Annotated in this window: 55 protein-coding genes and 1 CRISPR repeat array (2 of these 56 running past the window's edge); of the genes, 26 read left to right on the top strand and 29 right to left on the bottom strand. The window is 36.8% G+C overall.

The genetic code is table 11. The features are described from left to right. Together cas6f and CZ809_RS02355 are read right to left on the bottom strand one after the other, a co-directional pair. Nucleotides 1-262 carry the start of a type I-F CRISPR-associated endoribonuclease Cas6/Csy4 gene (gene cas6f, locus CZ809_RS02350; RefSeq protein ID WP_080155828.1) on the bottom strand. It extends 395 nt beyond the left edge of the window, so 262 of the gene's 657 nt are visible here — the first part of the coding sequence; its start codon is at nucleotides 260-262; its stop codon lies beyond the left edge, outside the window. Beyond that, nucleotides 252-1082, bottom strand: a complete 831-nt coding sequence (locus tag CZ809_RS02355) for a BrxR family helix-turn-helix transcriptional regulator (RefSeq protein ID WP_080155829.1) — start codon at nucleotides 1080-1082, stop codon at nucleotides 252-254. The genes cas6f and CZ809_RS02355 overlap by 11 nt, the downstream gene beginning before the upstream one ends. 181 nt (nucleotides 1083-1263) lie before the next feature. Between CZ809_RS02355 and CZ809_RS02360 the strand changes: the two genes are divergently transcribed. The 4 genes from CZ809_RS02360 to CZ809_RS02375 are packed head-to-tail and all read left to right on the top strand — an operon-like array spanning nucleotide 1264 to nucleotide 7764. Further along, nucleotides 1264-4089: a hypothetical protein gene (locus CZ809_RS02360; protein ID WP_144396136.1), complete on the top strand. Its 2826-nt coding sequence runs from the start codon at nucleotides 1264-1266 to the stop codon at nucleotides 4087-4089. 27 nt (nucleotides 4090-4116) lie between these two features. Continuing rightward, a complete protein-coding gene (locus CZ809_RS02365) occupies nucleotides 4117-5127 on the top strand; it encodes a hypothetical protein (protein ID WP_080155831.1) in 1011 nt (336 codons plus the stop codon). 10 nt (nucleotides 5128-5137) lie between these two features. Next, on the top strand, nucleotides 5138-5776 hold the full coding sequence (locus tag CZ809_RS02370) for a hypothetical protein (RefSeq protein WP_080155832.1): 639 nt from the start codon (nucleotides 5138-5140) through the stop codon (nucleotides 5774-5776). Further along, complete coding sequence (locus tag CZ809_RS02375) at nucleotides 5767-7764, top strand: DEAD/DEAH box helicase (RefSeq protein WP_080155833.1); 1998 nt, start codon at nucleotides 5767-5769, stop codon at nucleotides 7762-7764. The genes CZ809_RS02370 and CZ809_RS02375 overlap by 10 nt, the downstream gene beginning before the upstream one ends. Before the next feature lie 140 nt (nucleotides 7765-7904). Further along, nucleotides 7905-8173: direct repeats of the CRISPR family, unit length 29 nt; unit sequence AGTGTGCCGTGATGTACGCGGCTTGATAG. A 128-nt stretch (nucleotides 8174-8301) separates the two neighbouring features. On the opposite strand, the gene CZ809_RS02380 is transcribed toward CZ809_RS02375, so the two are convergent. Next, a complete protein-coding gene (locus CZ809_RS02380; RefSeq protein ID WP_080155834.1) occupies nucleotides 8302-9969 on the bottom strand; it encodes an RluA family pseudouridine synthase in 1668 nt (555 codons plus the stop codon). 246 nt (nucleotides 9970-10215) lie between these two features. On the opposite strand from CZ809_RS02380, the gene CZ809_RS02385 reads away from it, so the two are divergent. Then, nucleotides 10216-10497, top strand: a complete 282-nt coding sequence (locus tag CZ809_RS02385; protein ID WP_080155835.1) for a methionine sulfoxide reductase — start codon at nucleotides 10216-10218, stop codon at nucleotides 10495-10497. 111 nt (nucleotides 10498-10608) lie between these two features. Here CZ809_RS02385 and CZ809_RS02390 read toward each other — a convergent pair whose 3' ends face one another. From CZ809_RS02390 to cyoA, 8 genes are read right to left on the bottom strand one after another with little or no spacing between them, the layout of a single operon-like run. Next, a complete protein-coding gene (locus CZ809_RS02390) occupies nucleotides 10609-11109 on the bottom strand; it encodes a hypothetical protein (protein ID WP_080155836.1) in 501 nt (166 codons plus the stop codon). A gap of 13 nt (nucleotides 11110-11122) precedes the next feature. Continuing rightward, a complete protein-coding gene (locus CZ809_RS02395; protein WP_080155837.1) occupies nucleotides 11123-11626 on the bottom strand; it encodes a copper chaperone PCu(A)C in 504 nt (167 codons plus the stop codon). A gap of 9 nt (nucleotides 11627-11635) precedes the next feature. Then, nucleotides 11636-12256 (bottom strand): SCO family protein, encoded by a 621-nt coding sequence (locus tag CZ809_RS02400; protein WP_080155838.1) that lies wholly within the window; start codon nucleotides 12254-12256, stop codon nucleotides 11636-11638. Next, nucleotides 12253-13170, bottom strand: a complete 918-nt coding sequence (cyoE, locus tag CZ809_RS02405) for a heme o synthase (protein ID WP_080155839.1) — start codon at nucleotides 13168-13170, stop codon at nucleotides 12253-12255. Before cyoE ends, CZ809_RS02400 begins: the two co-directional genes overlap by 4 nt. A gap of 13 nt (nucleotides 13171-13183) precedes the next feature. Then, nucleotides 13184-13552, bottom strand: a complete 369-nt coding sequence (gene cyoD, locus CZ809_RS02410; RefSeq protein ID WP_080155840.1) for a cytochrome o ubiquinol oxidase subunit IV — start codon at nucleotides 13550-13552, stop codon at nucleotides 13184-13186. Beyond that, nucleotides 13552-14196, bottom strand: a complete 645-nt coding sequence (gene cyoC / locus CZ809_RS02415; protein ID WP_080156534.1) for a cytochrome o ubiquinol oxidase subunit III — start codon at nucleotides 14194-14196, stop codon at nucleotides 13552-13554. The genes cyoD and cyoC overlap by 1 nt, the downstream gene beginning before the upstream one ends. A 15-nt stretch (nucleotides 14197-14211) precedes the next feature. Next, entirely contained in the window at nucleotides 14212-16299 is a 2088-nt protein-coding gene (cyoB, locus tag CZ809_RS02420; protein WP_080155841.1) for a cytochrome o ubiquinol oxidase subunit I, read from the bottom strand. Beyond that, a complete protein-coding gene (gene cyoA, locus CZ809_RS02425) occupies nucleotides 16289-17176 on the bottom strand; it encodes a ubiquinol oxidase subunit II (RefSeq protein WP_080155842.1) in 888 nt (295 codons plus the stop codon). Before cyoA ends, cyoB begins: the two co-directional genes overlap by 11 nt. A 971-nt stretch (nucleotides 17177-18147) precedes the next feature. On the opposite strand from cyoA, the gene CZ809_RS02430 reads away from it, so the two are divergent. From CZ809_RS02430 to CZ809_RS02455, 6 genes are all read left to right on the top strand, one after another. Continuing rightward, nucleotides 18148-18591, top strand: a complete 444-nt coding sequence (locus CZ809_RS02430) for a DUF6789 family protein (RefSeq protein WP_080155843.1) — start codon at nucleotides 18148-18150, stop codon at nucleotides 18589-18591. Between the two features lie 180 nt (nucleotides 18592-18771). Beyond that, nucleotides 18772-19311: a redoxin family protein gene (locus tag CZ809_RS02435; RefSeq protein WP_080155844.1), complete on the top strand. Its 540-nt coding sequence runs from the start codon at nucleotides 18772-18774 to the stop codon at nucleotides 19309-19311. A 215-nt stretch (nucleotides 19312-19526) separates the two neighbouring features. After that, entirely contained in the window at nucleotides 19527-20492 is a 966-nt protein-coding gene (locus CZ809_RS02440; protein WP_080155845.1) for a LacI family DNA-binding transcriptional regulator, read from the top strand. Between the two features lie 92 nt (nucleotides 20493-20584). Next, a complete protein-coding gene (locus tag CZ809_RS02445) occupies nucleotides 20585-22318 on the top strand; it encodes an alpha-glucosidase (protein WP_080155846.1) in 1734 nt (577 codons plus the stop codon). Nucleotides 22319-22377: 59 nt separating this feature from the next. Beyond that, on the top strand, nucleotides 22378-24000 hold the full coding sequence (locus tag CZ809_RS02450) for a PTS transporter subunit IIBC (protein ID WP_080155847.1): 1623 nt from the start codon (nucleotides 22378-22380) through the stop codon (nucleotides 23998-24000). A gap of 86 nt (nucleotides 24001-24086) precedes the next feature. Continuing rightward, nucleotides 24087-24899, top strand: coding sequence for an endonuclease/exonuclease/phosphatase family protein (locus tag CZ809_RS02455; RefSeq protein ID WP_210434261.1), 813 nt, complete (start codon nucleotides 24087-24089; stop codon nucleotides 24897-24899). Between the two features lie 63 nt (nucleotides 24900-24962). Here CZ809_RS02455 and CZ809_RS02460 read toward each other — a convergent pair whose 3' ends face one another. Continuing rightward, nucleotides 24963-25562 (bottom strand): DUF3157 family protein, encoded by a 600-nt coding sequence (locus tag CZ809_RS02460; RefSeq protein ID WP_080155848.1) that lies wholly within the window; start codon nucleotides 25560-25562, stop codon nucleotides 24963-24965. Nucleotides 25563-25747: 185 nt separating this feature from the next. After that, complete coding sequence (locus tag CZ809_RS02465) at nucleotides 25748-27865, bottom strand: FUSC family membrane protein (protein ID WP_235865762.1); 2118 nt, start codon at nucleotides 27863-27865, stop codon at nucleotides 25748-25750. A gap of 237 nt (nucleotides 27866-28102) precedes the next feature. Here CZ809_RS02465 and CZ809_RS02470 point away from each other — a divergent pair, with 237 nt between their 5' ends. Beyond that, on the top strand, nucleotides 28103-28762 hold the full coding sequence (locus CZ809_RS02470; RefSeq protein WP_080155849.1) for a nitroreductase family protein: 660 nt from the start codon (nucleotides 28103-28105) through the stop codon (nucleotides 28760-28762). A gap of 18 nt (nucleotides 28763-28780) precedes the next feature. On the opposite strand, the gene CZ809_RS02475 is transcribed toward CZ809_RS02470, so the two are convergent. The 4 genes from CZ809_RS02475 to CZ809_RS02490 form a co-directional block, all read right to left on the bottom strand. Then, a complete protein-coding gene (locus tag CZ809_RS02475) occupies nucleotides 28781-29722 on the bottom strand; it encodes a LysR family transcriptional regulator (protein WP_080155850.1) in 942 nt (313 codons plus the stop codon). Nucleotides 29723-29789: 67 nt separating this feature from the next. Continuing rightward, on the bottom strand, nucleotides 29790-30509 hold the full coding sequence (locus CZ809_RS02480; RefSeq protein WP_080155851.1) for a sulfite exporter TauE/SafE family protein: 720 nt from the start codon (nucleotides 30507-30509) through the stop codon (nucleotides 29790-29792). A gap of 111 nt (nucleotides 30510-30620) precedes the next feature. Continuing rightward, a complete protein-coding gene (locus tag CZ809_RS02485; RefSeq protein ID WP_235865763.1) occupies nucleotides 30621-31115 on the bottom strand; it encodes a hypothetical protein in 495 nt (164 codons plus the stop codon). A gap of 270 nt (nucleotides 31116-31385) precedes the next feature. Continuing rightward, nucleotides 31386-32132 (bottom strand): hypothetical protein, encoded by a 747-nt coding sequence (locus tag CZ809_RS02490; protein WP_080155853.1) that lies wholly within the window; start codon nucleotides 32130-32132, stop codon nucleotides 31386-31388. Nucleotides 32133-32315: 183 nt separating this feature from the next. On the opposite strand from CZ809_RS02490, the gene CZ809_RS02495 reads away from it, so the two are divergent. After that, nucleotides 32316-32636 (top strand): hypothetical protein, encoded by a 321-nt coding sequence (locus tag CZ809_RS02495; protein WP_080155854.1) that lies wholly within the window; start codon nucleotides 32316-32318, stop codon nucleotides 32634-32636. Between the two features lie 76 nt (nucleotides 32637-32712). On the opposite strand, the gene CZ809_RS02500 is transcribed toward CZ809_RS02495, so the two are convergent. The 5 genes from CZ809_RS02500 to CZ809_RS02520 form a co-directional block, all read right to left on the bottom strand. Then, nucleotides 32713-33171, bottom strand: a complete 459-nt coding sequence (locus CZ809_RS02500; protein WP_080155855.1) for an NfeD family protein — start codon at nucleotides 33169-33171, stop codon at nucleotides 32713-32715. 14 nt (nucleotides 33172-33185) lie between these two features. Further along, nucleotides 33186-34142, bottom strand: coding sequence for an SPFH domain-containing protein (locus tag CZ809_RS02505; protein ID WP_080155856.1), 957 nt, complete (start codon nucleotides 34140-34142; stop codon nucleotides 33186-33188). Nucleotides 34143-34453: 311 nt separating this feature from the next. Beyond that, on the bottom strand, nucleotides 34454-35554 hold the full coding sequence (locus CZ809_RS02510; protein ID WP_080156537.1) for a YdcF family protein: 1101 nt from the start codon (nucleotides 35552-35554) through the stop codon (nucleotides 34454-34456). A 133-nt stretch (nucleotides 35555-35687) separates the two neighbouring features. Further along, nucleotides 35688-36941, bottom strand: a complete 1254-nt coding sequence (locus CZ809_RS02515; RefSeq protein ID WP_080155857.1) for a winged helix-turn-helix domain-containing protein — start codon at nucleotides 36939-36941, stop codon at nucleotides 35688-35690. 398 nt (nucleotides 36942-37339) lie between these two features. After that, nucleotides 37340-37792: a DUF3069 domain-containing protein gene (locus tag CZ809_RS02520; protein ID WP_080155858.1), complete on the bottom strand. Its 453-nt coding sequence runs from the start codon at nucleotides 37790-37792 to the stop codon at nucleotides 37340-37342. Between the two features lie 213 nt (nucleotides 37793-38005). Here CZ809_RS02520 and CZ809_RS02525 point away from each other — a divergent pair, with 213 nt between their 5' ends. From CZ809_RS02525 to CZ809_RS02545, 5 genes are all read left to right on the top strand, one after another. Continuing rightward, a complete protein-coding gene (locus CZ809_RS02525) occupies nucleotides 38006-38980 on the top strand; it encodes a GGDEF domain-containing response regulator (protein WP_080155859.1) in 975 nt (324 codons plus the stop codon). Nucleotides 38981-39161: 181 nt separating this feature from the next. Continuing rightward, a complete protein-coding gene (locus tag CZ809_RS02530) occupies nucleotides 39162-39821 on the top strand; it encodes a YceH family protein (protein WP_162841590.1) in 660 nt (219 codons plus the stop codon). Between the two features lie 113 nt (nucleotides 39822-39934). Next, nucleotides 39935-40222, top strand: coding sequence for a GIY-YIG nuclease family protein (locus tag CZ809_RS02535; protein ID WP_080156538.1), 288 nt, complete (start codon nucleotides 39935-39937; stop codon nucleotides 40220-40222). An 86-nt stretch (nucleotides 40223-40308) separates the two neighbouring features. Beyond that, nucleotides 40309-40851, top strand: coding sequence for a YaeQ family protein (locus tag CZ809_RS02540; RefSeq protein WP_080155861.1), 543 nt, complete (start codon nucleotides 40309-40311; stop codon nucleotides 40849-40851). Nucleotides 40852-41179: 328 nt separating this feature from the next. Further along, complete coding sequence (locus CZ809_RS02545; protein ID WP_080155862.1) at nucleotides 41180-41836, top strand: YdcF family protein; 657 nt, start codon at nucleotides 41180-41182, stop codon at nucleotides 41834-41836. A 99-nt stretch (nucleotides 41837-41935) separates the two neighbouring features. Here the strand turns inward: CZ809_RS02545 and CZ809_RS02550 are convergent, their stop codons facing one another. The 3 genes from CZ809_RS02550 to CZ809_RS02560 all read right to left on the bottom strand — a co-directional run bounded on the left by CZ809_RS02550 (nucleotide 41936) and on the right by CZ809_RS02560 (nucleotide 44859). Further along, nucleotides 41936-43303 (bottom strand): TrkH family potassium uptake protein, encoded by a 1368-nt coding sequence (locus tag CZ809_RS02550; protein ID WP_080155863.1) that lies wholly within the window; start codon nucleotides 43301-43303, stop codon nucleotides 41936-41938. Beyond that, complete coding sequence (locus CZ809_RS02555) at nucleotides 43300-43962, bottom strand: potassium channel family protein (RefSeq protein WP_080156539.1); 663 nt, start codon at nucleotides 43960-43962, stop codon at nucleotides 43300-43302. The genes CZ809_RS02550 and CZ809_RS02555 overlap by 4 nt, the downstream gene beginning before the upstream one ends. Nucleotides 43963-44499: 537 nt before the next feature. Next, complete coding sequence (locus tag CZ809_RS02560; protein WP_080155864.1) at nucleotides 44500-44859, bottom strand: VanZ family protein; 360 nt, start codon at nucleotides 44857-44859, stop codon at nucleotides 44500-44502. Between the two features lie 212 nt (nucleotides 44860-45071). On the opposite strand from CZ809_RS02560, the gene CZ809_RS02565 reads away from it, so the two are divergent. After that, entirely contained in the window at nucleotides 45072-45401 is a 330-nt protein-coding gene (locus CZ809_RS02565) for a hypothetical protein (RefSeq protein ID WP_144396137.1), read from the top strand. A gap of 65 nt (nucleotides 45402-45466) precedes the next feature. Here CZ809_RS02565 and CZ809_RS02570 read toward each other — a convergent pair whose 3' ends face one another. After that, the gene (locus CZ809_RS02570; protein ID WP_080155866.1) at nucleotides 45467-46849 is read right to left on the bottom strand and encodes an endonuclease/exonuclease/phosphatase family protein; all 1383 of its coding nucleotides are present in this window, start codon (nucleotides 46847-46849) and stop codon (nucleotides 45467-45469) included. 167 nt (nucleotides 46850-47016) lie between these two features. Then, nucleotides 47017-47550, bottom strand: coding sequence for an NADPH-dependent FMN reductase (locus CZ809_RS02575; protein ID WP_080155867.1), 534 nt, complete (start codon nucleotides 47548-47550; stop codon nucleotides 47017-47019). Between the two features lie 133 nt (nucleotides 47551-47683). Here CZ809_RS02575 and CZ809_RS02580 point away from each other — a divergent pair, with 133 nt between their 5' ends. Both CZ809_RS02580 and speG read left to right on the top strand, forming a co-directional pair. Continuing rightward, nucleotides 47684-48583 carry a LysR family transcriptional regulator gene (locus tag CZ809_RS02580; protein WP_080155868.1) on the top strand — a complete coding sequence of 300 codons (900 nt, stop codon included), beginning with the start codon at nucleotides 47684-47686 and terminating at the stop codon, nucleotides 48581-48583. A 139-nt stretch (nucleotides 48584-48722) separates the two neighbouring features. Next, nucleotides 48723-49247 carry a spermidine N1-acetyltransferase gene (gene speG, locus CZ809_RS02585; protein ID WP_080155869.1) on the top strand — a complete coding sequence of 175 codons (525 nt, stop codon included), beginning with the start codon at nucleotides 48723-48725 and terminating at the stop codon, nucleotides 49245-49247. A 66-nt stretch (nucleotides 49248-49313) separates the two neighbouring features. Here speG and CZ809_RS02590 read toward each other — a convergent pair whose 3' ends face one another. After that, a complete protein-coding gene (locus tag CZ809_RS02590) occupies nucleotides 49314-49973 on the bottom strand; it encodes a glutathione S-transferase (RefSeq protein WP_080155870.1) in 660 nt (219 codons plus the stop codon). A 182-nt stretch (nucleotides 49974-50155) separates the two neighbouring features. On the opposite strand from CZ809_RS02590, the gene CZ809_RS02595 reads away from it, so the two are divergent. Together CZ809_RS02595 and CZ809_RS02600 are read left to right on the top strand one after the other, a co-directional pair. Then, nucleotides 50156-51589, top strand: a complete 1434-nt coding sequence (locus CZ809_RS02595) for a coniferyl aldehyde dehydrogenase (RefSeq protein ID WP_144396138.1) — start codon at nucleotides 50156-50158, stop codon at nucleotides 51587-51589. After that, entirely contained in the window at nucleotides 51582-52013 is a 432-nt protein-coding gene (locus tag CZ809_RS02600) for an RDD family protein (protein WP_080155871.1), read from the top strand. Before CZ809_RS02595 ends, CZ809_RS02600 begins: the two co-directional genes overlap by 8 nt. An 87-nt stretch (nucleotides 52014-52100) precedes the next feature. Here CZ809_RS02600 and CZ809_RS02605 read toward each other — a convergent pair whose 3' ends face one another. After that, nucleotides 52101-52673 (bottom strand): PhnA domain-containing protein, encoded by a 573-nt coding sequence (locus CZ809_RS02605; protein WP_065176687.1) that lies wholly within the window; start codon nucleotides 52671-52673, stop codon nucleotides 52101-52103. A 340-nt stretch (nucleotides 52674-53013) separates the two neighbouring features. Between CZ809_RS02605 and CZ809_RS02610 the strand changes: the two genes are divergently transcribed. From CZ809_RS02610 to CZ809_RS02620, 3 genes are all read left to right on the top strand, one after another. Then, on the top strand, nucleotides 53014-54345 hold the full coding sequence (locus tag CZ809_RS02610) for a trypsin-like serine protease (RefSeq protein ID WP_080155872.1): 1332 nt from the start codon (nucleotides 53014-53016) through the stop codon (nucleotides 54343-54345). Nucleotides 54346-55238: 893 nt separating this feature from the next. Next, nucleotides 55239-57218, top strand: a complete 1980-nt coding sequence (locus tag CZ809_RS02615; protein WP_080155873.1) for a methyl-accepting chemotaxis protein — start codon at nucleotides 55239-55241, stop codon at nucleotides 57216-57218. Between the two features lie 59 nt (nucleotides 57219-57277). Beyond that, on the top strand, nucleotides 57278-57671 hold the 5' portion of the coding sequence (locus CZ809_RS02620) for an ABC transporter substrate-binding protein (protein ID WP_080156541.1). 926 nt of this gene lie beyond the right edge of the window; only the first 394 of its 1320 coding nucleotides appear in the window; it begins with the start codon at nucleotides 57278-57280; its stop codon lies off the right edge, out of view.

Here is a 57671-nt window from a genome sequence, read left to right on the forward strand (position 1 = left end):
AGCATTCGCGAAGGGCTGAGAAGTATGTAAAGCCATACTGATTACATAACTTTTCTAATGCTTCAAAACTACCAAACACCTGAAATTGGTGCCCAAGCTTATTATTAATGGCCATTTCAGGGAAGCTAACTACGACTTTTTCATCATTCAATTCATTTTTATTGTAATGATGCACTTCACGAATAAGACGAGCTGCTAGTTCGTGGTTCGTTTTCTCGCATTTTTTGCCTATCTGTAAGCCAATGTAAAAATTAGTCTTCATTATAATAGCCCTTAAATAACCATGTTTTCATATTTGAGCCGATTGATGGTCGCTCCATATCGGCAATTACATATTTTTGCAGTGCTTGACGTGACACTATCCGCCTTTGTTTTACACTTGGTGGTAGGCACCATTCCATTTGATAACTTTCTATTTCAGTCGAGGATAATTCAGGATTTAATTCAAAATTAAGGCTCTTATATGTATGCCACTCAACGTCTAGTTCAGGGTCCGCACCTTCTCCTTGTTCAGAGCATATTTTTACAAGTTCAAAACGTCCAACGGCAAAATCACTATATCTGTTGTATTTATGATGATAAGCCCTTATATGATAACGATTCCGAGCAAGCGCCATCGCATGAGGAGATATTATTATGCTGTTTCTTGTTCCCTTTTTGGAAACATAGGTACTGCTTATTTGTGACTTGGTATTAATTGCTTCAATTAGAGTGTTCATTACGTGGTCATCGCTTGTTGCCATACTAAGTTGTCGGGTATCCTCAATAGGTAATTTTCGTGAATAATTTTGCTTCAATATTGGAATTAAACTTTGATTTAGTTTTTCTGCTAAGCATAATTCAGTATATCCGGTAGGATCTTTTTCAATCAATGTTGGATTGAAATTATCAGTTGCCATATAGGTATTATACTTGTAATTAAAGTATATAGTTCCATTGGAGTGACTAATATAATTGTTAAGGAATTTTTGAATAGTTCTTATTCCAATACCTGTGATTTTAGATAATTGTTCTCTGTTACAACCATTTTCCCATAAAAGTATGGTTTCAAATTCTTTAATTAATCTATCTTCTTTTTTCATAATAATCAAATTAACAGGTGTGCAATTATGCACTTCTTAATAATGTTTTTATAGGCTAGTATATTTTATATTGAATCACAACATGACCTTGAATTTTATGTCACTAGATAAAAATAAATCTGTATATAAAGAGATTAGAAAAGCTATTATGTTGCTTACAAAGCATGTGGTTTCTAGCTGCATGATAAATGACCGAGTTGGCGATCTTAGCGTTGAGAAACAGAAACAAATAAAACTTGGTAAGAGTATCGATGCCCGTTCACCATTGTGGTTAAGTATTTCGGGCAAGGGTGGTCCTGATTATGAATGTGAGTACCGTAACGTCTCATTGGCTGATCACTCAATCTCTGTTTGTACTGGTGCGGTGGTTCTTACTGGTTATTATTTAGCTGACCATGGTTGTGATATTGATGATAATTTTTCTCGACAACTATTTACTGTGGGTCTAGTTGGCTTATTGCACGATATTAATAAGTTATTTGATAAACATATCGCTTTATCTAATAAAGAAATCTTCGAATATCTAGATGAGCTATATATTCGTTGGGATTTAAAAAGAATTCTTGATGAATATGGTATTTCTTTAACATCAAATGAATTATTTCAATTGATTAATTATACCGAAGCCGGAACATCTTTGGCTGGCACTGAATCTGGTTTAGTTGACTCTAAATTACGTCAACGTTGCCGTGTATTCGTTCGTATGGCAGATCAATTAGATAGTGCCTTCTATCGTATAGGGGCTGATGGCGGTGTGGCTGGTGTACTAAATAAGCTTTCTACATGGGCAGAAGCAGATCAGGACTTTATTTCCAGCATGGATAATTGGCACCATATTAATTTGGCTGATGCTGCCCATCCATATTTGCTTGATAGGCTTCAATACCATATATCACAGCAGTGCATTAAGTTAGCAGGTGTAGCGCCATTACTGTCTATTCATACTGATGGCATGTTAGATCTACTTGTGCCTGAATACGCAAAAGATCAGATTATCTCAGCTTCCCTGAAATCATTTAGTGGTAGTTTATCTGCGCCGTTTTCAGTGGTTTTCTCTACCACGAAGCAACCAGACATTATGGGAGGAGTCCCAGAGTGGGGTGAACTTCTTGACTATATTAATAATGACACTCATTCAGTAATATTGTCATCACTACTTACTATAGGTAGACCTGATCTTGATTTTATTGGTGCGTCATTAATTGATTATTGCTATGGCTTAAGCTTTTCAGATAAATCTATAAAAGGCTCGTCGGCAACCGTGTCACCAATTTGCTCATCCGATAATGAAAGCGAAGATTTGGTTGAGTTCTATAAGATTGCATCAATAATTAGCTTAATACTAAATCACGGCTCTCAAGTCAAATCTATTAAGGTTATCAGCCAGAACGACCGCAAGGAAAAGATCCTTAATTTATTATCCTTACATAATTTTGAGATAGAAGATCAGCTTTTATCATCTGCTTTGTCGCAAACAGTTTGGTTCGCAATGAATGTAGCGTCTTTCGCTATGAAGAATGACGACTTCTATTCTGAATTGATGGATGAAAATGGTCTTTTGTCACTTATCTATTGTGGAAGTGGAACTTCAGATAAAGAAGACCATGGTTTCACTCCTATTCAAGATGGGCTTAAAGGGGATTTGGATAACGAAAGAATCCTTAATGTTATTGAACGATTATCATGTTTACTTGACAAGAAGTCTTATTTACCCCAAATAGATAGCCAAATAAAAATGCAGTGCTGTCTTGTTACGGGTGAACCAGTCGATACCAAATGTCGCATTGAGGCCAAAGATGATCTTTATGCAATCAAAATGTCACAGTTTTCAGAACGCAATGGTCGTCAATCTGTTTTAGGGGATGCTAAAGGCTTTACAACATTGTCTCCAACGTCATATATGGAATACAAGCTAAGGACGCGTATCCATGAGAATTCTAAAGCTGACATGCCAGTGCTAATCAGTTCACCTAATGCTGTAGGTTTGTTTTCAGAAATTCGTTTCTCTGACGAAAAAATGGCCAATAAGTCTGATTTCTTTGGCTTGTATGACATCTGTCGTGAGGATAAATCAAAGCTTGTTCTTAATGGACCCGAGATATTTTCTCGACGCCTGTTTATGGCAAGACAGGAAAGCTTTCCTGCAAAATTATATGACCAAGTTGAGTGGCTAGATCGTTTAATTAAATCAGTGCGCCGTACAGGTCGTCCTTTCCACGTATTTCGTGGTCTACCAACCTCTCGACCTGAAATTCTTTATATTGACTGTTTATCACCGTCATTGAAGCGATTAATTGGAAATAAAAGCGGGTTCCGTATTGAGGAACTACCTAAATTACATGATCAGCTAATCCTCGTTCTGTCTGTCCTAGATGCTAGAGGCTCTATGTCACTACTATACGGCTTATTGGACTGCAAAACTGAATTTAGTTCTTTGTGTGGAATCAAGTGTCTGCTGGATGATTATGTAGCCGATAAAACATCACAAAATAAAATGCAAGGGATCTCTCGTTTCGCACAAGTTTCCGTAGATGTAGGTAACCGACTTAATAAGTTTAAGGTTGAGGGAAAAATGACAACTCAAGATAATGCAATTATTACATTGGCGCATTTAGCGTCAAAGGTGCAAAAAGGCTTTAATTCGCGTAACTCGCGTGGTGAGCAGCTGCTTATACTAACAACAATTATGGAGTCCGTTCGAACGCATGTCCGTAATCGCATGCCAATGGATCAGTCCCTAAAAAATGCAATTGCAGGCAATATCGAAAAGAAATTGTCAGGTACTACATATATATGTTCTAGCGAGTACCGTGATAAGCAACCGCTTCTTAGCGTGTGTATTGATATTGCAGAGCATTTTGTTAATGCTATTTGGTTACCAATTTTTAATGGTCGCATGCCAAATCATAACTTTAAGTCTCAAGTCGCTGAAATTTATCGTGTTGAAATGTTATCGATTTATCAAAATAGACGTAACGAAAAACAAGATGCTTCTTTAACTGTCTAATAAATTTTAAATTTAGGATCATAAAAAATGACTATATCATCCATCGCTCAAACAAAAATCGCTGAAAACATTAATACTATTGATAACATGCTTGAATCTTACTTAGATCAAAAAGCTAAGGCATATATTGCCCCAGCACGTAAGAATCTAGGCGTTACAACGATCGCCCTTGTTCGAGAGGTTATTGCCCCTACAGTGTTCCGTAACGAAGATGCAGAACCACTTACTGCCGATGTGGCTTCTAATATTTTTGTTCGAGCGACACCAAACAAATTTAAGTTCGGTGAGCGTGCTCGCGTTCTACAAATTTTAAGATCTCTTGAAGTTGGCGGGAATTATGTTCAAAACCGCTTATTTGTACCTAAAGGTAAGGCGAGTGGTGATTGTTTTGATGCGTGTAGCTTTCTTCTTGGTGACTCTGGCTTAGGTGATGGTCGCGTACTTTCTGCGACAGCAGCCGTTAAATATACTGACGCACTATCACTTCAACCTGAAGCTTTCTGTGTGGATTCAACATTCCATGTTCGTGGTAGTGAACAAGGTACGCTGTTCGATGAAGTAAATAAAAAGAATACTGACAATCTATTTTCTCGTATCTATATTCAGCCAGGTACGTTAATGATCCAAACTCTTACATTTACTGGTAAGACAGCGCCTGCTGAAATTGTTGATCTTCTTTTAACTACTCTTGCTTCGCCAATGGCATATGGCGGCCAAACATCGGTTACAGGTGTGAATGTTCAAACTCACATCGCCGGTGTCTTTGGTGGCGATTTTGAAGTTGCTGAGAACTCACCATACGTATTATTACCTAAGTTACTTAGTAAGCTTGATGATGATCAGGCGATGGATGTAAGCATTGTTAAGCAGGCACTTTTCGATATTTTCTCTTCTGTATACCCAAATGCGGTTACTAGTGAGGTTGTGGCTGAAATCCAATCAGCGCAGCTTGATAAGATTGCTAACCGTGAACACGAAGAGCTAACGGCAGCATCAAAGGTTATTTCTGACTACTTCACTCGTTATTTCGATAAGTAAGGACTAATTCATGGCTATAGATTCAGATATGATTGGGATCGAGGTTACTGTACTTACTCCATTTTACTATCATAGCATTCCAATTGCTGGTGGAAGTGCGACTATTACAGAGTGCTTATCGGATACTGCTTTTAATTTCGCATTGGCTTTTGCATTAGGGATGATGGATGGTGTTTGTTTGCCAGACACGCAAGACTATCGCCGTGATATTGGCTTAATGCCTTTTCGTTGTTCTATGTTGTTATCTAATAATGCGGAATTGTTACCAGCTCAAGTTCGTCGCCTTAACTTGGATTCAGAGGGTGGTTACAGCAATAGACTATATTGTGGTACCAGCAAAGGTAACCGTAAAGATTTTTATAGGGTGCAAGAGATTAATGTTGGTGCTATTTATCGTGGCGCTATTTTTGGGATGAATCCATTTAAAGAATTTAACCAAAAATCATTAATAGTACGAGTAGGGAAGCATCGACAAGGTATTGTTGAGATTAAACCAATTACTATACCCAAGAAGGTTGTTTTAAATGCCTTTACGGCAAAGGTCTTTGGCAGAGATATAAGTATGGGTAAATATTTACTGCATAACATGCAACAATCAATACCAATGTCACCTGAAGATGCGCTATTAGAGGTACTTCTGTGGAATTGATTTCAAGCATAACTGTTTGTGGTCACGCGGTTCAGACGTCTCTTAATGGGATGTCTGAATTTCAGAATCAATTACTTAACGACCCATCCCTTGTTCGTATGGCAGAAGCTCCTGCTGGTTGTGGCAAGTCTTATGCATTCCTTCGTGCAGTATTGAATGGTGATCGCGTTCTATTTGTCGTTCCGACAAGAAGACTGGCAATGAATCTAATTTCCACTCTACAGCATGATATGAGGAACAAGGGTTGGAGTGATGCCAAAATAAAGAATAAAATCTCACTGTGGTCAAGTGATGGTCGTGAAACGATGAAGGCCAATGGGGTTAAAAATGTTACTCAAAAAAGGCTTTTTGAATTAAGTGAGCTGTCACCATTAGCTGGTGGTGAAATTGTTGTGACTACACCTGAATCATTGGCATGGCTGACCTTAGATCCTGAAAGAAGTCCCATAAAAGGTGTGAGTGATAGAAGTGTACTAGATATTGTTCAAAATTTTAATCATATTGTTTTTGATGAAATGCATACCATTGAAAAACGTGGGTTAAGTTTATCCCTAATCGTTTCTTGGTTGTGTGTACAATTTCCTCAATGGAATAGTAAGCTTTCATATTTATCTGCAACACCGATTGATTTAACAAAAGTTTTTGATTCTTTTGGTTTTAAGTCAACGGACATAACTTATATATCTGAAAATGTGACTGATATTGATGAAAGTGATAGCAGAAGTGGACGCCGAGTTATTCACGGTGATGTTAAGATTAATTGTTATAAAGATACAACGCTTTCTGAATTGATTATTATTAATAAAGATCATGTTTTATCTGAGATTAGTGCTGATCGACAAATTATTTTAATCTATGATCAATTATTTGATGGCCTCTCTAAGGCATTACCAGAACTGGCACATGCTCTTAATGTGTTAGGACTAAAAACATTCCAATCTTTATTGATTTCGTCTGTAGATGATAGCCAAAAGGGTAATGCGTCATATCTCGGTTTTGCAAATGGTTCTGATAAGGATCCAAATAACTATCCTATTTTAATTGCGACATCATCAATAGAGATAGGTGTGACATTTAACTGCCGTTTAATGTTCATGGAACCTGGCTACAGTTCTGCAAGTATGGTACAGCGCATTGGTCGTGTTTCTCGTGGCGACTTTGATGGTTCTATATTCATGAGCTTAAAGAAAGAATGCTTGGCAAGACATATCTGGTTAAAGCAATTTGAGCATTGGGTAAGGAAACATCATGAGCACAAGGTGTCAATAAGGGATCTAACTGATCTTTTAAGTGAAGATTTACCTATAAAAGCATGTTCACCCGAGTCAAGTTTACGCAGTACCAGAAGAAGGTCTGCTCCATCTTATGGGAGCATGTCATCGCAAGCAGCTGCAATTGCAGGATTATACTGGGCTTATGCTGAGCAACATATTGGATTACAAAAAGCCCGTAAAGAACTGTTACATGGCAAGGTGCCAGCGATTGCAAATAAAATGAGCCACCTACTGTCAATAATTAAAAGACTAAGTAACGACATTGAGTATGAAGACGCATCGAAAAACTGGTTAACCTTATTTGAAAAAGAGGTTAAGACATTACGCTCTATACCAAAGACAGTAAAAGTAAGATCAACTTACACTGATGCGTCATGGAAAATACCTCGTGACTCCTTGCTTCGTGATACCATTTTATTGGATAAATATGATCTTATTGAAAATTCAAAGGGCGAGATGGAACTTTGGATTGATGACCCCCATTGGCGAAATGGCTTAACTGATGATCGCCGATCTGTTAAATCAGTTGAGTCACTTTGTTTTCCTCATACAGCAGAGCGGTTTCCGTCGAAGAAATTTGATTTACAGAAGAATATGCTTAGCATTATAGATAATGTTCTTTCCGATGAATTTCAACCTGAGAATGTCATTGTAGCATTGGAGGCTGTTCGGTCCTTGGCACTCATGACAGGATTAATTTGTATTGATGAATGAGATTGAATTTATACCCTTATTTTTTAGCATTTGTAACCCATTGATTTATTGAAGATAAAAAGCAAAGGTTTTAAAAAGGGGTAAAGTTGATATTTTCAGGTAACATATTGAAAAAATGAAGAATATTAGAAGAAACCTTCAGTGTGCCGTGATGTACGCGGCTTGATAGTACAAGCCAAGTTCGACAGCACTAAATGATTAGTGTGCCGTGATGTACGCGGCTTGATAGCAAAGTGAGCGGTAGTTATTTAATTAAAATGAGTGTGCCGTGATGTACGCGGCTTGATAGAGTTGTTTTTTACGAGTTCATCGAAATTTGAAGTGTGCCGTGATGTACGCGGCTTGATAGTATGAGTTAGAAGTTATGTATGAATCTAATGCGTGTGCCGTGATGTACGCGGCTTAATAGTTTAAATCTGAATATCGCGGGTAAGGGGAAACGACTACCTTCGTGAATTAAATGCGTCGACAGTAATAAACAATAAAAAAGCTAACATTTGTTGTTAGCTTTTTAGATTTACACCATTCAAAGTTTACTTAAAAATCGGCATCGACCTCAAACACCATAGGTTCGCCAGTGACAGGGTGGTTTAGGCCAAGGTATTGTGCATGTAGATGTAAGCGGTTTGCTTTTTGACCGTATAAATCATCACCGACAATCGGCATGTTCATACCGTTTTGGTGGGCTGAGTGAATGCGTAGTTGGTGAGTACGGCCTGTTTTAGGGTAATAATAGACCTTAGTTTTACCGTCTTTACGTTCGAGAACCTGCCATTTTGTGAGTGCAGGTTTACCATGTTCATAACAGACTAATTGGCGTGGACGATCGTCTAAATCAACCCGCATTGGTAAGTTAATCTCACCGTGATCTTGCTCGGCAATACCATCTAATAATGCCACGTAACGTTTTTCTGCGGTGCGTTCAATAAACTGTTTTTGCAAGGCTTTATGCGCATCTTTGGTAAGCGCAATGACTATTAGCCCTGAGGTTGACATATCTAGACGGTGCACAATCAGAGGGCTATCACTGTCAGGGAACATCGTTTGCATGCGGCTATAAACTGAATCGGTGATGGTTTTACCAGGAACTGAAAGAAACTCTGCCGGTTTATTGATAACCACCATCGCATCGTCTTGATACACAATCTCTAACTCTTTGCCTTCTGCTGGATTTTGTAATAGCGGATTAGCATCAATGTTAAGGCCAGCCAACATATGTTGAAGAATCGGTTCGCATTTGTTTTTGCAGGCTTCATAAAAGTATTTATGTTTGCGAATTTGCGCAGCAGGTGAGGCTCCCCACCAAAATTTAGCCATCGCTAAAGGCTTCAGGTGTTGCTTAAAGGCATGCTGAAGTAATTTAATGGTGGCGCAATCTCCTGCACCTTGTGGCGGTGTTATACCACCAAAGAGATCATTTAAATCTTGTGTTTCGCCATACTGATTTAGAAATTGATATTGTGCGTAGCGCTGTTGTTGTAATGCAGTCGTTAAGCTGTCGTATTCTGATTTGAGTAAGGTCAACTCTGCCGTATCAGCTTGTAACTTATGGCTAATATCAGCCAGTGTTTGAGCCCATTGCTGACGAATTGTTTTCTGTTGGTGCTTATCAAACGCACTTTCACGGGCTAAGCGATGGAATTCTTGAGTCATGAATTCGCTATCGTTACTTTTCTCCGCCTCTTTGCGTTGTAATTTACGTTGTTTGCGCTGTTCGATCATCTGTAAGCGAAATGATTCAGCGGCTAACTCTGCTTGAGTTTGAGCTGTTTGATACTGCTGTTGTAATTGAATGTAGCTTGGCTTGGATTCAATTACGGTTATTTTAGTCATCACTTCATCAATCGATGCTTGTTGAGCTTGAATTGCTGGGGCGATGTTTTGCTCATCACATACTGGCGGAACAAAATGGGGTAGATGGGTTAGATTGGCAATCTTGTCTGAAAATGCCGATAAATAACCAAGTTCACCTTGTTGGTTTTGAACCAATAACACCCCAAACATGTGACCAATCGCATCATTATTGTCCAACCCAAAATTATGCAGCCATTGATCTTGAGTCGCGATATGTTGTTGTAACTCTTGAGCCGCTAATACACATAATGGATGAGGTGTGTAGCAAAATGGAAACGTAAAACGCTCAGGTAGCGGTAGCGTATCAATAGCGGCAATGAAGCGAGTAAAATGATGATTAGATGCGTGCATGATGGTATCTATTACGAACAAGGGCGGCGATTCTAGCATTTTTAACGTTAAAATTCGAGTTAACGTAAGCTTCCTATTTTCTTGAGTATTCAAATATAATTTTTGATGAAATTTATTACTTCGTAATTGGATATATATTAAAGAACAAAAATTGAATATTAATATTACTTTTTTATGATAGCGACATTTTAAAACTTTAGGCTTATAGTCAATTCCAGATATTTAAGATAATTACTGAGGTGTATCATGAGCTTAAAAATCAAATGTGAACATATGGAATTAACTGATTCAATTAAATCATCAGTTGCTGGTTATATTGAAGAAATGATGGTTATTGATCCTGAGTTTAAACATATTCATGTTGATATCATCAAAGAAGATACAGGTTATGCTGTTGATTTAAAAATGGATACAGAAGAATTTAATAAAGTAAGTGCTAAAGCTCATAATGTAAATTTAGATGAGTGTATGAAAGAAGCATTTTTTCATTTTGAAAAAGTAATTGAAAAGAAAGTCGCTCACCAATAATAGGTGCTGCGCATGAAAATAAAGAAAAGGCTCTTATTTGAGCCTTTTTTATTGTGTATTAATTAGTTATTTTAGAATATTAAAATTGTTAAAATAAAAAGAGAATACAGATTAATTATTGATTACTTGACGGGTTGTAACTAAACAAATATCCGGTAATTGGTCGGTTAAAAAAGCCTGTTTGCCTTTAATTCGTTTACTATTTAAAACGTAAGTTCTGTCATTGAGTTTGCCTTGAAAATCCCATTTACTGAATGCTTCGTGGCGTGCATCTGAACAAGATGTTTGTAATACATAACTTTCAGTGACCGATGTATCACAACCTCCGGCTATATTTTTTACACCATGAAAGGTGACATGGCTATCACGATCTCGATAGCTGGTTACTGCCAGTGCATTGAAGAGGTGAACATCAGTTGTATTACCGTTATAAGATAAAATACGATGTGGATTTGTCTTTAATGTTACTTCTGCTAATTGTATTAATTCACTCGAACAAGAGTTGTTTAAATGTTTTACCACATTGTCCATTGATGTTTTGGCATTAACTGGCGCGATTAATACACTAGGTAATAAGCAGAAACTGGCAACTAAAATCTGTACACCTTTCATACGTCACTCCGCATTAATACTTTTTAATTGGCATCACTAAAAGTTGTACATCGAACTGTTTACCATTATCTTGTTTCATGGTCACTGTGATCACTTGATTTGGTTTAAGGTCTTGTTTGACACCCATAAACATTAGGTGATATCCCTTGCTTGCAAGAATTAGGTTGCCATTGGCAGGGATCTCAAGTTTATCCACTTTACGCATTGCCATCGTATTATCACGCATAAACATACGGTGAAATTCTGTATGTTTAGCAATTGCTGTACTCGCGCTAACGAGAGTGATTGCTGTATCTCCATTATTGATGATCTTCATGTAGCCAGCGCTAACACTCGCGCCTGGGATCGTGGCTTTTACGGTTGCATTTTCAATTGTTAATGTGGAATCTACTTTTTGAACCTCAGTGTAGTTTTGCTGAGATTGAACATGGTTGTCGGTATGAGTTACATCCGCTGCAAAAGCCGTAGCATGAAAACAACTCATTAATAATGCAAGGTACAAGGCACTTCTTTTCATTGTTATCTCCTATTTTTTAGCAATGGTTTTTTCATAAATACGTTCAATGCCCGCAGCTAATTCGACTGGGGTCGTGTTGTGGCTCATCGCTCCCACTAGCTTGCCTGTGTTATCAATAATGTAAAAACGAGAAGAGTGATCGACGGTATAGCTTAATTCAGATGATTCCATATCAACAATGTCAAAATAAACACCATATTGTTTCGTTAAAGCGTCTATTTGTTGGTTGGTACCGGTTAAGCCAATAACCCGTTCATCGAAGTATTTAGCGAATTTATTTAATGACACTAAATCATCGCGTTCAGGATCGACACTGACGAATAATCCTTGTACATGTTGATAGGTTGCAGGTGATAAGCGTGAAAAAGCCGCTGATAATGTGCCCATGGAAGAGGGGCAGACTTCAGCACAGTTTAAAAAACCAAAATAGAGCACCACAATATTGCCTTTAAATTGATCAAGGCTGACATTGCCGTTTATACTGTTTAGTTCAAATGGACCGCCAAGATCTTTTAGTGGTTTTACATTTTCACCAACAGGGATTGTGGTGTTATAAATATAGCATCCCATTAAGGTGGCCAGAAACAGAGCGCCAACAAGAAGCACTATTTTAGTTGGGTTTTTAGTCATGAATGAGGCTCCATTACTACGGTAGGTAATGCATTAACTTGATAGTCATCAGCAATGGTCTCAGATGAAAAATCAAGTGAAATTAACGTACAAAACACCATGATATTGAAAATGGAACATAACAGCATTTTTTTACCCCACTGAGCATTAGGGACTTTTTGATAACCTACTTTGGCAATATACAGCCAATGTAAGCTCACTAATCCCATTCCTAATGCATACCAGCTACCCGCATAACCAAGATAAGTCAGTGTTAATGCTGCCATCGCAAAGGCAATGATATAACCAATAATATGGTAACGCGCACGAGCAATGCCGATTTCAACGGGTAAAACTGGAATTGAGGCTGATTTGTAATCATCGAAACGGTAAATTGCAATTGCGTATGAGTGAGGTATTTGCCATAAGCAGAATGTAATAAACAGTATTGCAGCACCGCTATCAAATTGTCCTGTTACAGCGCAATAACCGATAACGGGAGGACAAGCGCCTGATAAGCCACCAATTAAAGTGCCGTAAATTGATTTACGTTTGAAATAGAGGCTATATAAGCCAACGTAAACTACAAAACCAAGCACGCCAAATTGAAAGGCAACGGTGGAAGTGTATTTATAAAGTGTAAAAAATCCGCCAATACATAATATTGTTGCCCACATTAATGCATATGAGACGGGAATGATTTTTTTGACTAATTCTCGCTCACAGGTACGTTTCATTAATTTATCAATATCTATATCGATAACATTATTGAACACGCAACCTGATGCAACAATCAAGGTGGTACCAATACAGACAGCTAAGAGTAATACGCCATCAATATTACCTTGAGATGCCAGTAATACACCACCGATGGCTGCAATGAGATTGCCACCGATAATGCCCGGTTTGGTCAGTTTCAGATAAGGTTTAATCATAGAACCTCCTTGATCAATGACCCATTAGCATGTTGTGGTTTAAGTGATCCATGATCCACAACGAACCAATAAGAATAATAGCCACAATAACGACCACGAATACAGCTGACGACGTATTCCACATTTGTTCAGACGAGGTGTTCATATGCAGGAAGAACACCAGCTGGACTAATATCTGTGCAACAGCGAACACCATGATCACGCCAATAATGAATTGGGTCGAACCGACGCCAGCCATCACCATTGCAAAAGGTACAATGGTTAAAATAATAGAGAATACTAGCCCTCGAACATATTCTTTTACGCTGCCGTGGGCTTGGCCGCCTTGACCATGCGCCGTTGAATGTTCGTTAGTCGAGTGTTGGTTAGTTGAATTGCCCATTACAATACTCCCATTAAGTAAACTACACTGAACACACAGATCCAGATAACATCAAGGAAGTGCCAGAACAAACTTAAACAGGCTAAACGTGTTTTATTCTCTGTAGAAAATCCGTCCCGTTTAAAATGGAACACCAATACAATCATCCACATTAAGCCTGCAAAAACATGGAGTCCGTGAGTGGCAACTAAACCGTAAAATGCTGACCAGTAGGCACTACTATGGAACGTCGCGCCTTCACTAGTAAAATGATAGAATTCATACAGTTCCATGATTAAAAAAGACAAACCAAGCCCAAACGTAATGGCTAACCATTTGAACATACCTTTAATGTCTTCATGGTTGGCTTTGAGCATTGCCATGCCGAATGTAAAGCTACTAAACAGTAATAGTGCCGTTTCTGTTAATACAAAACCAAGATTGAACAGTTCCTTAGGTTCAATTAAGCCAGCAAAGCTATTTGAATAAACAGCGTAAACTGCAAATAAAGTACCGAATAATAAGCAGTCGCTGAGGATGTAAATCCAAAAGCCAAAAATAGTATCACCAGCATAGTCGTGATGGTCATGATCATCGAGTTCATGACTGTCGTTAGACTGAGCAGAGACATTGAGATTAAATGTATCTTTTACTTCTGTAGTCATCATTACTCTCGCCCCTTATGCTATGTAATCAGCTGGTTTTAGATCGGATGGATCGAAATCATCATCATCTTTCCCATCTTTGTGTTCGGCGGTCTTCTCACCACGTGCTTTAGCAAGATGTTTACGTTCAATTGCTTCCACTTCAGAGACTTCAACATAGTAATCTTTACTGCGTTGAAAGCTGTAAACAATCCAAGAAGCAATCATGCCAATGGTTCCAGCAATGACCATCCACCAGATATGCCAAATGAAAGCAAAACCAAACATCAATGAAAACATACTGATAACCACACCTGCCCATGTATTTTTAGGCATATGGATTCGCTTATAACGTTCAGGCTTTTGATAAGCTAGACCATGTTCTTTAGCGTAATGATGTTCGTCACGATCATGAATCTTAGGCAGTAATGCAAAGTTATAAAACGGCGGAGGGGATGATGTCGCCCATTCTAATGTACGACCATTCCATGGATCACCAGTAAGATCTAGGTTCTGTTTTCGATCACGAATACTGACGAATATTTGGTAGAACTGAACTGCAATACCTGCTGCAACAATACAGACACCAAAGGCTGCTACCCATAAATAAGGCGCCCATTCTGGATTATCCGCGACATTTAGACGGCGAGTCATGCCGTTAAAACCAAGCACATAGACAGGCATAAAGGCCACGAAGAAACCGACGGTCCAAAGTGCACATGAGATCTTACCAAGACGTTCATCAAGGGTGAATCCGGTGGCTTTCGGGAACCAGTAAGTAAGACCAGCAAAGTAACCAAAGAGCGCGCCACCGATAATCACGTTATGGAAGTGGGCAATAACGAATAAGCTGTTGTGTAGTACAAAGTTAGCCGCAGGGATTGCAAGCATTACTCCCGTCATACCACCAATGGTAAAGGTGATTAAAAACGCAATTGTCCACCACATGCTAGCACTGAACTCAACCCGTCCTTTATACATGGTAAACAACCAATTAAAGATTTTAACTCCGGTTGGAATCGAGATAATCATGGTTGCAATGCCAAAGAAGGCGTTAACACTTGCGCCTGCGCCCATGGTAAAGAAGTGATGCAGCCAAACAATAAATGACAACACCATAATTACCATTGTTGCCCACACTAATGATGTGTAACCAAATAGACGTTTGCGTGAGAATGTCGCTGTAATTTCAGAGAAAATACCGAAAGCAGGCAACACCAAAATATAAACTTCAGGGTGACCCCATGCCCAGATTAGGTTGACGTACATCATTTGGTTGCCACCCATATCAGTGGTAAAGAAATGGGTACCAACATAACGATCGAGTGTTAGCAGAGTTAAGGTCACCGTTAAAATAGGGAAGGCAAGTACAATCAGTGCGTTGGCACACAGTGATGTCCATGTGAACACCGGCATTTGCATCATTTTCATGCCGGGTGCACGCATACGAATAATAGTAACAACAAAGTTAATACCCGTTAATAATGTCCCTATACCTGATATTTGCAGTGACCATAGCCAATAATCAACCCCGACCCAAGGGTTAGCATCCATACCTGAAAGTGGTGGGTAGGCTAACCAACCTGTTGCGGCAAATTCACCAACAAACAAAGAGAGGTTAATTAGAATAACGCCAACAACGAATAGCCAAAAGCTCAAGGAATTCAAAAATGGAAAGGCAACATCGCGAGCACCTATCTGCAATGGCACGATAATATTCATGAGACCCACGACAAATGGCATCGCAACGAAGAAAATCATGATCACGCCATGGGCAGTAAAAACTTGGTCGTAGTGTTCTGGTGGTAAATAACTGGCATCAATTGTTGATGCTGCCTGTTGAGATCGCATTAGTATGGCGTCAGAAAATCCCCGTACGAGCATTACCATTGACACGATGATATACATAATGCCTATCTTTTTATGATCGACAGAGGTAAACCATTCACTCCATAAGTAGTGCCATTTTTTCTGATATGTAATCAAGCTTAATAACCCTAGTCCGCCAAGCACTACGGCCATCATGACTGGGAAAACGACTGGATCGCTAAAGGGAATTACATCCCAATTTAATTTGCCGAAAATCGGATCCGCTTCGGCGTATACATCTCCTTTATAGGCCATTTTGGACTCCTGCATGTTTTTCAATAATATCTTTGAATTTTAGCGGTGCGATAGAGGCAAAGTATGTGACTGGATGGGGCTTTGAAATTTGCTCTTTGGCATTGGCTGTGAGTTGATCGTAACTGTTGTTATTTAAAACAAGTTCTGATGCTTTGACTTTTTGAACCCATTCTTTAAATGCAGCATCTTTAACTGCATGGGCTTTAAAGCGCATGTTAGCAAAGCCATAACCGCTGTAATTGGCGGAAATACCGCGATAAGAACCTTCCTCTTTAGCCATGAGATTTAAACGGTTTTCCATACCAGCCATTGCGTAAACTTGGCTACCTAGTTGTGGAATAAAAAATGAATTCATGGCGGTATCGGAAGTGACTAAAAATTTCACAGGGCGATTAACGGGTAGTGCTATTTCATTGACTGTTGCAATTTGTTGTTCTGGGTAAATAAAAAGCCATTTCCAATTCATAGCAACTACTTGAATGGTTAATGGTTCTTGATCGGAAACTATCTCTTTTCTTGGGTCAAGTGAGTAAGAGGTTTGGTAAGTGATCCATCCGAGTGCTAAAACGATCAAGCAGGGGACAGTCCATACAACCGCTTCTATTTTGGTTGAGTGTTCCCATTCAGGCGTGTATTCCGCTTTTTTATTGCTATGGCGGTATTTATAAGGAAAGTAAATCGTCATAAATAGCACCGGTATGATAATAATCGCCATCAGAAGAACAGATGTAATGATTAATGATGACTGAGCTTCACCAATGCTGCCTTTTGAATCAAAGAGCACCATGTTGCTGCTAGTAAAAAGGGTCACCAACAATAATACTGAGAGTAATGTAAGCAGGATGATGATCATCTTCTTACTTCGGATTATTTTCATTTTTCCTCCGTGAACTTGATTACTCATAACAAAACAAAGTAATAACTGTTACTGGTTAATGATTTTTTTGTTATCCAATATTTGTTAATTTGTTGTTATTGTATCATTTCAAACAATGAAAAATAACACTCTGATATATAATATTTAATTGTATTTAAGTAGTAAAAAGCATCGAAAAGCAGTTTTATTGTCATCTTTAGTATGTTAAATGGCTAATTTGCTACTGCATTGTAAATTTCATCTCACTATTCTTGATCAATTTAAGCGAGTAATAAAATGCTTATTTTACCAAAATGTATTAAAAATGTTAAAAATTGAACGTGGGTTATATTTTTAACAATAAATTTTATGATTAGGAGTTAAGATACTTTTTGATGTGGCTAAAAAGTAATCAAAAAGTAAAGGTTTATCTTAAAATGAACTGTTTAGTTTAAATTGATTGACAGAGACCTGCATTGAGCCTAAATTACACTGAACTGTTTAGTTTATTTTGTGGGGTGAATCAAAGTCGGAATGGACGCAGACTTATTGCAGTCTAAATGGGTTGTGTTAATCGATGGTTGGGTCTTATTCAAAATACAAATCACAATAGTATTACGAATGTAACGGTATTGATTTGGATACTGTTATTAAGGATGACAGAAAATAAATATTGGCGGTTAACTAATCAGGAAAGATAAAGAATAGTGTTATTAAATCGTTAACGTATTTATTAATATATAACTGTGATTAATATATAAATAAGAAAAACATAAAATGCAGACTAATAATTTTTGGTGAGTTTTATATATTTTTTCATTAATAGATTTTTCAGAGATTAAACGTTTGTGTTTATTTTTCAAAAGTATATTTATGAAATCTTATCAATCAAATTAGTGTTATTTTTATGCTTAATTTAATAGAGATTCAATTTAAATAAATCATTATACTCATCGAGTCCAATGACAATTAAACATAATAATGGAGTCAATATGTCTAATAGTATTTTTAGTGCAAGTAATGTAATTAAAGCTTTTATTGGTGGTTTCCTTGGTACGTTAGCTTTTACTTTAATGGGTAAATTTATTGCACCACACCTTATTGGACATTCAATGAATGTTGCCGCTATTATTGCTCATATGTTGGGTACATCTGATAGTGTCGGCCTGATGATGCACTTTATGGTCGGGTCAATTATATTCCCTATCGGCTATTTACTTATTGGGTATAAATATCTACCAGGTCCTGGTTGGTTACGTGGTATTATATTTCTAATTCCAATTTACCTTATTGCGATGACTGTTGTTATGCCAATGGCAGGTAAGGGTATGTTTTTTAATAGTATTCCTATGTCAATGGTTGCTTTGATGGGGCATATGGTCTTTGGTTTTATTTTAGGATTGGTTGTTGGTACACCTAAAAAATCAATCAAATAATAATTATAGTTGTTATTAATAACAACTTGTCTTGTTATTCCATTTTTCACATAAACATTAAAGTGTTATTTTTATTATTAGTATTCATGTTTAATTAAATCGAGATTTATTTGAAATAGATAAACATGTTTGTTAAAAATAAATAGTATATTTATTAATGATCTCTAGCGAGGGTTCAAAATGACAACTTCAATAAAACTTAATGCGGGTGATCTATTCCCAGCAACAGAAGTAACATTACTTGATGGTACTTCTGTTACTTTAGGTAAGCCACAAAGTAATGCAACATGGCAGGCTGTATTTATTTATCGAGGTAAACATTGCCCATTATGTACAAAATATCTAAATGAATTAGAAAATTATAAACAAAAGTTATTAGACTCTGGTGTTGAAATTATTGCTGTTTCTGCTGATTCGAAACAACAATTAGAAGAACATATTGAAAAGCTAGCGATTAGTTTTCCTATTGCTTATGGTTTAACTGAGCAACAAATGCAAACATTGGGATTATATATTTCAATTCCTCGTTCAGAGCAGGAAACCGATCATAACTTCTCTGAGCCGGCATTATTTGTTATTAATGAAAATGGTGGATTGCAGGTTGTTGATTTATCGAATAATCCATTTGTTCGACCAGAATTAGAATCTTTAGTAAATGGTATTGGGTGGATTCGTAATCCAGACAATAACTATCCTATTCGTGGTACGTTTAAATACTAAGAATTAAAACACCAGCCCAACAAAGGTTGGTGTTTTTCTATCTATAATAAAAAGAAGAGGTCATATTACTTAAGTGCGTTGATTTTAGAACCATCATTGTTACGCCGAATCTACAATAGTTTTATTACTTTTCAAGAGATTAACGTTAATACTGTATTCTTTATCAATATATTGGGTACTATAGGAATAATCTTTATTATTGCAGTGAAAATGTTATGGTTCAGAAAATGACGATGGCTGATATTTCAAAACAGCTTGGAATCTCTAAAATGACAGTGTCACGTTATTTTAATGGTGGCTATGTGTCAGAAGAAAATCGGGTCAAAATTGATGCGATTGTAAAAGAAAATCACTATACCCCAAATAAATTTGCACGTTCTATTCGTAGTCAATCTAATATTATTGGTTTTATTGCGCCACGAATTGAGTCTTACACGACGAGCTTAGTGATTAAAGGTGCGTTAGCGGCTGCAAATGAGTCTAATGCTCGAATGTTATTTCATGCGACAGGGTTTAGCCATGAATCAGAGCGCCAAGCGGTAAGTGAATTTAATGGTCTTAATGCTCTTGGTACTATTGTTATTGCTTCAAAGCACAGTGTTGAAGAGCCATTTTATAAAAAATTAGAAAACCTGATTTTTATAGGTAAAGCTATTCCTGATCATTGTTGTTTATATTATCCAGAACAAGCGGCGATTACGGCACTCGTTTCTCATACTATTCATCAGTTACAACAACAGCAAGCCCCCTTTACAGCTATACATTATATTTATGATGCGCGTATGTTGTCATCACGTACTCAATTGATGCAAACCACGTTGGCTTATATTGCACCGACCTTACCGCATTCATTACAAGCATTAGCTGATTCTGAACAAAAAGAAGCTTATCAATCAATTACATTGAAATCTAACCATGTTTACTTTTGTGCTACTGATAATATTGCGATACGTTTATACCGTCGAGCCAAAGAACAACACCTCAAAATAGGGCATGATATTTGGGTGATAGGTATTGGCGATTATGATTATAGCGACTTGTTAGTGCCTAGTTTAACAACGGTGGCATTTAATTATTATCAAATGGGTTATCAAGCAGTGAAGAAGCTAATCAAGCGCGATTCAAGTTCTTGTGAAGGCCAATTTGAATTAAAAATTAGAGAAAGCTCTCAGTTCATTTAAAAACCTTTTGCATATCACTACATCCGATCTTACCGTATGTGTTATCGGTAACACATACAAATATGTAGTATACGTTTAGTAAGGTTAAATGGATGAATCACCCTAATAATACGTCAGCAACATCGCTTGCATGGTGGAAAGCCGCCACTGCTTATCAAATATATCCACGTAGTTTTTTTGACAGTAACCAAGATGGTATTGGTGATATTGCTGGCATTATTACTAAGCTTGATTATTTAGTTGAACTTGGTATTGATTTGGTATGGATTTGTCCATTTTATCAATCACCTAATGATGATAATGGTTACGATATTAGTGACTATCAAGCTATTCATCCAGATTTCGGTAGTCTTGCCGATGTTGATCGCTTAATCAGTGCTGCACATGATCGCGGTATTCGTATCATTATGGATTTAGTGATTAATCATACCAGTGACGAGCATCCATGGTTTATTGAATCACGCCAAAGCAAAACTAATCCTAAGCGTGATTGGTATATTTGGCGCGATGGTAGTGCTCCAACCCCGACAAGTCCTACCAATGCTCCTAATAACTGGGAAAGTATATTTCATGGCAGTGCGTGGCAATATGATGAGGCTACTGCGCAATATTATTTGCACTTATTTTCTAAAAAACAGCCAGATTTGAATTGGCAAAATCCTGAAGTAAAACAAGCGTTATTTAGCATGATTCATTGGTGGTTAGCGCGCGGCATTGATGGTTTTAGAGTGGATGCTATTAGCCATATTCAAAAACAACCGGGCTTACCATCATTACCTAATCCAAAGGGTGATGATTATGTGTCTTCGTTTGATTACCACATGAATGTTGATGGTATTGAGCAGCATCTATATGAACTGCGTGACCAAGCTTTTGCTCCTTTTGATATTGTAACTGTTGGTGAAGCCAATGGGGTTGAAGCACAAGATGCATTAACGTGGGTGGCTGAGCCTACTGACAACGATAAAGGTGGCGTCTTTAATATGATTTTCCAATTTGAACACATGAAGTTGTGGTCAGAAGAGCAAAATCGTGAGCAGTTTGATTTGGTGGAATTTAAGCAAATTTTAACCCGTTGGCAAAATGCGTTAGAAGGTAAAGGGTGGAATGCTTTATACCTCGAAAATCACGACCAAGCTCGTAGTATTAATACGTTTGCAAATGCCAATTATTGGTATGGCAGTGCCACCGCATTAGCTGCCTGTTATTTTCTAATGAAAGGTACGCCGTTTATTTACCAAGGCCAAGAAATCGGTATGGTAAATCATACGTTTTCTACATTAGATGATTTTAATGATGTATCAGCTAAAAACTTAATCATTAAATTACAGCAGCAAGGAAAAAAAGATCAACAGATATTAGAGTTGCTAAACCAAGTTTCACGTGATCATAGTCGACTCCCAATGCAGTGGAATACGCAGGCATTTGGTGGTTTTTCTGAGGTAGAACCTTGGCTGGTAGGTAATCCTAATTACACCGATATTAATGTTGAACAACAACTGCGCGACCCGCACTCGATTTTACAGTTTTATAAACAGTTAATCGCCCTTCGAAAAAACAATCCAAGTTTGATTACAGGTCGCTATCAATTATTACTAGAAAATGATGCCCATATTTATGCTTATCAACGGATTGAATCAGATCTGACGTGGACAGTTATTACGAATTTAAGTGATCACGAAACAAGAGTTGATCTTGATATTACTCAGCTAGGGGAACTCATTCTCGATAATCAAACGCCAAATAATGACACCGCCCGTAGTGACTTTATGGCGACACAATTAGCGCCAACTTATGCGGCTTATGTGTTTGTGAAAAAACAATAGTTATATTTATGGCAGGTCAGTGATGACGTAAACCTGCCACCTCAATCAAGGAATTAGTTATGAGTAAATTGCTTTCGTTTGATTTTTGGCAACGGTTCGGTAAATCACTGATCGTTGTGATCGCCGTAATGCCTGCTGCTGGTATTATGATTTCGTTAGGTAAAGTTGTCGCTATGTATGCTGGTGGCATTGGCGCTATCGAAACTCTTGGCCATATTATGGAAAATATTGGCTGGGGCGTGATTGTTAACTTACACCTATTGTTCGCCGTTGCAATTGGTGGTTCATGGGCTAAAGAACGTGCAGGCGGTGCGTTTGCTGCCGTGATAGCTTTTATACTGATTAACCGCACTACTGGGGTTATTTTCGGGGTTAATGGCGGCATGATGAGTGATCCTCATGCAACGGTCATGAGTCTGTTTGGTTCTGAGTTGCCGGTCTCTCAATTTTTCACCACTATTCTAGGCGCACCAGCACTGAATATGGGAGTATTTATTGGCATCATCTCAGGCTACTTAGGGGCTAATTTATATAACCGTTATTATGATTACTCTCGTTTACCTGAAGCGTTAGCGTTCTTTAATGGCAAACGCTTTGTGCCTTTTATGGTGATTATTTATTCAGTGATCATTGCATTTGTGCTCGCGGTTGTTTGGCCATTAGTACAAGGTGCATTAAATGAATTTGGCCAATGGATCGCAAATTCAAAAGATAGCGCACCGATTGTTGCTCCGTTTGTTTACGGTACCTTAGAGCGTTTATTACTGCCATTTGGTTTACACCATACGCTAACTATTCCAATGAACTACACCGAGCTGGGTGGGGCATATCAGTTATTAACCGGACCAAGTGCAGGTTCCAGTGTTTATGGTCAAGATCCATTATGGCTTGCATGGGTGAGTGATTTAAATAATCTTAAATTAACCGATCCTGCGGCTTATCAACATCTACTTGCGACGGTTCACCCAGCACGCTTTAAAGCAGGTCAAGTGATCATTGCTGCGTCTTCTTTAATTGGTATTGGTCTTGCCATGTACCATTGTGTTGATAGCGATAAGCGTCTGCAATATAAGCCAATGTTCTTCTCAGCTTGTTTAGCTGTATTGCTAACAGGTGTCACTGAGCCGATTGAATTTATGTTCATGTTTGTTGCACCGGTATTGTATGTAGCCCATGCAATATTAACCGGATTGGCTTTTGCGCTGGTGGATCTGATTGATTTACGTGTGCATGCTTTTGGTTTAATTGAATTGATTACCCGTGTTCCAATGATGATTTCGGCGGGCATTGGTGGGGACTTAATTAGCTTTGTGATGGTGTGTATTGCCTTCTTTGCTATTAATTATGCTTTATTCCGCCTGCTTATTATTAAATTTAATTTACCAACCCCTGGACGTGCAGGTAATTATATTGATGAGAAAGCCGAAGGGATGTCACAAGACGATAAGCTTGAAATTATTATTCAAAACCTTGGTGGTCGTAGCAATATAGCAGAGATTGATGCGTGCATGACACGTCTACGTATTACGGTTAAAGATCCTGCATTAGTGGCTGATTATACCTTATGGAAGTCAACGGGTGCATTAGGCTTAGTGATTAAAGATCAAGGGGTTCAAGCTATTTATGGCCCAGGTGTTGATGTAATTAAGTCAGCGTTGATAGATAAGTTTGCAACGGCTTAATCCGCTGCTGTGAAGAATGACATTATGATAAGCGTAGGTAAACACTGCGCTTTTATCTCAATACATCATTAGTAAGTGAATGATTTATGAAGTTATTGACATTAAATACTCACAGTTGGCAAGAATCAGATCAATTACAAAAGTTAGCCATAGTTGCTCAAGCCATTATTGATCAAGATTGTGATGTAATTGCATTACAAGAAGTTAATCAACATCATCTTAGTGCAACCATAAGCGATAAAATATGCAGTAATTATCCTGTGCATAGTGATAATTATGGTTATTTATTACAGCAAAAATTAGCTGAATTGGGGCATGATTATCAATTAACTTGGGATTTTGTTCATCAAAGCTATGAGGTTTATCAAGAAGGCTTGGCCTTTTTAAGCCGCTTACCCATTATTGAGCATCAAGTGATCGATTTAAGTGATAATTATGATGTCAGTAATTGGAAACATCGTCGTGCTGTACGTATTAAAGTAGCTTATCAACAACTAGAGTTGGATTTTTATAATTGCCATTGTGGTTGGTGGAATGATGAACAAGGTTCGTTTGCTGATCATTTAAATCGAATTATAGCGACATTATCACCACGATTGAGCTTCTTATTAGGTGATTTTAATAACCCTAGCCATATTCGTGATCAAGGTTATGATTATGCGTTACAATGTCACTTATTTGATTGTTATGCTATGGCAGAAACGAAAGATATAGGGACAACAGTTGTTAAAAATATTGATGGCTGGCAGCAAAATAGTGAATCATTACGATTAGATTATATTTTTAGTAATCAACTACTACCTGTAATAAAACATCAAGTTATCTTTAATGGTGATTTTTATGATGTGGTATCTGATCATTTTGGGGTACTTACTGATGTCAGTATTTGTACTGAATAAATAACCATTTAATTTTTTAATGAAAAAGCTCAAAGCTATACTATAGTTTGAGCTTTTTGTTGTTTATCTCATATCAACATCAGTGATTTCAGCATCAATAAAGTAACGCTCAGCTTTTGGTACATCAAAGATAATTGGTTTACCTTGATGCTGTGTTTTAGGACGGAAATAGGTGTCTGGCATACGGTTAATTGAGCGCCATACAGTGAACTCGTCCGTAGCTATTGTTTGGCCGTCACTATTACTTAAACGTACTTTCATGGTGACATTGACCACTGATTTCGAACTTTGGTTTGTCATCATGGTTGGAATAATCAGTGTGCCATTTTCGTAATGTGCTGCCGTTAATAGCACATCCATACCACTGTCACTGAGTTGTTGAATCGCTTTTGTGGTTCCTAATTCAACTTCAACACCTTTGGGTGCGCTAATAATAGGAATCGCTACCGCTGATGTTGCGGCAACGGGAATTGCTGTTGCGGTTGTTTTGAGGAGCGGGCTGGTGGCTGGATCATTGGCTTGTGCTTTATATTGCCAAGTAAAGTTATCATGCAGAATAACCTGGCGTCCGTCTTTAAGTGTGACGGTTTGATCCGCTGCCCATGCTGAACTTGAAGCGATTAAAGCAATAACAATACCGCACAGTTGCGTTTTTTTTAGCATTATTCTGTCCTTAACTTCTGATGCTTTTAAGGATGCAATTCTAGCAGTTTTATAGCTAAATAACGCTAATTCAGTTATTGATAATTGGTATTAAATAGTATGGTTAACCCGTATTTAAAAAAGCCAGCATGATAACTGGCTTATAGAGAAACAACGTACTGTTATTATAAACAATGACGTCGTAATTATTTTTGTGCTTGATGGTCGATGGCATTAAGAAATAAGGTGATTTCTTTTGCCAGTAACGTGATTAACTGGTTGTTATCCAGACGATATATCTCATCTTCAATATAAGTAAAAGATTGATAAATTAACTGTTCTTGTTTAGAAATATGTTTGAATAACTCAGTATGATTTAATGTTTGCTGCAACAGCTGTTGAAGTTGTATTAATGAATGAGTCGCACTTTTTATTTCAGCTTCTATCTGGTTGTTGAGTGTTATTTTATCTTTATTTTCATTTAGTTGGGTTAATATGCGTAAAATAATATTAGAACTACGGCTACAAAGAAGAATGTGTTCACTGGTTTGTGAATTACGTTGTGGTTCGCCTAAATATCCCATCCAGTGATCAAATAGGTTGGTATCGTAGACGACACAATCTTGGAAGTGACGTTGTAATTTCTCAATGTGTTGTGGATCTTTATTTGCTAAGTAAAGATGAAAGCTAATTAAGTAATCGGTATAACCCTTGATAGTGGTTGATAGTTGGGTTGGAAATGATTTCTTTTGCCAACCTGGAGTGAGAATAAACACAAAAATAAGAGGAATAAATACCCCTAATACAGTGTTATCTAACCGCGGTAGCATGATGTTGTCTCCCTGCCCATTGAGTGAGAAACCCGCAAATACAAACAAGGTAACGAAGAAGACTGCAAACCCGTAATGACGCGCGGAAGTATGAAAAAAGAGAACTGCGGCAATACAGAAGACAAAAGGTAAAATGTCGGTTGATACTTGAAAGTGCAGTAAACCACCTACCATGATTAACCCACAAACTGTACCTGTAAGACGCTGTAATAATCGTGTCCATGTCATGGATAAATTCGGGCGTAATATCAATAAGCTGGTCATTAATGTCCAAAAACCAAAATCGAGATTCAACGAACGTACAACGATAAGGCCCGTAGTAAGGCTTAATGTTCCACGCAGTGCGTGACGGAAGTAACTTGATTTCAGTGTCATTTGGCTAACAAGTTTTGAAACAATATCTTGCCATTTCCATGTTAGAACAATAGGTTTAGATACGATTTGAGGGGTGATTGCAATCGTGGTTGCTTTGTTCTTAAGTTCTTGTAATAAAAGATAAATAATATCTAATTTATTAATGAACGAATGTGCTGTAATTGCTTCGTCTTGCGCTTCTTCTGCTACCTGATATTGACGTAGAGTTTTGAAATCGATCTCAGGCAGTGTTAAATGGTGTACGTTATTAACACTGACTTGCGCTAAATATTGACTAATTTGTTGGTTAGCATAATGAATATTCTCTAGCCATTGTGGGTTGTATTGCTTTAATAATGGCGTTGACGTGAAATACATTAAACGTGTTTGTTCGTTAATACGTTCTGCAATTTTTAAAAAACGATAAATATCTTGTAGTTTAGCGTTGTCTTCACCACAACAAAATTGCTGATGAATGCGATATTCAAGCGTATGTGACAAGGTTGCTATTTGAGATCGGAATTGGGCTGATTTAATAAAAAGTTGGTTTTTATCTGTTGCAAGTACAAAACCTTGATCGTGAAGCATGAGTTTCTTTGCTAATACTTGATAAAGGTCCGATAAAATATCTTTTGATTCCTGATTTGGCAGAAAAAATATCGCTAATACTTGCCAGAAAATATACCACATCGCACCTCCTGTCAGCCAAAGAGGAACCAGCCACACAGAACGACCGTCTAGGTGTAATAACATCGCATAAATAGCTAACAGAATAGCTGCAAACCCAATAGCACCTAATCGAGGCGTTAATACCGCGAGCATAAATAGTGCAAAGCTAACAATGGCTAACGAGCCAACAAAGAGTAATGAATGTGGAAAGACAACTTCGATGCCTAAACTGATACAGAAAAAGAGGGGTAAGGCTATCAGAAAGTCATAGATACGGTATTTGGTCACACTAGACGTATCAGCAAATCCACAACTAATGCTACCAAGTGAGAAAGCAATACCCATGGTGACATGTCCCATTAGAAACAATGGAATAGAGCAACTGACAAAACTGAGAGCTGCAATATTGGTTCTTAAATTGAAAAAGGTTCGTAATGATGGGTAACGAAGCAAAATATTTGATTGAATCATGGTTGGCACGATAGTTAAGAATATAGAGATGAGACTCTAATTTATCGCTTGTTGGTATTTTTAGCCAGTATCATAACGAATATTAATAAGAAAAGACGATAAAATTGATGACTAAATGGTAAGTTAATCTGTCTGATTATGGACAAAATAGCCATAATAATTGGAAATTAATGCTATTTATTGTCTCTTAATTTCTCTCTATTATTGCTCCATCAATGAGTTAAGAGAGATATTATTATGCAACATCAAATTATTACAGACCTTCATAACCGTTATACTGCTAAACAATACGATAAAACTAAAAAAATTAGCGCAGCAGATATGGATGTGATCAAAGAAGCGATTCGGTTATCGGCATCATCAATAAATTCACAACCATGGAAATTTATTGTATTAGAAAGTGATGAGGCAAAGTTACGTTTCCATGAAACATTTGCAAATAAATATCAAATGAATCAGCGACATGCAACTGAAGCATCTCATATCATTTTATTTGCTCATAACCCATATTATACCAAAGATGATTACCGTAAAGTGGTGGACGTTGAAGTATCCTCTGGTCATTTAGCCGCAGAAAACTATGACAACATGTTAAATGGTGCTTATGGCTTCGCTGAATCAAACACTGATGAAAATGGATTTAATGGTCATTGGACTAAAGCACAAACATACATTGCGTTAGGTAATACTCTGCATGTCCTTGCTCGATTAAACATTGCATCAACATCAATGGAAGGTGTCGATTCTGAACTTATAGGTTCCCTGTTTAATAATGAGTTAGATGGCTATGTTTGTGAGTTTGCATTAGCGATGGGTTACCATTTAGAAGGTCAAGATTATAACTACGGTTTACCTAAAGCACGTTTAGCCGCTGAAGATATCATTACTGTACTGTAACTTTTTGATAAATAGTTATCATTTTGTTTCTTTATGAGAAAGGTACATTTCCCATAGCGGTGGTGTACCGATATGATCTTGTACCGCTCGAATAAATTCTTTTACTAGCATGGTATGTTTTCTGTGTGGGCAAATTGCATAGATGGCCGTATCTACACGCGAAATAATCATGTTTGGTAGTAGTTGCACCAATCCCTGCTGTTCCAATGATTCCTCTAAATTAGATAAATCAATAAGCGCGTAGCCAATACCATCTTTGGCTGCGTTTATCATGGTTTTTACATCACTGACCTTATATTTTGTTTGCATTTTATAGTGACTGAAACGTTCATTTTTATGGGCACTTTTGATTTGTAACTGATCAATTGTTAAGTCGACATTACTGTATACAATCGCTGGAAGTTCAGAGAGTTGCTGTGGTGTTGTTGGTAAACCATGACGCTGAATAAAGTCGTTTGATGCTATTAAAATAAAATGGGTATCTGCAATTTTCTTGGCAATTAAATTAGATTCAGTGAGTTTTCCAAGTCTAAATGCGATATCAAATTGTTCTGAAATAATATCAGATTTTCTATCATCTAATGAATGTACAATTTGTATATCAGGGTATTGCGTCATAAAACGTGAAATCACTGGTTGCAGATAGTTTTGCCCAAAATAAATAGGTGAAGTGATACGTAAAATACCTTTCGGTTGCGATTGGTATGAATTAGCAATTAATTGAATATCGTTTAAAACATCGCTGAGTTTGGTTGTTTGTTTGAGAATATCCTCACCAGCTGACGTTAATGAAAAAGATCGGGTAGAACGATTCAACAGTTGTACACCTAATTCTGTTTCTAGTTTTTTTATTTTTTTTGATAATGATGAATTATCCATTTCGTGTAACGTCGCAGCTTTTGAAAATGATCCTTGATTAACAACATCAGCAAATAATAATAGTTGGGTAGCAAGTGACATTTTTATTCCTTTAATTGTCCAGTAATAATCTAGCTAAATGCTCTATAAGCGTGTGGTGCCAAATAATTCACATCATACTTTTATAGACAGCAATAATACCGCAACAGAGACATAACGTTAATGCACCATAGCGAATGGTTTGTTTAGGTAATGATTGCGTGGTTTTGAGTGCTAACCAATATCCCGCCCATGCAGCAGGCAATAACGGTAAAGTTAGCCATAATTTTTCGATATTCAAAAAGCCGACAGGTATTAATGTTATTAATGAAATAATCGAACTAAACACAAAGAAAGCCGATAAGTTACCACGAAGCTGATTTGCTTCTTGGTGTTGCAATAGAATCGCCATCGGCGGACCACCAATAGCAGAACTGGTACCGAACAATCCTGAGAAAAATCCTGCAATCACCATTCTTCTAGGTGTTGGCTCAATTCTAAACGGCATTACACTAATAAATACAGCGAGAAGTACTAATAGACCAACCCAAAGGGATAAGGTTTGGGTTGATATAAAAATAAGCAACATTGCACCTGCGATGGATCCTGGTATTCGGCCCAAGATTGCCATTTTCAAACCACCTAATTCAATGCTATTACGGTGCTTTAGACTGTTAAGTAATGAAATAAAGAGGGCAACTAAACAGATAGGGGCAGGGACATACTGAGGTGCAATGATAATAAGAATAGGGGCTGATACTATAGCAAGTCCAAAACCTATGGCTGTTTGAACAAATGATCCGACAAAGATCATTGCAATAGCCAGTAATGTTGTTGGGTCAATAGTCATAATTAGGTTCTTACATTAAGAATCATAGAATGTAGCTATTGTTATGCACCGTGTCTTTTTATGCAATCAAGAAATTAATCAGCATGATATAAATCACACTGATTAAAATATTTAATTGTTATGTTTTTTTTCGAGTATTTTTTCAACAACTACGATGTAGATGATTAAAACCATACTAATACTAAATAAGTTTAATAAATACTCAGCATCACGGGCATTTGATAATGTTTGACTGAATAACATTATTGTTGTGACAATAAATGATGTGATTGCTGATCGCATTAACCATGGACGTTCACGGCCAACAAGAAACTCTTTATTTATAATTGACATCAATATAAATAAAACGGGTAAGCATTGTAAAATAATAATAATTGGGAATAGTAGTTCAAAAAAGGGTGTGAAAAATAAATGCCCTATTCGACTATTATCCCAACTTCCAACAATATTATCATGCCAACCTCCCCATGTTAGACCATGATATGCTGTTTTTGGGTGTATGATCCCTAAAGATATACCAACTACTTTATCAAGAAAGCCATTTTTAAACCAAAATGCAGCTAAAAACAACTGTACTGGCATTATATACAAAGAAAGTTTTTTCACTCGTGACTATCCTAGAAATAATAGATGATTAATCATAGTAATGAATTATCAATTTCAGGTTAAGTTAAACGAAAAGTAATAGAATTGGAATTTAAATCACAAAAATATCTATTGTTATTATTGTTGTGAATAATGCGTGCAGAACATATTTATTAAAATATGCATATTTATATATAGTGTTTGTTTTTTACCTGTAAATTATATTATTTTTCATAACATATTCATGAGTATTTTATAATCAGCTAATATTAAATAGTTAAAAGTAGAACGTTATTTTGATAGTTTATCTAAGAAAAGTAAGCCTTGCTGTAAACCATGAGAGGTTAAAGTAGTATAAAAATTATCGATATCTGCTAAATATTGACTGATGGCGTGTTTTTCTTGACTATTTTTAGTCATATTTAAAAAGATAATGCATACCGTTCCTGTACGTGAATGAATAACTTGTTCGAGTAATAATGTCCCCGCTTTAGATGATAGTTTGATACCTAGATCTAGAGTGTTGTTTGTCATAGCTCGGCTAAAAACAGATAAGAGCTCGTTATCAATATCTTCGGCTTGTGAGAATAAGGAAGCAAGAAGTTTGACGTGTTTAGTGGCGAGTGCCGCTATCATATTCTCAATATTTTCAGGAATAGGAGATTGCTGCCAGTGTTGCATATCGCTTGATGTGACTGTTGTTATCTGCTCGCAGGTGTTTGCTTTGTCGACTGAAATATCATGATTAGAAATATAAAACATATTAAAGCATTGTTGGATAACACTTTCGAAGTTTACTTCAGAGGCCGTTATATGATGTTGTGACAATATCTGAGCTGTGGTGTTTTTAGCTTCACTGTGAAGTGACTGTACCATTAAATACAGTGTAAAAAAAATCTTCCCTTGATGAATAGCTTCATGGATACGATCATCCATCGACGCTGATTGAGCCGTTAATTCAGTAAAGGTAGCTATCTCTCTGACAGCAGCCTGAATTTGAAGTTCAATACTTATCGTGTCATTTAATCTTGTACTCATTAGCGTATTCCTTTTATCGCAGGTACAATTTAATTGTGGTACAAGTTATTGGTTTCTGCACAGTGTGAACATCGATATTGTGAATAATGTTCACTTTTTTTGATAGCGTCTTTAATTTGCTCTAACTATATTCTTTCTAAGTGACGTCATATACTGTAATAAAAATATAAAGACGTATTTATTATGAATATTACTTACAGTGAAAATAGGCATTTACGTAAATTTTTCCATTTACATAATCAATATCAGGCAATTATTTGTCAGGATGTAAGGGAGCGATTATCTCAATTGATTATTCAACGTTCTGAAAAAATAAAGACAGCAAGACAATTACGTTGTGGTGGCTTGAGGATTTTTGAATATAAAATTGTTGTAGCAAAGGATGCTGTATTTAGATTAGCTTATACTTATTTTAATAATACGATTAATGTAATATTTATTAGTCAGACAATAATAAAAAATCAATTTTGTAAGTTATTAGAAAAAACAGAACTTGTTGATTAATCGATATAATAATGGATGAAAAAGCCGCTAGGTAATATTAGCGGCTTGGTTATAACGAGGTTTGTTAAGTGAGACGTTATTTTACAGAATGATCAACAGGCTTTACCCATAAAATACCAACTTCTTTTTTGATGACCTCAACCATGACACCTTTTTCTATGGGTGTTTTTGACTTAATTTGCCATTGAATACCTGAGTAATTATAAGTATAACGTTCTGAAGGTAATAACTCTTTTTCAAGTTCAAATGTTATAACAGCAAAATCACTCTTTATATCAGTCTTACTGGGTTTGTTCTGTAATCTTTTTAATGGCTTCCAAAGTGTGATAGCTAATACTAAGGTGATGATAGCTAAGGTTAACATCGTCGTTATCCAATTCGCCTCAAGTATACCGATGTAAATTAAGCCACTGGTAATCAACATTGCAATGCCAAAAAAAAGCAGCACAAAGGTACTCAAGCCGAGTACTAACACTTCAATGATAAGAGTAAGTAATCCCAATATCACTAATATTTGTGGGATATTGCTAAACATATTGCCCCTTAGCTCTAAGCGTTACTTTTTTGAGCTTTATTAATTGAGTTTATAATTGATAAACCTTGAGCGACCATTGAACTTGCATTGGTGCCATCTTCAGGTAACAAAACAACGGAAGATTCTTTCGCAATGGCCTTTTTGGCTTCAATAGCTTTGGTTGCTAACTCAAGTTGAATCGCTTTTTGGCCTTGTTCTGTATCTGCGGCTTCACCGATCTTACGTATTGCCTGAGCTTGTGCATCGGCAACAGCTAAAATAGCAGCAGCTTCACCTTCAGCTCTAAGAATTTGTTCCTGTTTATCTGCTTCTGCTGCTAGTACTTGGGCTTGTTTTTTGCCCTCTGCGACATTGATTGCTGATTGGCGATCACCCTCAGATTCAAGTATTTGCGCTCTTTTCTCACGCTCTGCCTTCATTTGTGCTTCCATTGCTTCCATAACCGAGCTTGGTGGCACAATGTCTTTAATTTCGTAACGAAGTACCTGTACGCCCCAAGGGTCTGAAGCTGTGTTGATGGCGGCAACAATATTTGCATTGAGTAGATCACGCTCTTCAAACGTTTTATCTAATTCCATTTTACCTAATTCAGAACGCATCGTTGTTTGTGCGAGTTGAGTGACCGCAAATTTATAGTCATCAACACCATAAGTGGCTTTGTAAGGTTCTAAAACACGGAAATACAGTACACCATCGACAACAAGGCTGATATTGTCTTTTGTTATTGCTGATTGTGAAGGAACATCAACGGCTGTTTCTTTAAGGCTGCGTTTGGCACCAATACTATCAATAAATGGAATAATGAAATTTAAACCTGCTTCTTTAGTTGCTCGGTATTTCCCAAAACGTTCAATAAGCCATGCTTCATTTTGTGGTACAAAGATAATGCTTAATTTTAGCGTAACAACAATAAATATGAGTAAGTATAATTGTGGGCTGGAGAGTAAGTTAGTAATTAGATCTAATGGCATGCGTACAATTCCTTCTGTTTATTTAATATTACACTCAGGTTTTATGTTATTTACTGAGACTGATGTAATAGTTAATTGATTGATATGAAATATTCTATTTGTTTGTGTTTTTAGCTAATAATATATTATCACACATGTTTCTTATACTCGTTATACGCCATCACATTCGTGATGTATAACATGTGAATATTTACAAATGGTTTGAATAATGACATAGGCTGTTAACAGCAGGGTAATGGCGAGTGGGGTGATTAAACAGGTACAAATACGCTCAGCACAATGGCTTTAAGCGTACCTGTCTTTGTTGATGTTTAGCGTTGCTCTAGCGGATATGAACGATAACTCCATAAGCCATAAACACGTAATGCATCACGGTAAATACCAAGTAGCTCTTTGTCTGAGGGAATCGTTAATTCCGCCAATGGTTTATCTTCAACACTGACACTGTCAAAACTAATACCACGAGGCCCTGTTTGCCAACTGGCAATATCAAATAAAGTTTGTCCTCGTCTAACATGACTAGCCGAACTTACAAGCGTCGCATGATCAATTTTGTGTCGCGCTAAGGCATAACTGACATACAGCGCATTTTCAACAGTGCTGCGTGCGTAATTATCCTCAATGATACGATGTGGAGATATACCGTGTTTAATTAACCAGTCAGCCATAAGTTTACCTTCAGTGTTATGATTTTGAGGTACACCGCCAGTGACAATAATAAGAGAGTTAGGGGATTGCTCTGCAAGTGTTAATGTGAGTTTTAGGCGTTGAATAAGAATCTTATTCATTGTTCCGTTAGGATTTAGTGCATAACCTAAGGTAATGATAGCTGTATTACCGTTATAAGGTTTGGTAACCATTGTTTTTAGCGGTGTGGCAATAACGTGATCGACGGTATTTATAATGTGTTCTATATCAGCTTGACGGCCAGGGTTTAGGGATGCAAGTTTAGCCATCTGTTTTATAGAGGCTGCATTATTGCCTTTAAAATTTTGCCATACTGCAAGATATGACAGAATGTCAATATCATCAGGGGCTGTTGCTTGTGCTTGTGTAAAGAGTGTAATAGCACGATCTACATTACCATTATATATTTGCGCATTTGCAGCTGAAATAAGTAAATCAGTACGATAAGGTTCGAGCTGATAAGCCTCTAATAAGCGTGACGTTACTATTTCAAGATTACTGGGTATTTTTGCTGTAAAACCGGCATGGGAAATGCGAGTCGGAGATTGAAAAGCAATAAATGCGTCGGTAAGTAGTTGATTAACAACTTGACGTTTGGTGGTATATGAGGAAAGGTCCGTCGTAGAAGCAATACTTTTAGGTGTGACTAAATCATTAGCCAGCGAAAAAGTAGAATTTAAACAAAAAAGGCATCCAATAAGTAGTGACGTTGTGTTTTTTTTCATCATTATTTAAGTATTATTGTTTTAGGTCTAAATATACTTAATTGAGATGATAAAAAACGTGATCGTTTCGTGATATTTTTTGTGAAAAAAATGTGTATTTTAATGGTGAGATCATTGTCTCATTAATGTTTATTTATTTGTAATGCCTCGCTGGTAATAGTGTTAACGGGTTATTTCTACTGCTATGTAACCAATATAGACCTGAATTTTCATTTAAAATAAGTTTTAATCGCTTTTGAGCTACCAAGATGTAATCATAATGGACGTTATTATTCTTATACATATCTGTTTGATTATCGTCATTTGAAAAAATAATCGCTTTGTTGTTACTTAAATTAGTATTATTTTGATAAGCCCAATGGAAAACTTTTGGTGTTATTTTTAATGTTGCAATAAATTGTGAATCTTTTTTTGTTACTGTTAATGACTCTGCTGAGAGTGATAATGCTTGATAATGGCCAGTTTCACTATTGGTAATAAAATTAACTTTTGAATAATCAAATACATTACTTTTATCTGTTGGAGAGATATAAAAGTTTGATATCTTTGAAATCATGCCGCTGTTACTAATATATGAACGATAGACAATCGATAGGGGTTCACGCATTAAATCTGAATCATTTCCAATTTTTTCATGAAAGCGTTTTTTATTATCGGCTATATTTTGAACGAAATTTCCCCATGCATCAGGTGCGATTTTGTAACTAAAATCAGTTCTTGGTTTACATTGGTTTGTGTCTACCATTATTTGACACCAAGCAATAGAATAATAATCATGTGATTTGTAAAAATATATTTTTTGGTTCTTGTCTGCTTGTGCTGAAAAAATAGCTTTAGCCTTGTTTCTTAAATCGACTTGTTGTTCTAAATTCTTAGTAATAAAGGTAATATTATTGGAGCCAATATTTTCATGTTCAATTAAGAAATTGGTAGGATTTATTTGAGACGGAGACATATACCATGCACAACTACTAAATAATATAGTAGTAATTATACCTAAAGAAATAATAGTTTTTTTATTAATCTTACGAATAACATTGTTTGTTTTTTGTTCGGTTAGGTCAACTTCTTCACGAGTAAATTCACGAATTTGATAACCAACTCGTGGTAATGTTTCAATAACATCACCTTTATTTTTTTCATTAAGTTTAACGCGTAATGCTCTAATTACTTGAAATAAAGATGCTTCTGTAACGATACGATCAGGCCAGCCAACTTTTAATAGGTCATCTTTAGTGACTGGCGTGCTATGGTTCTCAATCAGATGGCTTAAAATATATTGTTCTGACAAATTCAACTTGAGCGTGGATTCAGACGTTTTAAGTACACCTTGACTTGCTATAAAGCATACTTTTGTCCTAAATCTTATTTGCTCAGTATTTGCCATCTATAAACCTCAAATGTTTTCTTAATTTTTTATTCTATCATAAAAGCGGATAATATAACTTATAGGTGTTAAAAGTCATATTTAATGGTTTTAACAGGCTAATAGTATTAACTATGGATATAAAACACAATATTTATAATTGCTATTTATCTGATAAATAAAAGATAATCGTTTAATGATATAATTATAAATTAATAATAAACAGGAATATACTCAATAAGCACGTATTATGTTGTCAGAGATTGTTTTTTATCAATAATTGAGCGTATATGACGTGATTTTGACAGTGGCTATTCTTCATTTTGAGTATCTATATATAGCTGATGTTGTGATGAGAAAGAAAGAAAGAAAGAGCGAGACGCTCTTTCTTTTCATATTAATTATCGTAGTAATAATGATTACTTTTGAAAAATTTCAGTAAACTCGCGCTTCATTGGTGGGTTACGACGCGCTTTTTTCAATTGCTTACACATGTCTTTTACGCAGTTAGCTAATACTTTATCAAGCATTGATGCTTTGTATTCCGCTTGCTCTTCTGCACTCATATCTTCTGGGAATTTGGTCTCTTGCATCTCACCAAGAAAATCAACGCCAGAGTAGCTTTGACTTAATGCAACTAGGGAGTGGAATTGCTCAAAATTATCCAAAACATTTTGTGCGCTTGCTGGTAATGTATTCCATGCTTCACGTGATGTAGGCTCTGATACCTTATAAACGTTTACAAGCATATCAATCAACTCTGCTGGCACTTCTTCAAATGTGACTACTTGGCGAAGTTCTGGAGAACAGTCATCTAATGTATATACTGTCTCTTCGATGATTTGCTCTTCGTTATTATTAATTTCAGACATAGTTTTTCCTAACGCATTGTGTTTTGATAGGAGGAATCCTATATTCCTACTGATAAATGTCAATATATGATTATAAAAGTCATAATAAAATTTATTTTAGTGAATAGTCATGGTGTAATCACGCTGTTAAGTTTTTTTTTTATAAAAAAAATATATGGCATGAAGAATGCAATATGTTTTATATTGTATGGTTACAATCGTAAAGGATTTAATATGGGAATGATGCGGATTTTAATTGCCGATGATGTCGCCAGTGAACGACTATATTTAGCGGCATGTCTAACAAACCTAGGTCATCATGTTAAGTCAGTATCATCAGCCGCGGAGTTATTGAAGTGTTATTCAGCATTTCAGCCTGATCTGTTATTAGTTGATATTGAAATGCCGCAACAAAATGGCATTGAATTAGTACATACAATTCGGCATCAATATCCAGAGTGGGTGCCCGTAATTTTTCTAAGTGGTATAAATGATCCTCATATTATTGCAAAAGCTATTGATGTTGGTGGGGATGATTATTTAGTTAAACCTGTAAATCCTATTATATTAGCGGCGAAAATGCAGGCAATGAGCCGTATAGCGGTGATGAGGCAGCGGTTAGAGCATACAACAACACAGTTACAGAAAGTAAATAAATTATTGTTAGAACAAGCAAATAAAGATCCATTGACGACACTTGCTAATCGTCGGTATCTGGATCAAAAATTAACTGAATTTATTGCGTTACATGGTCGAAATAATTTGCCGTTGACGATTATTTTACTCGATGTTGATTTTTTTAAGCTCTTTAATGACTATCAGGGACATATCGAAGGTGACAATTGTCTTAAATTATTGTCATCATGTTTGAAAAAAACATTCAATAGAGCGGGGGAGATTTGTGGTCGCTATGGTGGTGAAGAATTTATTATCTTAATTTGTAATTGTAATGAAAAACAAGCAATTAAAGAGTGTCAGCGTTTAAAAAATGCGATAAAGAAGTTAGCGATACCACATAGTCATTCATTAATTAGTGATCAACTAACTGTAAGTCAAGGGGCGATTTCATGGGTTCCAACGGGCTTAGAATTAGTTGAACATTTATATCAAGCGGTTGATACATTATTATATCAAGCGAAGGATAATGGACGAGATCAATTTGTCACTGCGGAATATCCATATTCTTTAGTGAGTCATAATGAAAACTAACTTTTACTTTGCTGTGGTCAAAAGTCATGATTTTGAGAGCCTAACTACTTGCTGGTAAAGATAAATGTGCTAATCTTCTAAGAGTATTTTGACACTGTATTGTAGTAATGGCTTTTCAGTGATGAGTGTCGAGATCTTACGTTTATGAATAAAGCCATTGGGTGAGATGAATAGGATGATCATGGATATGCAATTAACAGAACAACAGGCTCGAGTGATTGGTTGCTTACTTGAGAAAGAAATTACTACTCCAGATCAATACCCATTAACGCTTAATGCGTTGACGACAGCATGTAATCAAAAATCAAGTCGTGAGCCTGTAATGGCGCTCGATGAAGCAACAGTACTTGATACAATTGAAGAACTGAAAGAAAAGCGGATGGTGAGCGACGTATCCAGTTTTGGTAGTCGTGTTTCTAAATTTCAGCATCGTTTTTGTAATACTGAATTTGGTTCATTACAGTTCACTAAACAAGAACTAGCAGCCATGATTGTATTGCTATTACGTGGCCCGCAAAGTGCTGGTGAAATTCGTACTCGAACTAACCGGTTATGTGATTTTGCTGACACACAAGAAGCTGAAGCGGTATTAGAGCTATTGGCATCGGCAGATAAGGGACCTTATGTTGTTAAGTTACCTAAAGAATCAGGAAAACGTGATTGTCGTTATGTGCACTTACTCAGTGGTGATATTGATATTGACAATTACACGCCAGCTAAATCGGTAGTAGCGAGTAGTGCTATCAATGAAGAACGAATTAACGCATTAGAATTAGACGTTGAACAATTAAAGCAACAACTCGTTGAATTACAATTAATGTTAGAATCATTAACAGAGTAGTTTCTATTATTTAAGAATACTGGTAGATTGTCTCGCCAGTTTTGCTGTAGCTTTGATTGTTTATATAGGCTCAACATTGTATGTTGGGCCTGTTTATTTTGGGGCCAGTTATTATGTCAACCACTCCTTGGTTTGTTTATCTTATTCGGACCCATAAAGGGATGCTTTATTGTGGCGTTACTGTTGATGTTTGTCGTCGTTTTGAAGAGCATCAACACAGTAAAAAAGGGGCCAAATATCTCAAGGGAAAAGGGCCTTTAACATTGATGTGGTCACAGCAAGTGAACTGTAAACGTGATGCGATGCAGTTTGAATATCATATTAAAAAACGATTAACAAAAGCACAAAAAGAAGATCTCATCCAACAAGATATATCGTTATATACATTGTTTTCAGATTAAGACGATATTCATATTTTTTGTGCAGACAATAAGCGTATGTGCAAATATTTGCACTTGTTATTTAGTAATAATTTAAAGGGTTACCCATGGCGATCAGTGCCACTATATATAAAGTAAACATGAACGTAGCAGACATGGATCGCCATGTTTATCTTGATGGTCAACATACTGTTGCTTGTCATCCATCAGAAACATTACAACGCTTCATGCTGCGAGTGCTTGCTTGGGGATTAAATGCAGATCCAGAATTACAATTTACTAAAGGTGTAAGTTCTGCAGAAGAGCCTGATTTATGGACTAAAAACTTAGTTGATGAAATTGAATTATGGGTAGAGTTGGGTTTACCTGACGAAAAACGTATTCGCAAGGCGTCACACCGCGCCAAGAAAGTGATTGTTTATGCTTATGGTGATCATGCTGCTCCTGTATGGTGGCAAGCGAATAAAACCAAAATTAATGCATTAAGTAATGTATCTGTAGTCTTTATTCGTGATGAAGAATTAAAAAGCCTAGAGACATTGGTTGAGCGTTCAATGCAATTGCAGTTAACGATTGAAAGTGAGCAAGCGTGGTTAAGCGACCAACATGGCACTAGCATTGCTATTTTACCTGAATGGTGGCAACGCTAATCGTTCTCGTGAGATAAATAGGCGATAATTGGATGAGTGGAGTAAGTATAAGCTTGCTCCACTTTTTTATGTTCAAAATAGCATTGTGTATTTTTATTGAGTACGACAAAGCCATCCTTGTTGATATGTTATACATTAGTGTCTGGTGTTTAGGATATTAAAATACGACTTATTATGGGATTAATATTTTGCATATTAGCAATCCGCAAATTATTATTTAATTTTTCGTTATTGAAAGACAATCTTTAACGTTATATTTTATTATAAAGGCTCATTATTTTAATAGCCTATGTTTTAAATATAATCTATTGATACAAAGGGATTGATTATGTCTTCAGGAATTTATCGTTCAGCTAAAATCATTTGGGATTATCATTTATTGCAACAATCATTAGTAAAAAGTGATTGTTTGTTTGTACTGTGCAGTAATGATATTAGAGTTGCAGAATATGCCGCTCAATTATTTATGAAAGGCTATGCACCTTGTATTGTGTTCTCTGGCAATGTTGGTGAACTTACTCAGGGTTTATTTCCATGCGCAGAAGCTGAACATTTTGCGAATATTGCTCGTGAAATGGGGGTGCCAAATGACTGTATTTATATTGAGCCTGTAGCGACAAATACTGGCGAAAATATAATTAAAACGCGTGAGTTACTCATGGAGAAAAACCTTGATCCTCAGCGATTTATTTTGGTTCAAAAGCCATTCATGGAACGTCGAACGCTCGCTACATTTGAAAAATTGTGGCCAAATAAAACAGCACAAGTAACATCACCGTCATTAACATTTGATGAGTTTGCGAATGATGTGATTAGCTATGGTGATATGATCAATGTGATGGTAGGGGATTTACAACGTATTCGTTACTATCCCACATTAGGTTTTTCAACTGAGCAAGTTATTCCTGCTGAAGTATGGCAAGCTTATGAAAATTTAGTCGCGGCAGGTTTTGATGAACATTTAGCTGCAGAGATTCCTCGATAGTGAATCATACGTAAATAAAAAGGCGTGTTTCTTTAGTTAGGAAACACGCCTTTTTGTAGAGTATAACATCATAAAGTAGTAATGACTGCGTTGTGCGGATTAACCTGCAGCCACGTTATCTTCAGGATAACGCAGTAATGTTGGTTTTGGACGCGCTAACATATAAGCCAGTGTTAGTGGGCCAAGACGACCAATAATCATCACGATGATAATGATATATTTACCCGGTTCCGACAGTGTTGCCGTTAAGCCTGCGGTTACACCAACAGTTGCAAAGGCTGAAATAGTTTCAAACATCACCTCATAGAAAGGTGCCTTCTCTGTTAGCATTAGTGCAAACATCGCGATCAACAATACAATGCCACTCACCACAATAATGGCTAATGATTTTGTTACTGTTTGATTTGATATTGTACGCTTAAAAAGTACAACACGATCACGCTGCTTTAAGAATGACCACGTAGCTAAAATAGCCACAACAAAGGTAGAAACTTTAATACCACCACCGGTTGATGTCGGACCTGCACCAATAAGCATTAATAGCATTAGGACTAATAAACCGGGCTCAGTAAACGCACCAATATTGACACTATTAAAGCCAGCGGTACGCACTGTTGCTGATTGGAAGAATGCAGCCAGCCATTGTCCTGAAGTATTCAAGCTTCCAAGTGTTTGCATATTATCGTGTTCAAGTAACCAAATCATCACCGTACCTGACAATAATAATATGGGTGTTGCAATAATCATTATTTTTGAATGCAGTGATAAAAAATGGAAACCACGATGTAAATTGCGTTGTAAATCTGAAATAACAGTAAAGCCTAAACCACCTAAGATAAATAACATCGCAACAGTAATGATTACTAATGGATCATCAACATATTGAGTTAAGTTATCTGAAAAAAGTGAGAAACCGGCGTTATTAAACGCTGAAATAGCATGGAAAACGGCAGTAAAAAGCCCTTTATCCCATCCCATCATTGGTACCCAGCGTAGTGATAGAAAAAAAGTACCAATTAATTCACAGACAATAACAAAGATAATAATGTGCTTAACGAGTAAACGAATATTGATGAATTTTTCTTGCCCGAGTTGCTCTTTTGTTAGCGATTGTTGGCGTAGGCTAACGCGTAAGCCAAACATATATAACAAAACAGCAGATAAGGTCATTTGTCCAAGACCACCAATCTGCATTAAGATCATCAATAATACTTTACCACTGGTGGAAAAGTGAGTCCCAGTATCGACAACACCTAATCCCGTAACACTGATAGCAGATGTTGCGGTGAATAAAGCATCAACAAAACTGAGTCCTGATACAGAAAAGACGGGTAATGTTAATAAAATTGCGCCAGGGATCAAAATAGCCAAAAAACTAAAGATGATAATTTTTGGCTCAGACCACCGTTTATCGCGCTTATTTGTTTTTATTGGGACATACATTGTCCGATTCGGGATAAAACTCATAACTTTCTTAATGTTTCTGATAGTACATCTTCAGGACCAGTAATAATAAGGATATCACCAACTTGCATTTCCATATCCATATCAGGAGCCTTACGTACTTCAGGGCCACGTTTAAGTGCTAAGACTTGTGTTTCATCGCTGCTTGCACAAGGATGTTTCGAGATAGGTTTACCCATATTACGAGCTGTAACTACAACTTCAGCTAATGAAATACCACTGCCTAATTCTGAAAATTCAAAGACACGTTTATCGAGCATGTTACGTGCAATACGAATACCCATATCCAGTTCAGGTCTTATGATTTTATCAGCGCCAATTTTTGAAAGGATTTTACAATGTGGAGTATCTTTGGCTTTGACCCAGACCGTTTTTACACCGGCATCTTTTAGCAAGAGGGTAGTTAATATATTGGCATTAATGTCATCACCAATAGCAACCATGACTAAATCATAATCATCAAGTTTTAATTCTGCAATAGTCGCTTCATTTGAACAGTCAGCAACGACAGCTTGTGTTGCAATATCTGCGGCTTGACGAACACATGTTTCATTAATATCTATAGCTAATACTTGTGCTCCACGTTCGCTAAGCTCTTCACACAGAGACATACCAAAGCGGCCAAGGCCAATAACAGCAAACTGCTTGTCTTCAGGATTCATTTTTTTTCCCCACATTACTTTAGTGTAATGCTTTATTTGTTTTGTTGTTGATTGTAAAAACATTAAGTTAACAAATTAGCCATTACTATGCTATCTGAGCGTCCTTGTCGTTATGTCATTTTGTGTTATGACGATATACATAGAAACATCAAATTCCAGTTAGATATAATTTTTCGGATATTGCTCGCATTTTTTAGGTAATTCAAGTTAGTGAATCATGCTCATTGTTTATGATTTATTTTATAAAAACAATAGGGTGACCGTAACTATTTGATTGAAAATGTTTTTTATTGATTATATAAATTTTACTTAATCTAAGTATTGAAAATAGTAATCTTATATTTAGCTCTAAATATGATATTTACATAATATATGCTGAATTATCAGCCTATATAATACGGTCTTTTATTATTGATAATAGTGAAAAAGAAGGACTATATAGGCTCTATATTTAGTTTAAATTAAAATAAACGTAAATAACCATTATTTTGTCAACGGTTAGTCAGGGAATAAAAAAACTTTACTAGACGTAAACAACTAGTTTGTTTTTTTACAAATATACGCGAAGATTCTTGCAATAATAAAACCACAAATCAGACCACCGGTATTAGCTGCTAAGTCAAGCCATTCACCAAAACGATGAACGTAAGGCTGAATTAATTCAATCGCACCACTCCAACAAAAGAAAAATACAGCGATCCATTGCCAATGTTTCGGTTTAACAAAAGCCACCGCAAACATTAGTGTTGCATAAGCAATAAAGTGGTGGGTTTTATCTGTTCCTGAGACCGTGGGTAATTCTGCTTGCGGTGTTAAAGATAAGACAGTAATTAAAGCAAGGATCAAAATGCTAATTAGTTTCCAATGCGAGTAAAAAAATTGGCTAAAGCGTGACATAGTCGATAAGTCTCATAAGAAAATATTCTATAAATTATATCTTTGCTGATCGGTGATAACAACTGTAATACTGCAGGGTGGTCTATGCTAGGAAGAATGCGATAACGGTTGTATCAAATTTATTTATATTAGTATTAAGAATAATTGAATAGAGAATAACAATAGTAACATTCTATGATAGGAGGATATTGTTAGTTTAGATGGTATTAGGTATGGCTAAAGTTCATATATCTCAATTATTTTATACCTTTCAACGAACGTTATCTGTCATGGTTGTTGGTGAAGCAATCGAGGCCAGAACCTTTAAAAAAGATCGTGGTATTTTAGTATTAAAGCTAGATGCAAAAAATTTCGTATTTAAGCAATTTGGTTTTGATTCTCAAACATTGACGCTCAATAATGTAAGTTTACTCAAGCAGTTAAAAAAATCGATTATAAAAGAGTTCCCGCGTAGCAATATGGCATGGATTGTTCATTTTGAGGGAGTAACGTCTCTTGAGTCACTCACAGTCGCTCATCATCCGCAACAATGCTTGTTTTAAATAAAAAAACGCTTAATCATGATGATTAAGCGTTTTTAGTACACTATTTAAGATATCAATATTAGTTATAGTGTTGCTTTTATCCATACCATACGGTGATCAGAAGAAACGTCTTTACCTTTGCCTTTTGTACCAATTCGATCATCATTAACAAGTAAGCGACCTTGTTCGTCATGTGCTGGCCAATATACGCCAGAGTCAACGATAGTCATATTATGAGATGGAATAGCATGATCGACTTGTAAACCAAAGTTACTGGTTAAGCGGTTAGGATAAGGGTTATCTTGACGACATTCTTTATCACTGTAGCAACTTTCAGCGCCTAAACTCGTTGGCGTTAATGCTCCATCACTTGCCTGTTGGTTAACACGATGATGCATTAATAAGCTTTCAATGGTTTGGCGATAACCATCACCAGCATAGGGATCGGCATTTAAATCACCAACAATCACAAATTTTTCATCTTCCGCAAGGCCACCCGTTGTGCCTTTATCATCATAAATAAAGTCACCACTTGTAATGTAGTTATTCCAGAATTGGATTTCATCACGGTTCTTCATTTTATTATTTTGAGTCACGGTATCAAATACAGGAGGGGTTGGGTGTGACATCAAAATATGAATAGTTTGTTCACCATTCGCTGTTGGAATAATGATGGGTGCATCTACGTGATTTTTTGATGATAAGCGTAGTTGCTGCCATTCATCAGCAGTGTACCATTTATCACCACATTCCATCCCTTTAGGAATGGGGTTTTTAGCATCATTACAATTGGTGATTATTGGGTTTTCAGCTGAAGGTAGATCTTTCCATTTAAAGGTTTGGAATGTACGTGTCTTTGCTGTATCAATTTTATATTGAGACATCAATGCGAAGCCGTATTGGCCGTGATAGACACCAAATCCCCATGCATCATTGGGGCCTGAATTTACTTTGCCATCATTATTAAGGTCTAAGCCACTCATTAAACCGGTGTTAGTGGCATAGCTTTCAAAAAAAGGATATTTAATGGGGTCTAATGTATCGCCACCAGTAATGCTGTTAGGACTTTGTCCAATGGATAAATAATTATTTTGAAAGCCAGTCAATGCCGCTGTATTTTCACCCGCTCCATCATTATTAAATTCAGCTAATAAAATAACATTTGGGCGTTTTGTTTGAATAATTGCCGCGACATTACGGATTTGAATAATTTTAAGTGCTTTGTCTGTTTGGGCACTAGTTAGCGTCTTGGTGTTAAAACCATCGATTAATATTTGTTGTTCTGCTGGTGATGTTTGCATTTCATCAACCAGTTGTTCAAAACTATTACGATCAAACGAAAGATTAAAAGTTGCGACAGTGACATCGTTAGCTGTAGGTGTAATGTCATTGGTATTATGATTATTACACCCAGCTAATAATGCTGAAGTAATGGCAATCGCAGCAAGACGTTTAATTAATTTCATAAATAATCTCAGTAATTTAGCAACACGCTGTTCATTGGAGGAGAGCGTGCAGTATACTGATGGTTTTATTAATAATAGTGATCGCTATAGCACTTCCTTGCAATTAATACGCCCATGGTATGGGGAAATTAATAACTCTGGAACTAAGATCAAAATATGATTAAACGTTATTTATGATTGGTTAAGCTATGTGCTGCAGTTGTTAATGCTGCATCTAGTTCTGCATTAGTGATTCTGTTGACAGCTAGATCAAAATTATCATAAAAACTAGGAATAGAGAGCGATGCTTTCACAATTCCTGCAAAGTAAGGTGCTGAGTTAACTGCTGCTGTTAATACAGTGTTAGCGCCACCAGGACCCGGTGATGTTGCCAATAATAACATAGGTTTATTTTGGTAAACTTTAGGCTCAATGCGTGATGCCCAATCAAATAGGTTCTTATATGCAGCAGTGTATGAACCATTATGTTCTGCAAACGATATAATAACGGCATCAGCTTCAGCTATACGATTTAGGAAGTCTTGTGCTAGTGCTGGAATCCCCGTTTCTGTCTCACGATCAATACTATAAAGCGGCATTTCGAAATCATTAATATCTAAGATATCCACATTTGCATCCGTAACTAATGATGCGGCATATGTTGCGAGATGTTTATTGATTGATTGACGGCTGCTACTTGCTGCTAAGGTCAATAATTTCATTTAAGTTCCTTGTAACGTACATTACGTTGTTATCAATAATAAGGTTAGGTAATAAATCCCTAAGTGCGTGGATTAAGTGTATATTAGTGTCTAAATATAATTAATAGCATAAAAGTGTTTTAACTATTTCCATATGACTAATAATAAATTGTTTGATGGTATTGTCGTCTTTGTTCAAGTTATAAAAAGTAGGGGCTTTGCCGCTGCTGCGGAGGCTTTAGGGCATTCTAATTCTTATATAAGTAAAGAGATCAATAAACTTGAGGCTCGTTTAGGGGTTCGTTTATTGAATCGTACGACACGATCTATCGCGTTAACGCCTGAGGGCGAGGTCTATTATCAAGAGTGTTTGCAATTGGTCATGGATGCTGAACAGGCGCTGGGTTTGATGTCACAAAATAGTGTAAACCCTAAAGGTACACTTAAAATAAGTTGCCCTGTATGGTTAGGATCTCAATATTTACAGCAGGTATTTAGTGAGTTTTTAACGCTGTATCCAGAAATGCAGTTAGATATAGACTTGAGTGATAAAACAGTGGATGTTGTTGCTGATGGGTATGATCTTGCTATTCGTGCTTCAGCGATGTTAGCGGAATCGAGTTTAATTTGTAAACGCCTTTTTAGTTGTAAAATTCATACAGTGGCATCGCCTGAATATTTACGCCAATATGGCACGCCAACACACCCATCTGAATTACATCAACATCATTGTCTTTGCTACAGTAACTTAAAACAGGCCAATCGCTGGCAATATACCGATGCGGAAGATAAAGTCTTTAATGTTGATGTTCAACAAAAGTTACGCTGTAATAATACGCCGATGACTGTGGCAATGGCTGTGGATGGCATGGGTATTTGTCACGTGCCTGCTTTTTATATTGAGCCACAATTGCAACGTGGTGAATTAACGATTCTATTGTCTGAATTTGATAAGACATTGGTGAATGTGTATGTTGTTTATCCAAGCAGAAAACATTTATCAGCCAAGGTAAGGCGATTTATTGACTTATTAGAAGGTAGAATGAGCAATTAACAGTAGCTTAAGTATTTAGACGTAAAATTTTACATTATTTACCTTTTATTTTTACGTTTTAGTGATATTTTCTAGCGCTTAATAAGCTTATTTGTATATTATTTTAAAATAGTGATTTTTTAGGAAATGGATAACCATAATGAATAATGAAATTCGCCTTCGTGCCTTAGAACAAACTGATTTACGTTTTATTCATCAGCTAAACAATAACCGTGCTATCATGTCTTATTGGTTTGAAGAGCCGTATGAGTCATTTTATGAGCTGGAAGAGCTATATCGCAAGCATATTCACGATAGCACTGAGCGACGTTTTATTGCTGAAAATAATGATAAAGAGTCAATTGGACTGGTTGAATTAGTTGAAATTAATAGTATTCATCGCAGTGCTGAATTTCAGATCATCATTGCTCCTGATTTTCAAGGTAATGGTTATGCGCGCGCATTAATTAATCGTGCGTTGAATTACGCCTTTACTATTTTGAATCTACACAAAGTTTATTTGCATGTAGCAACAGCAAATGAAAAAGCCATTTATTTATATGAAGAATGTGGTTTTATTGAAGAAGGCCACCTAGTAAAAGAAATCTTTATTAATGGGCAATACACTGATGTAAAACGGATGTACATGCTTCAAGATGAATATCTTGCGAGTCGTAGCAAATAATTGTTATCACCCAGACAGTGCAATATTGTCTGGGTGATTTAGACCAATGGCTGCATGAGAATAAAGTTATACCGTTTCATAATGTGATGACGGTGTTGATGGCTCTGATTGCCACAATGGTTTCTTTTTCATGACTTGTGAAAAAATAGGATCTTGATAATGCTGCTCTAGCCAAGTTTTTAATTTAGGGTAGGGAGCGTGGCGAAACCATTGTCGCTCAACATGAGAAAATTGACGAATAAAGGGCAAAATAGCGTAGTCAGCTAGGCTTGGGTGATCACACATAAAGAAACGGTGTTTATTTAATCGTAACTCAAGATCATCGAGAAACGATTGGCATAAATGACGGTAAAGCGCACCATCTGGATTGTGGTAGCGTATATTTGCTTTGTAGTGTTCTAATGCAGCAATATATTTACAATCATTACGCGCAATAAGATTGATCATATCAGTGAATAAATGCGTGCTATCAGCTAATAATAAATTGTGCGGATCGTGCTGATTTAAAGCCCATACCATAATTGATAAGCTTTCATCAATATAATCACCATTACTTAAGACTAATAGCGGAACGGTCCCTTTTGGCGTAATGCTAAGCATTTCAGCGGGTTTATCTGTGAGTGAAATATCACGTATGTCTATTTCTTGCTCGGCAAGTCGTAGGCCTAACCGCGCTCTAATGGCATAGGGGCATTGACGTAGCGTGTACAGTATTGGTCGCGTCATTTTATCCCTCCGAAAATTCCGTCCTTAATGGGGTAAGTTTAGTGCAAATCTTGATAATTGATAAATTTAACGTATTCAACTGTATTGTTATTAGAGATAGTGATACTACTATTTGCACATGCTTATTTTCATTATTCACTACCGCTAGATATATCATGTAGCGAATATTATAGAGGAATATTATGAGCGATTTGTTGATAGCAAGCAGACTTGAGCAATATCGTCAGCGTCAATATGATGCTTTTATGCAGCAACCGATGCCGATGGTTGAAGATCGTATCGCTGCCCTAAAAAAAGTAAAACAATTAATCATTCAGCATCAAGCTCAGATTTGCGAAGCGATTGCGGCTGATTTTGGTTGTCGCTCTGCAAGTGAAACCGCATTATTAGAAATATTTACGTCTTTAGAATCGATAAACGATGCAATTAAACATGTAAAGACGTGGATGAAGCCTCAGCGTCGACATACTTCTTTATGGTTCAAACCCGCAATAAACAGTGTTATTCCACAACCTTTAGGGGTTGTCGGCATTATTGTTCCTTGGAATTATCCGCTTTTTTTGACTATTGCACCGATGGTTGCCGCACTCGCTGCAGGTAATCGTGTGATGGTTAAAATGTCAGAAAATTCTCAACATCTATGTCAGCTATTACAACAATTATTTGCGGCTGATTTTAGTAATGATCATATTTGTATTGTTGAAGAAGAAGGGCAAACAGGGATTGCTTTTTCACAATTAAAATTTGATCACCTTATTTTTACGGGTTCAACGACCACAGGTAAGGCTGTTATGGCAGCAGCTGCTACTAATTTAGTGCCTGTGACGTTAGAACTTGGTGGTAAATCGCCGGTTATTTTGGTCGATGATTATGATGTGAAGATAGCATTATCTCGTATTCTGGGTGGTAAGGTTTATAACAGCGGTCAAACCTGTGTTGCTCCTGATTATATGTTGATCCCACAAGCATTAGAAGGTGAGGTAATTCGTCAAGCTCAAGCTATTATGGCACAGCGGTTTACCGATATTTCCCACTCTGACTATACCTCGATTATTGATGACGCTTCTTTTTGTCGTTTATGTGATACCACTCAAGACGCGATTGAGCTGGGGGCAACGGTGGTGAATTTGATCCCTCAGTCAGAGCCCAATTCACAACAACGTAAATTTCCGTTACAGCTTGTTTGTCAACCAACAGACGCGATGGTAGTGATGCAGCGTGAAATCTTCGGGCCATTATTGCCAATAGTGACTTATCAAACACTTCAACAAGCCTTGGACTATATTAATGCGCGAGAGCGACCATTAGCGCTGTATTTATTCAGTAATGATAAAGCGGTACAGCAGCAAGTATTAAACCAAACGCGTTCAGGTGGGGTTGCAATCAATGATGTTATGTTACATGTCGCGCAGGATGATTTACCTTTTGGTGGCATAGGCCATAGCGGTATGGGACATTATCATGGTCGAGAAGGGTTTGAACAGCTATCAAAAATGCGTCCAGTAATGCATCAAGCAGCGATAAGTTCAACTAAATATCTCTATGCACCTTATGGAAAAATCGGTAAACGGTTAATTAACTTTATTATAAATAGAAAGCTATCTCGATATGAATGAGCAAATAACAATAACGTATGTCGGATTTTGGCCTCGAGTATTAGCTAGCTTGGTTGATACTGCTATTGTCGCTTTGATTACAGCGCCACTTATGTATCTCGCGTATGGTGAAATGCACCCATCTACCGATAGTTTTGCTATTGGACCGATGGATATAATGATCAATTATTTATTACCGTTTGTGGGGGTGATTTTATTTTGGATTTATAAATCAGCCACACCAGGGAAAATGGTCATTAAAGCGCAGATAGTTGACGCTAACACTGGTAACAAACCCAGTGTGAAACAATCGGTGATACGTTATTTAGGCTATTTTGTGTCAACTATTCCCTTGGGATTAGGTTTAATGTGGGTTGGCTGGGATAAGAGAAAGCAAGGCTGGCATGATAAATTAGCCAATACTGTTGTGGTTAACTCATTATAATAGAACAATAAAGCTATCGATGTCATACAAGAAAGCCCCTGCTGATAATATCAACAGGGGCTTTCTTTATTCTCAATACAGTAAGAATTACTTCTTAGTGTAAGCTGAGATGATCACCATTTGCACACCGTCAGCACGACCTTGGATGTGAAGTGGGTTATCAGTCAAGCTGATGTTACGTACTGGCGTACCACGCTTGATAACCATGCTTGAACCTTTAACTGGTAGATCTTTAATGATAGTTACGCTATCACCAGCTTGAAGGATTGCACCGTTCGCATCACGAGTAGGGATTGAAGCTTGTTCTTCTTCAACAAGACCTTTTTCAGCCCATTCTTTAACGTCATCTTCTAAGTACATCATGTCAACGAGATCCATTGCCCAATCAGTTTTAGTTGAAAGACGCTTAAGCTGGCGATATACCATAACTTGAACAGCAGGAACCTGACTCCACATGGTGTCGTTTAGACAACGCCAATGGTTTTCGTCAGTAGTTTCTGGATTTTCAAGCTGACCACGGCAAGTATCACAAAGTAGTACACAGCAACCCGCGCTCTTGTCTTCAGAAGCAGGAACAGCGTATACCGCTAGATTGTTTTCAGAAGAACATAGCTCACATTTTGATTCACTACGCGTTTTTAATGCTTGTTCGATAGTCATGGGAATTGTCCATTGATTTATTGTGCCAATATTATGCCGTTCTATTGTACAGAAGAAAAGCAAACATGTCCCTGATCACGAAATTTATAGTACAACAGACTGTTTAATATCCAGTGTGCTTTGTTTCATTAACCGAATTGGTTGGTTGTTGTTTCATATTTAACAATATAGATACAGAGAATATAAATAAGATAGTGTCGCAACTTATATAATATGTGAGGTAATGTTCTTTACAGTTACATGAAAAAATGAAGCTTATCGCAGTGCGCTTGTTTCGATCTTTGCCTGCAACATGTTAAGAGTAAACTATCGCGATTACTATTAAGTTTAAGGGAAAAGGATGTTCCAGTATAAATACAGTGTTTTGATGTTAGCGATTGCTGCAAGTATAAGCACGCCAGTATGTGCATCATCAGATACAATAGTTTCACCTTACGTTGTTGGTGGTCATGATGTTGATACTAATACTCCAGCGAGTGAAAATTTTATGGCATCACTCCGCAATAATAAAGATGGAGAAACCCCTTTTTGTGGCGCGACGATTATCAATGATCAGTGGGTATTAACGGCGGCCCATTGCGTGGTAAAAGGAAGTGGTGAAAGCGCGATAGTAATGGCTCCTTCAGATATTACTATTACGGCAGGATTAATTGATAATAGCTATCCACAAAAAAAACATATATTTTCAGCTACGCATGTGGTGATACACCCCGCTTATAGTCCAGTAGCAGTGATAAAAGAGACAACAGTTAATGATCAAGTGATCACTGAAATTGTTAGTTCGGCATTGGATAACGATGTTGCTCTAATTCGGGTAAATCGTAAGTTTGTTGATTTAGGTAAGGTTGCATTATCGACCTTATCGCAAACACAGTTGATTGAGGAACAGCTAAAACAAGAATGGGAACAAGCCAATAATCCTATTCCTACAGACCACCGTCCTGAAAATATTACCGTTTTAGGGTGGGGAGCAACGACAATAGAGGGAAGTAAGCCATCAAAAACACTTAAACAGGCTAAGTTGAGTTTCTTCCCTATTAATCTTTGTTATGAGCGTATTGAGTCTAATGATAACCCGGGCTTAATTATTGATAGCCCAGCAAATATTACTAAATTATGTACATTACCACCTGTAGTTATTGCCGAGCTTACTGGTGCCGATGCTTGTAATGGTGACAGCGGAGGTCCTATTTTTGCTATTGATAGTGAGGGCAATCAGTTACAGGTAGGTATTGTCAGTGGCGGTACGACAGGTAATCCTGTTTGTGGTTCAATGACTAGACCAGGTTTCTATGCTCGTGTAGGAAACTATACTGATTGGATTGTTGAAAACAGTAGTAAAGTGCCGACATATCCTATAACACCTCCTGATTTTCTTAATGATAAATACGGCGATCAAGATGGTGGTGACACAGGTGGTGGTGATACAGGTGGTGGTGACACAGGTGGTGGTGATACAGGTGGCGGTGACACAGGTGGTGGTGACGCAGGTGGTGGTGACACAGGAGGCGGTGACACAGGAGGCGGTGACACAGGTGGTGATGGGTGCAATGACAGCATTTCAGCGAATAATTGTAATATAGGCAAAGATAGTGATGGTGGCGGTAGTTTCGGTTTTATAGGCTTATTATTACTTTGTTCAAGTGCGTTTTTTAGACGTTTAAGAAAGTAAGCAGAGGATTGTAACCGAGTCAAGTGAGTGTTGATGAGGTTCTAATTGTAGATTGAGACGTTATTGATGTGGAAAGTGGCTTTTTAGCTACTTTCCATTTTTTTTATAATTTAAACAATATATTGCTTTTTTCAATATTAAATTTTTATAGTGCAGGCTCTCATTTCTCAAAAGAGTACAAAGATACTTTTGTGGTTATTGTTGGCTTGAAAAAAGCGTCCAAATCGTATGTATAACTTACATTTTTTTAACAACCAAAGTGCTTTAAATAATAAATAAAGTAAAAATAAGTTTTATCTATTTAGTTATTAAATTTATCAATATTGATTTTTTAAATATTTTAACTTTAATATCAATGTTTTATATTTTTATTTTGTTTTTGGTAATATATTTTCGATCAATAATATAATGTTTTATTATTTTATCCACTAAAATGCATTTATCCACAGAAGCTGTGCATAACTCTGTGGGAAATTCGCTAAAGCTAGATTTGGTGCAGCCTCTGGTAAAGTCAACAGATAGTTAATTGAATTTTGTTAATAACTATAAATTTATTGATTTAGTTCAATGATCAAACAGAAAGCGTATTTTATGTATTTGGCATTCAAATAAAGTTTAATATTTAAAATATAAAACGAAGGAAAAAAATTATTCTGAGTGGAATGTTGAATATTTGTTTCTAATTAGGAAGGGAATTATTTGCTTATAGGATTTTGTTTCATAGTATAAAAAAACCTATACCATAGAAGAATTTAGAAGCAAAATAGTGTGATCTGTGCTTTGAAATGGCGGATATTTTTTTATTTTAGGCGATGAAATAATTATATTGAGCGGCTATCCATTATTGATGCAGTTATTGGTAATGGCTTCATTCCTTTACAATAGAGTCAGGTATGTCACTCTCAATTGTTCAACGTACTATTGCTGGATTTACTCTAATGCTGGTACTTATTCTCCTCCTTGGAGGTATAAGTTATGGTAATACCGATAGAATCCATAGCCGATTACAACATGTTACTGAAGTATCAACACCTATGGTTATTTCAGCAAGCCAATTATTGGCAAGTTTGCGAGAAAATCAATTGAAGGTAATTGACTATCAAACGACCACCAATATTGGAGTGTTGGCTATAAAAAAGGCTGATGTTCAAAAAGCAGAACATGACTTTAGATTACTAGAGCAGCAAGCACAGCATTATGCGGTTGACTCAAGAGCAAAATCTGAATTAGCAACGGCATTAATAGCTGCTAATGCTTTTTTTACTTCATCAAATACTGCTATTGAACGTTATGATCAATGGCTAGCGGTTAAACGCCAACATCAACGTTTAAATCTTGAATTTATTCACCTTGAAGATACTTACCAATCAGCAGCTAACCTTCTTATTCAAAGTGCCAGTCATAAACGTTCATTGCGAAATCGTGTCGAATTAATTACTAGTGGTATTAGCCGAGATTTAAAAAATGTTCGTCGAGCGACGCCTCAAACTGATCTTAAAACATTATCGGCGGTGCTCACAAAAGATATTGAGATGGCGACACAGGGTATTGCAAGGATTGATATTGCTGAGGATGTTAAGGCACGTTATAGCAAAAATCTAAATCGTGTTTATGCGCTTACATTAGGGGCGAATAGCATGTTAGAGGTGATGGCTAAGCAACATTTATTAGCTTCACAGTTAGCCGTTTTAAATGAAAAATCAAACCAACAGGTAACAGCGACTCAACAGGCATTAACCGTATATATGGAATATGCACAAGCCAACGCTAAAGCAAGCCAACAAGCGGCGGATGAAGCGGCAAATCAAGCCATTCTAAGTATTATTATTGCCGCACTGGTATCAACGATGATTGCTGCTGTTATCGCGATCACTACTGCAAAACGTATTCACACACCGTTGGTGAGAATTAATTCAGTTCTAAAGAAAATGACTGAAGGGGATATGACACAACGTACAAATTATCATTCTGGATGTGAGTTTGGTGCGTTATCGCGATCGATTGATCAATTATCTATCAGCATGGCCGATATTTTAACTCAGATTCATATTGGCTCTGCGCATTTGGTATCAGAAGCGAACAAAACTGCGACGACGAGCGAAAAAGCGATGAATAGAGTTGAAGACCAAAAATCGCGCACGGATCAAGTTGCAGCGGCTATTTCAGAGTTGGAAGTGAGTGCAAAAGAAATATCACGTTCATCAGAACAAACCGTGGCTGAAGTCGATGAGGTGAATCAAGCGGCACAACAAGGACGAGAATTAGTCTTAACGAGCCGAACGATTACCGAACAACTTGCAGTAGAAATGACGGAAGCTGTTGCTATTACTCAAAAATTATCTGAATTCTCTAACAATATTGGCAGTATATTAGGTGTCATTCGTAGTATTGCTGAACAAACCAATTTATTAGCACTTAATGCCGCGATAGAAGCAGCAAGAGCCGGTGAACAAGGTCGTGGTTTTGCTGTTGTTGCTGATGAAGTACGGGCCTTAGCTAATCGAACGCAGCAGTCAACAGAAGAAATTCAACGAATGATAACTAATTTGCAGCAAAATGCGTTGCAGGTGTCACAGGTTATGACGCGTTCACAAATACAAACTGAACAATGTGTAGAGCAAGCTCGTTCAACGGATGTTGCTTTACAGACAATCGTTGATCGTATGCATCTTATTTTAGATATGGCGATACAAGTTGCTCATGCAACGGAAGAACAGATCTCAGTGAGCCAAGATGTTTCTGAGCATATTAATGGTATCGCGGCTGTCGCATATAACGCAGAAAATGAAGCGAGAGAATCTGCGCAAAGCAGCGAAGCATTATCGCAACTGGCTGCTCAACAACGTCAATTGATTGAACGCTTTAAGGTCTAATTATGCAAAACTCACATATTGTTCAACGTACACGCTCAGCATCTAATAGCATCATCAAAATGGTATGCGGTGGAGTGTTATTAATCCCAAGTTTAGTTTTGGCGAATACACAATCAATCAGCGGTCAGGTTATTATTGATTCCTGGCGTAACGATAATGCTATTTGGGATAAAACAATCATTCCAGCGTTTAATCAGCATTACCCTAATATTAAAGTGACATACCGATCACCAGTCGATCCATCAACATTTAATCAACAGCTAGATAAAGATCTTGCGCAAGGAACTGCGGGTGATCTTATTGCTTGTCGTCCATTTGATGGATCATTGGCACTCTTTCAGCAAGGGCATTTTAGTGATATTACTGAAATGCAAGGCATGGAGAATTTTCCCAGCTTTGCGTTAGGCCCATGGCAAACAGATTCAGGAGCTCAAACATTTTGCTTACCTATGG

Source organism: Photobacterium piscicola (assembly GCF_900166965.1).
Lineage (GTDB): Bacteria > Pseudomonadota > Gammaproteobacteria > Enterobacterales > Vibrionaceae > Photobacterium > Photobacterium piscicola.

Coding starts and splice junctions, on each gene's coding strand:
- CZ809_RS02355 (WP_080155829.1), bottom strand. CDS start 1,082: ATGAAAAAAGAAGATAGATTAATTAAAGAATTTGAAACCATACTTTTA.
- CZ809_RS02360 (WP_144396136.1), top strand. CDS start 1,264: ATGATAAATGACCGAGTTGGCGATCTTAGCGTTGAGAAACAGAAACAA.
- CZ809_RS02365 (WP_080155831.1), top strand. CDS start 4,117: ATGACTATATCATCCATCGCTCAAACAAAAATCGCTGAAAACATTAAT.
- CZ809_RS02370 (WP_080155832.1), top strand. CDS start 5,138: ATGGCTATAGATTCAGATATGATTGGGATCGAGGTTACTGTACTTACT.
- CZ809_RS02380 (WP_080155834.1), bottom strand. CDS start 9,969: ATGCACGCATCTAATCATCATTTTACTCGCTTCATTGCCGCTATTGAT.
- CZ809_RS02385 (WP_080155835.1), top strand. CDS start 10,216: ATGAGCTTAAAAATCAAATGTGAACATATGGAATTAACTGATTCAATT.
- CZ809_RS02390 (WP_080155836.1), bottom strand. CDS start 11,109: ATGAAAGGTGTACAGATTTTAGTTGCCAGTTTCTGCTTATTACCTAGT.
- CZ809_RS02395 (WP_080155837.1), bottom strand. CDS start 11,626: ATGAAAAGAAGTGCCTTGTACCTTGCATTATTAATGAGTTGTTTTCAT.
- CZ809_RS02400 (WP_080155838.1), bottom strand. CDS start 12,256: ATGACTAAAAACCCAACTAAAATAGTGCTTCTTGTTGGCGCTCTGTTT.
- cyoE (WP_080155839.1), bottom strand. CDS start 13,170: ATGATTAAACCTTATCTGAAACTGACCAAACCGGGCATTATCGGTGGC.
- cyoD (WP_080155840.1), bottom strand. CDS start 13,552: ATGGGCAATTCAACTAACCAACACTCGACTAACGAACATTCAACGGCG.
- cyoC (WP_080156534.1), bottom strand. CDS start 14,196: ATGACTACAGAAGTAAAAGATACATTTAATCTCAATGTCTCTGCTCAG.
- cyoB (WP_080155841.1), bottom strand. CDS start 16,299: ATGGCCTATAAAGGAGATGTATACGCCGAAGCGGATCCGATTTTCGGC.
- cyoA (WP_080155842.1), bottom strand. CDS start 17,176: ATGAAAATAATCCGAAGTAAGAAGATGATCATCATCCTGCTTACATTA.
- CZ809_RS02430 (WP_080155843.1), top strand. CDS start 18,148: ATGTCTAATAGTATTTTTAGTGCAAGTAATGTAATTAAAGCTTTTATT.
- CZ809_RS02435 (WP_080155844.1), top strand. CDS start 18,772: ATGACAACTTCAATAAAACTTAATGCGGGTGATCTATTCCCAGCAACA.
- CZ809_RS02440 (WP_080155845.1), top strand. CDS start 19,527: ATGGTTCAGAAAATGACGATGGCTGATATTTCAAAACAGCTTGGAATC.
- CZ809_RS02445 (WP_080155846.1), top strand. CDS start 20,585: ATGAATCACCCTAATAATACGTCAGCAACATCGCTTGCATGGTGGAAA.
- CZ809_RS02450 (WP_080155847.1), top strand. CDS start 22,378: ATGAGTAAATTGCTTTCGTTTGATTTTTGGCAACGGTTCGGTAAATCA.
- CZ809_RS02455 (WP_210434261.1), top strand. CDS start 24,087: ATGAAGTTATTGACATTAAATACTCACAGTTGGCAAGAATCAGATCAA.
- CZ809_RS02460 (WP_080155848.1), bottom strand. CDS start 25,562: ATGCTAAAAAAAACGCAACTGTGCGGTATTGTTATTGCTTTAATCGCT.
- CZ809_RS02465 (WP_235865762.1), bottom strand. CDS start 27,865: ATGATTCAATCAAATATTTTGCTTCGTTACCCATCATTACGAACCTTT.
- CZ809_RS02470 (WP_080155849.1), top strand. CDS start 28,103: ATGCAACATCAAATTATTACAGACCTTCATAACCGTTATACTGCTAAA.
- CZ809_RS02475 (WP_080155850.1), bottom strand. CDS start 29,722: ATGTCACTTGCTACCCAACTATTATTATTTGCTGATGTTGTTAATCAA.
- CZ809_RS02480 (WP_080155851.1), bottom strand. CDS start 30,509: ATGACTATTGACCCAACAACATTACTGGCTATTGCAATGATCTTTGTC.
- CZ809_RS02490 (WP_080155853.1), bottom strand. CDS start 32,132: ATGAGTACAAGATTAAATGACACGATAAGTATTGAACTTCAAATTCAG.
- CZ809_RS02495 (WP_080155854.1), top strand. CDS start 32,316: ATGAATATTACTTACAGTGAAAATAGGCATTTACGTAAATTTTTCCAT.
- CZ809_RS02500 (WP_080155855.1), bottom strand. CDS start 33,171: ATGTTTAGCAATATCCCACAAATATTAGTGATATTGGGATTACTTACT.
- CZ809_RS02505 (WP_080155856.1), bottom strand. CDS start 34,142: ATGCCATTAGATCTAATTACTAACTTACTCTCCAGCCCACAATTATAC.
- CZ809_RS02510 (WP_080156537.1), bottom strand. CDS start 35,554: ATGAAAAAAAACACAACGTCACTACTTATTGGATGCCTTTTTTGTTTA.
- CZ809_RS02515 (WP_080155857.1), bottom strand. CDS start 36,941: ATGGCAAATACTGAGCAAATAAGATTTAGGACAAAAGTATGCTTTATA.
- CZ809_RS02520 (WP_080155858.1), bottom strand. CDS start 37,792: ATGTCTGAAATTAATAATAACGAAGAGCAAATCATCGAAGAGACAGTA.
- CZ809_RS02525 (WP_080155859.1), top strand. CDS start 38,006: ATGGGAATGATGCGGATTTTAATTGCCGATGATGTCGCCAGTGAACGA.
- CZ809_RS02530 (WP_162841590.1), top strand. CDS start 39,162: ATGGATATGCAATTAACAGAACAACAGGCTCGAGTGATTGGTTGCTTA.
- CZ809_RS02535 (WP_080156538.1), top strand. CDS start 39,935: ATGTCAACCACTCCTTGGTTTGTTTATCTTATTCGGACCCATAAAGGG.
- CZ809_RS02540 (WP_080155861.1), top strand. CDS start 40,309: ATGGCGATCAGTGCCACTATATATAAAGTAAACATGAACGTAGCAGAC.
- CZ809_RS02545 (WP_080155862.1), top strand. CDS start 41,180: ATGTCTTCAGGAATTTATCGTTCAGCTAAAATCATTTGGGATTATCAT.
- CZ809_RS02550 (WP_080155863.1), bottom strand. CDS start 43,303: ATGAGTTTTATCCCGAATCGGACAATGTATGTCCCAATAAAAACAAAT.
- CZ809_RS02555 (WP_080156539.1), bottom strand. CDS start 43,962: ATGAATCCTGAAGACAAGCAGTTTGCTGTTATTGGCCTTGGCCGCTTT.
- CZ809_RS02560 (WP_080155864.1), bottom strand. CDS start 44,859: ATGTCACGCTTTAGCCAATTTTTTTACTCGCATTGGAAACTAATTAGC.
- CZ809_RS02565 (WP_144396137.1), top strand. CDS start 45,072: ATGGCTAAAGTTCATATATCTCAATTATTTTATACCTTTCAACGAACG.
- CZ809_RS02570 (WP_080155866.1), bottom strand. CDS start 46,849: ATGAAATTAATTAAACGTCTTGCTGCGATTGCCATTACTTCAGCATTA.
- CZ809_RS02575 (WP_080155867.1), bottom strand. CDS start 47,550: ATGAAATTATTGACCTTAGCAGCAAGTAGCAGCCGTCAATCAATCAAT.
- CZ809_RS02580 (WP_080155868.1), top strand. CDS start 47,684: ATGACTAATAATAAATTGTTTGATGGTATTGTCGTCTTTGTTCAAGTT.
- speG (WP_080155869.1), top strand. CDS start 48,723: ATGAATAATGAAATTCGCCTTCGTGCCTTAGAACAAACTGATTTACGT.
- CZ809_RS02590 (WP_080155870.1), bottom strand. CDS start 49,973: ATGACGCGACCAATACTGTACACGCTACGTCAATGCCCCTATGCCATT.
- CZ809_RS02595 (WP_144396138.1), top strand. CDS start 50,156: ATGAGCGATTTGTTGATAGCAAGCAGACTTGAGCAATATCGTCAGCGT.
- CZ809_RS02600 (WP_080155871.1), top strand. CDS start 51,582: ATGAATGAGCAAATAACAATAACGTATGTCGGATTTTGGCCTCGAGTA.
- CZ809_RS02605 (WP_065176687.1), bottom strand. CDS start 52,673: ATGACTATCGAACAAGCATTAAAAACGCGTAGTGAATCAAAATGTGAG.
- CZ809_RS02610 (WP_080155872.1), top strand. CDS start 53,014: ATGTTCCAGTATAAATACAGTGTTTTGATGTTAGCGATTGCTGCAAGT.
- CZ809_RS02615 (WP_080155873.1), top strand. CDS start 55,239: ATGTCACTCTCAATTGTTCAACGTACTATTGCTGGATTTACTCTAATG.